General features: G+C 32.9%; 54 protein-coding genes (2 of these 54 cut by a window edge). 34 read left to right on the top strand and 20 right to left on the bottom strand.

Annotated features, from left to right (window positions below):
- The 7 genes from BUB80_RS06965 to BUB80_RS06935 form a co-directional block, all read left to right on the top strand.
- Window positions 1–326, top strand: partial view of a hypothetical protein gene (locus tag BUB80_RS06965; protein WP_073292176.1) — the 3' portion only. It extends 310 nt beyond the left edge of the window; 326 of the gene's 636 nt are visible here — the last part of the coding sequence; the start codon falls outside the window, past its left edge; its stop codon occupies window positions 324–326.
- A gap of 67 nt (window positions 327–393) precedes the next feature.
- The gene (locus tag BUB80_RS06960) at window positions 394–1,173 is read left to right on the top strand and encodes a DUF2971 domain-containing protein (protein ID WP_083547094.1); all 780 of its coding nucleotides are present in this window, start codon (window positions 394–396) and stop codon (window positions 1,171–1,173) included.
- 219 nt (window positions 1,174–1,392) lie between these two features.
- The gene (locus tag BUB80_RS06955) at window positions 1,393–2,349 is read left to right on the top strand and encodes a hypothetical protein (protein ID WP_073292172.1); all 957 of its coding nucleotides are present in this window, start codon (window positions 1,393–1,395) and stop codon (window positions 2,347–2,349) included.
- 425 nt (window positions 2,350–2,774) lie between these two features.
- A complete protein-coding gene (locus tag BUB80_RS23365) occupies window positions 2,775–3,197 on the top strand; it encodes a hypothetical protein (protein WP_139262575.1) in 423 nt (140 codons plus the stop codon).
- Between the two features lie 467 nt (window positions 3,198–3,664).
- Window positions 3,665–4,126 carry a hypothetical protein gene (locus BUB80_RS06945; RefSeq protein ID WP_073292169.1) on the top strand — a complete coding sequence of 154 codons (462 nt, stop codon included), beginning with the start codon at window positions 3,665–3,667 and terminating at the stop codon, window positions 4,124–4,126.
- A gap of 269 nt (window positions 4,127–4,395) precedes the next feature.
- Window positions 4,396–4,860 carry a hypothetical protein gene (locus tag BUB80_RS06940; protein ID WP_073292168.1) on the top strand — a complete coding sequence of 155 codons (465 nt, stop codon included), beginning with the start codon at window positions 4,396–4,398 and terminating at the stop codon, window positions 4,858–4,860.
- 260 nt (window positions 4,861–5,120) lie between these two features.
- Window positions 5,121–7,106, top strand: coding sequence for an Ig-like domain-containing protein (locus BUB80_RS06935; protein ID WP_083547092.1), 1,986 nt, complete (start codon window positions 5,121–5,123; stop codon window positions 7,104–7,106).
- A 682-nt stretch (window positions 7,107–7,788) separates the two neighbouring features.
- On the opposite strand, the gene BUB80_RS06930 is transcribed toward BUB80_RS06935, so the two are convergent.
- Window positions 7,789–8,604: an AraC family transcriptional regulator gene (locus BUB80_RS06930; RefSeq protein ID WP_073292166.1), complete on the bottom strand. Its 816-nt coding sequence runs from the start codon at window positions 8,602–8,604 to the stop codon at window positions 7,789–7,791.
- A gap of 118 nt (window positions 8,605–8,722) precedes the next feature.
- Here BUB80_RS06930 and BUB80_RS06925 point away from each other — a divergent pair, with 118 nt between their 5' ends.
- From BUB80_RS06925 to BUB80_RS06900, 5 genes are all read left to right on the top strand, one after another.
- A complete protein-coding gene (locus BUB80_RS06925) occupies window positions 8,723–9,283 on the top strand; it encodes a sugar O-acetyltransferase (RefSeq protein WP_073292164.1) in 561 nt (186 codons plus the stop codon).
- A gap of 10 nt (window positions 9,284–9,293) precedes the next feature.
- On the top strand, window positions 9,294–10,328 hold the full coding sequence (locus BUB80_RS06920) for an alpha/beta hydrolase (protein ID WP_073292162.1): 1,035 nt from the start codon (window positions 9,294–9,296) through the stop codon (window positions 10,326–10,328).
- A gap of 8 nt (window positions 10,329–10,336) precedes the next feature.
- Window positions 10,337–10,801 (top strand): cyclophilin-like fold protein, encoded by a 465-nt coding sequence (locus BUB80_RS06915; protein ID WP_073292160.1) that lies wholly within the window; start codon window positions 10,337–10,339, stop codon window positions 10,799–10,801.
- 968 nt (window positions 10,802–11,769) lie between these two features.
- Window positions 11,770–13,164, top strand: coding sequence for a T9SS type A sorting domain-containing protein (locus BUB80_RS06905; RefSeq protein WP_073292156.1), 1,395 nt, complete (start codon window positions 11,770–11,772; stop codon window positions 13,162–13,164).
- Between the two features lie 277 nt (window positions 13,165–13,441).
- Window positions 13,442–13,867 carry a transposase gene (locus BUB80_RS06900; protein ID WP_073292154.1) on the top strand — a complete coding sequence of 142 codons (426 nt, stop codon included), beginning with the start codon at window positions 13,442–13,444 and terminating at the stop codon, window positions 13,865–13,867.
- 156 nt (window positions 13,868–14,023) lie between these two features.
- Here the strand turns inward: BUB80_RS06900 and BUB80_RS06895 are convergent, their stop codons facing one another.
- From BUB80_RS06895 to BUB80_RS06850, 10 genes are all read right to left on the bottom strand, one after another.
- Window positions 14,024–15,160: an NADH-dependent flavin oxidoreductase gene (locus BUB80_RS06895; protein WP_073292153.1), complete on the bottom strand. Its 1,137-nt coding sequence runs from the start codon at window positions 15,158–15,160 to the stop codon at window positions 14,024–14,026.
- 27 nt (window positions 15,161–15,187) lie between these two features.
- Window positions 15,188–15,931 (bottom strand): SDR family oxidoreductase, encoded by a 744-nt coding sequence (locus BUB80_RS06890; RefSeq protein ID WP_073292151.1) that lies wholly within the window; start codon window positions 15,929–15,931, stop codon window positions 15,188–15,190.
- A gap of 29 nt (window positions 15,932–15,960) precedes the next feature.
- Window positions 15,961–16,239 (bottom strand): putative quinol monooxygenase, encoded by a 279-nt coding sequence (locus tag BUB80_RS06885; RefSeq protein ID WP_073292278.1) that lies wholly within the window; start codon window positions 16,237–16,239, stop codon window positions 15,961–15,963.
- 13 nt (window positions 16,240–16,252) lie between these two features.
- Window positions 16,253–17,323 (bottom strand): NADH:flavin oxidoreductase/NADH oxidase, encoded by a 1,071-nt coding sequence (locus BUB80_RS06880; protein WP_073292149.1) that lies wholly within the window; start codon window positions 17,321–17,323, stop codon window positions 16,253–16,255.
- A gap of 81 nt (window positions 17,324–17,404) precedes the next feature.
- On the bottom strand, window positions 17,405–17,791 hold the full coding sequence (locus BUB80_RS06875; protein ID WP_073292147.1) for a nuclear transport factor 2 family protein: 387 nt from the start codon (window positions 17,789–17,791) through the stop codon (window positions 17,405–17,407).
- Window positions 17,792–17,795: 4 nt separating this feature from the next.
- On the bottom strand, window positions 17,796–18,356 hold the full coding sequence (locus BUB80_RS06870; protein ID WP_175549573.1) for a nuclear transport factor 2 family protein: 561 nt from the start codon (window positions 18,354–18,356) through the stop codon (window positions 17,796–17,798).
- Window positions 18,357–18,643: 287 nt separating this feature from the next.
- Entirely contained in the window at window positions 18,644–19,279 is a 636-nt protein-coding gene (locus tag BUB80_RS06865) for an NAD(P)H-binding protein (protein ID WP_073292143.1), read from the bottom strand.
- Between the two features lie 23 nt (window positions 19,280–19,302).
- Window positions 19,303–20,163, bottom strand: coding sequence for an AraC family transcriptional regulator (locus tag BUB80_RS06860; RefSeq protein ID WP_073292141.1), 861 nt, complete (start codon window positions 20,161–20,163; stop codon window positions 19,303–19,305).
- 405 nt (window positions 20,164–20,568) lie between these two features.
- Complete coding sequence (locus BUB80_RS06855; protein WP_073292139.1) at window positions 20,569–22,713, bottom strand: outer membrane beta-barrel family protein; 2,145 nt, start codon at window positions 22,711–22,713, stop codon at window positions 20,569–20,571.
- Between the two features lie 97 nt (window positions 22,714–22,810).
- A complete protein-coding gene (locus BUB80_RS06850; RefSeq protein ID WP_073292138.1) occupies window positions 22,811–23,143 on the bottom strand; it encodes a DUF6249 domain-containing protein in 333 nt (110 codons plus the stop codon).
- A gap of 104 nt (window positions 23,144–23,247) precedes the next feature.
- Here BUB80_RS06850 and BUB80_RS06845 point away from each other — a divergent pair, with 104 nt between their 5' ends.
- The 5 genes from BUB80_RS06845 (at window position 23,248) to BUB80_RS06825 (ending at window position 27,305) form a co-directional block, all read left to right on the top strand.
- Window positions 23,248–23,793, top strand: coding sequence for an RNA polymerase sigma factor (locus tag BUB80_RS06845; protein WP_073292137.1), 546 nt, complete (start codon window positions 23,248–23,250; stop codon window positions 23,791–23,793).
- The gene (locus tag BUB80_RS06840) at window positions 23,780–24,172 is read left to right on the top strand and encodes a hypothetical protein (protein ID WP_073292136.1); all 393 of its coding nucleotides are present in this window, start codon (window positions 23,780–23,782) and stop codon (window positions 24,170–24,172) included. The genes BUB80_RS06845 and BUB80_RS06840 overlap by 14 nt, the downstream gene beginning before the upstream one ends.
- 108 nt (window positions 24,173–24,280) lie before the next feature.
- Window positions 24,281–25,120, top strand: coding sequence for a DUF5694 domain-containing protein (locus BUB80_RS06835; protein WP_073292134.1), 840 nt, complete (start codon window positions 24,281–24,283; stop codon window positions 25,118–25,120).
- 655 nt (window positions 25,121–25,775) lie between these two features.
- A complete protein-coding gene (locus tag BUB80_RS06830) occupies window positions 25,776–26,471 on the top strand; it encodes a tetratricopeptide repeat protein (protein WP_073292132.1) in 696 nt (231 codons plus the stop codon).
- Window positions 26,472–26,885: 414 nt separating this feature from the next.
- Window positions 26,886–27,305, top strand: coding sequence for a hypothetical protein (locus BUB80_RS06825; protein WP_073292130.1), 420 nt, complete (start codon window positions 26,886–26,888; stop codon window positions 27,303–27,305).
- A 66-nt stretch (window positions 27,306–27,371) separates the two neighbouring features.
- On the opposite strand, the gene BUB80_RS06820 is transcribed toward BUB80_RS06825, so the two are convergent.
- Window positions 27,372–27,863 carry a cupin domain-containing protein gene (locus BUB80_RS06820; protein WP_228433709.1) on the bottom strand — a complete coding sequence of 164 codons (492 nt, stop codon included), beginning with the start codon at window positions 27,861–27,863 and terminating at the stop codon, window positions 27,372–27,374.
- Between the two features lie 464 nt (window positions 27,864–28,327).
- Between BUB80_RS06820 and BUB80_RS06815 the strand changes: the two genes are divergently transcribed.
- Window positions 28,328–29,305: an SDR family oxidoreductase gene (locus tag BUB80_RS06815; protein WP_073292128.1), complete on the top strand. Its 978-nt coding sequence runs from the start codon at window positions 28,328–28,330 to the stop codon at window positions 29,303–29,305.
- A 130-nt stretch (window positions 29,306–29,435) separates the two neighbouring features.
- On the opposite strand, the gene BUB80_RS06810 is transcribed toward BUB80_RS06815, so the two are convergent.
- From BUB80_RS06810 to BUB80_RS06795, 4 genes are all read right to left on the bottom strand, one after another.
- Window positions 29,436–29,834, bottom strand: coding sequence for a hypothetical protein (locus BUB80_RS06810; protein ID WP_073292126.1), 399 nt, complete (start codon window positions 29,832–29,834; stop codon window positions 29,436–29,438).
- Between the two features lie 231 nt (window positions 29,835–30,065).
- Window positions 30,066–34,709 (bottom strand): DUF3320 domain-containing protein, encoded by a 4,644-nt coding sequence (locus tag BUB80_RS06805; RefSeq protein ID WP_228433707.1) that lies wholly within the window; start codon window positions 34,707–34,709, stop codon window positions 30,066–30,068.
- Between the two features lie 618 nt (window positions 34,710–35,327).
- Window positions 35,328–36,077 (bottom strand): hypothetical protein, encoded by a 750-nt coding sequence (locus BUB80_RS06800; protein WP_139262573.1) that lies wholly within the window; start codon window positions 36,075–36,077, stop codon window positions 35,328–35,330.
- A gap of 1,294 nt (window positions 36,078–37,371) precedes the next feature.
- On the bottom strand, window positions 37,372–38,148 hold the full coding sequence (locus BUB80_RS06795; protein WP_073292120.1) for a hypothetical protein: 777 nt from the start codon (window positions 38,146–38,148) through the stop codon (window positions 37,372–37,374).
- Window positions 38,149–38,568: 420 nt separating this feature from the next.
- Here BUB80_RS06795 and BUB80_RS06790 point away from each other — a divergent pair, with 420 nt between their 5' ends.
- Window positions 38,569–40,068, top strand: a complete 1,500-nt coding sequence (locus BUB80_RS06790) for a helix-turn-helix domain-containing protein (protein ID WP_073292118.1) — start codon at window positions 38,569–38,571, stop codon at window positions 40,066–40,068.
- A 1,467-nt stretch (window positions 40,069–41,535) separates the two neighbouring features.
- Here the strand turns inward: BUB80_RS06790 and mobC are convergent.
- A complete protein-coding gene (gene mobC / locus BUB80_RS06785; RefSeq protein ID WP_073292116.1) occupies window positions 41,536–43,533 on the bottom strand; it encodes a conjugal transfer protein MobC in 1,998 nt (665 codons plus the stop codon).
- A gap of 22 nt (window positions 43,534–43,555) precedes the next feature.
- On the opposite strand from mobC, the gene BUB80_RS23985 reads away from it, so the two are divergent.
- Window positions 43,556–43,690: a hypothetical protein gene (locus tag BUB80_RS23985; protein ID WP_262484432.1), complete on the top strand. Its 135-nt coding sequence runs from the start codon at window positions 43,556–43,558 to the stop codon at window positions 43,688–43,690.
- On the opposite strand, the gene mobB is transcribed toward BUB80_RS23985, so the two are convergent.
- A complete protein-coding gene (gene mobB / locus BUB80_RS06780; protein WP_073292114.1) occupies window positions 43,687–44,979 on the bottom strand; it encodes a conjugal transfer protein MobB in 1,293 nt (430 codons plus the stop codon). The genes BUB80_RS23985 and mobB overlap by 4 nt on opposite strands.
- Before the next feature lie 8 nt (window positions 44,980–44,987).
- Complete coding sequence (mobA, locus tag BUB80_RS06775) at window positions 44,988–45,419, bottom strand: conjugal transfer protein MobA (protein WP_073292275.1); 432 nt, start codon at window positions 45,417–45,419, stop codon at window positions 44,988–44,990.
- A gap of 675 nt (window positions 45,420–46,094) precedes the next feature.
- On the opposite strand from mobA, the gene BUB80_RS06770 reads away from it, so the two are divergent.
- From BUB80_RS06770 to BUB80_RS06705, 14 genes are all read left to right on the top strand, one after another.
- Complete coding sequence (locus tag BUB80_RS06770) at window positions 46,095–46,862, top strand: ParA family protein (protein ID WP_073292112.1); 768 nt, start codon at window positions 46,095–46,097, stop codon at window positions 46,860–46,862.
- A gap of 4 nt (window positions 46,863–46,866) precedes the next feature.
- Window positions 46,867–47,298 carry a DUF3408 domain-containing protein gene (locus BUB80_RS06765; RefSeq protein WP_073292110.1) on the top strand — a complete coding sequence of 144 codons (432 nt, stop codon included), beginning with the start codon at window positions 46,867–46,869 and terminating at the stop codon, window positions 47,296–47,298.
- A 2-nt stretch (window positions 47,299–47,300) separates the two neighbouring features.
- The gene (locus BUB80_RS06760) at window positions 47,301–47,921 is read left to right on the top strand and encodes a hypothetical protein (RefSeq protein WP_073292108.1); all 621 of its coding nucleotides are present in this window, start codon (window positions 47,301–47,303) and stop codon (window positions 47,919–47,921) included.
- Window positions 47,922–48,106: 185 nt separating this feature from the next.
- A complete protein-coding gene (locus tag BUB80_RS06755; RefSeq protein ID WP_054510026.1) occupies window positions 48,107–48,412 on the top strand; it encodes a DUF4134 domain-containing protein in 306 nt (101 codons plus the stop codon).
- Window positions 48,413–48,422: 10 nt separating this feature from the next.
- Window positions 48,423–48,755, top strand: coding sequence for a DUF4133 domain-containing protein (locus BUB80_RS06750; RefSeq protein WP_073292106.1), 333 nt, complete (start codon window positions 48,423–48,425; stop codon window positions 48,753–48,755).
- Window positions 48,752–51,259 (top strand): TraG family conjugative transposon ATPase, encoded by a 2,508-nt coding sequence (locus tag BUB80_RS06745; protein ID WP_073292104.1) that lies wholly within the window; start codon window positions 48,752–48,754, stop codon window positions 51,257–51,259. The genes BUB80_RS06750 and BUB80_RS06745 overlap by 4 nt, the downstream gene beginning before the upstream one ends.
- Window positions 51,260–51,278: 19 nt before the next feature.
- Entirely contained in the window at window positions 51,279–51,905 is a 627-nt protein-coding gene (locus BUB80_RS06740) for a DUF4141 domain-containing protein (RefSeq protein WP_073292102.1), read from the top strand.
- Between the two features lies 1 nt (window position 51,906).
- Window positions 51,907–52,899 carry a conjugative transposon protein TraJ gene (gene traJ, locus BUB80_RS06735; RefSeq protein WP_073292273.1) on the top strand — a complete coding sequence of 331 codons (993 nt, stop codon included), beginning with the start codon at window positions 51,907–51,909 and terminating at the stop codon, window positions 52,897–52,899.
- 16 nt (window positions 52,900–52,915) lie between these two features.
- Entirely contained in the window at window positions 52,916–53,539 is a 624-nt protein-coding gene (traK, locus tag BUB80_RS06730) for a conjugative transposon protein TraK (RefSeq protein WP_073292100.1), read from the top strand.
- A gap of 10 nt (window positions 53,540–53,549) precedes the next feature.
- Window positions 53,550–53,831 carry a hypothetical protein gene (locus BUB80_RS06725; protein ID WP_054509533.1) on the top strand — a complete coding sequence of 94 codons (282 nt, stop codon included), beginning with the start codon at window positions 53,550–53,552 and terminating at the stop codon, window positions 53,829–53,831.
- Window positions 53,824–55,137 carry a conjugative transposon protein TraM gene (traM, locus tag BUB80_RS06720; protein WP_073292099.1) on the top strand — a complete coding sequence of 438 codons (1,314 nt, stop codon included), beginning with the start codon at window positions 53,824–53,826 and terminating at the stop codon, window positions 55,135–55,137. The genes BUB80_RS06725 and traM overlap by 8 nt, the downstream gene beginning before the upstream one ends.
- A gap of 17 nt (window positions 55,138–55,154) precedes the next feature.
- Entirely contained in the window at window positions 55,155–56,054 is a 900-nt protein-coding gene (traN, locus tag BUB80_RS06715) for a conjugative transposon protein TraN (RefSeq protein ID WP_073292098.1), read from the top strand.
- Window position 56,055: 1 nt separating this feature from the next.
- Window positions 56,056–56,613 (top strand): conjugal transfer protein TraO, encoded by a 558-nt coding sequence (locus BUB80_RS06710; protein ID WP_071254664.1) that lies wholly within the window; start codon window positions 56,056–56,058, stop codon window positions 56,611–56,613.
- A gap of 11 nt (window positions 56,614–56,624) precedes the next feature.
- Window positions 56,625–57,071 (top strand): DUF3872 domain-containing protein, encoded by a 447-nt coding sequence (locus BUB80_RS06705; protein ID WP_073292097.1) that lies wholly within the window; start codon window positions 56,625–56,627, stop codon window positions 57,069–57,071.
- 252 nt (window positions 57,072–57,323) lie between these two features.
- Here the strand turns inward: BUB80_RS06705 and BUB80_RS06700 are convergent, their stop codons facing one another.
- On the bottom strand, window positions 57,324–57,671 hold the 3' portion of the coding sequence (locus tag BUB80_RS06700; RefSeq protein WP_054509538.1) for a JAB domain-containing protein. The gene runs 96 nt beyond the window's last position; 348 of the gene's 444 nt are visible here — the last part of the coding sequence; its start codon lies beyond the right edge, outside the window — the gene reads right to left on this strand; its stop codon occupies window positions 57,324–57,326.

Here is a 57,671-nt window from a genome sequence, read left to right as displayed (position 1 = left end):
TGAAAGTGGTTAATAATGAAATAATAAAAGACCGAAATCTAAATTTTATTGAGAAAAAAGAAAAAATACAATACAATGTATCTACTACTGCAGATATGTTTGCTCAAAATTTAAGTAATGAAAGACCCAAAAATTATACGGTGGAGTATTCATTTTCGCAAACTGAAAATGGAAAATTAATAAAGAAGCAGAAAACAATTTCTATTGAACATTACAGAAGGACAACATCACCTGATTCGGATTTAGAAGACTTTTATATAAAAAATGGTAATATTTCTGAAAAATTAGATAAATTAGAAAAAGCAATATTAAAAATTCGGAAATAAATAATTCTGTAATAAGATTTAAATTTTTAACATTATTAACAGAAACTGTCTCAAAAAACGATAAAAAATGTTTACAATTTCTAAAGATAAGATACAACTGGTAGAACAAATGATTAATCAAGGAAGTCTTCCTAAATATTTATATAAGTATTATGCACTTAATGAAAATACTGAAAAGGTAATTAATGAAAATTCAATTTGGTTTGGTAGTGCAAAAGATTTCAATGATCCATTTGATTGTCAATTAGTTTGTTTAAGTAATTATGAAGAAAATGATATTTTAAAATTTGTTAATTCTAATGGTACAACCAGCACTGAAAGAAAGATAATTTTAGATCAAATAAAACGTAATCCTACTTCTTTTAATAAAACAGTTCAGGATAAAGTTAGTGATTCTTCAAATAAAACTGGAATTACGTGTTTTACTACAACAAATTTAAATATTCTAATGTGGTCACACTATACTAACAAGCATCAAGGAATATGCTTAAAATTTGATTTATTAAGATCATTAGAAACATTCACTGTTCCTATTAAAGTATTATACAAAGCAGATTACCCAAAATTTAATTATCTTAAAAATCAGGAAGATCTTTTAGAATTTATGTTTCAGACAAAATCAGAGCATTGGAGTTACGAAGAAGAATATCGAGTAATTAAACCAAAAACTGGAACATACGATTTTGATAAAAAATCATTAGTTGAAATAACATTTGGCGCAAATTGTAAGGATGAAGATGTGAAAAAATATATTGATTTGCTTAAAATAAATAATTATAAACCAAATATAACTTACGCTATAATTGGTAAAAATAAGTTTGAACTGTTATTAAAAAATAAAAGATAGTATAGGCTTAAGTCAACCTACATGAAATATAAATTGAAGTTTTTATTTTAATTGAAAGATAACTAATATAAAGAAATCAAAATTTAATTACTGAATACAAAAATAAATATGAAATCTCAAAAAACGATGACAACACAAATAACAAAATAAAAAAAATTGTATCGTAGATAAATCTTTACCAAATGTTGTATAGTTTCGTTATTTTTGTGAAACGATTTTATGAAAACAATCTTCTTTTCATTCTTTATTTTACTGAATGTTGTTATGTACTCTCAGAACACATCCACTTCTTCAGACCGAATTTATTTTAATGTTGAAGATCTTAAATTTGATAACATTAAGGATGTTGAAATTGAGAATTTTAAGTTTGTAAATCCTACATTAAATCTTGATTATGGGGTGTACATCTTTCAGGTAAAGCCTTTTGAATTTTTACCTAAAAAAGGGGTAAAACAAATAAAAAAAATTTCAACATATATTAAGTATGCACACAATGGGGATAAGAATTTGTTTTCTTATGATCTATTTGATCAGGAAGGAAAAAAATACTTGACTAATGAACGAGGATATATTAATACCTACTATCATTATGATGAAAATAAACGTTTGAAAGAAAAAATCAGAGTCGTAAGAAACGATACCGTTTATCATAACAAATATCAGTTTAATCAAAAGAATCAACTTTTAGCATTATCTGAAACAGCTGTTGAATATGATCATCAAGATAGACCGATTCATTATAAAAACAGTAAAGCTCCTAATTCACCCTACAAAACACTTTTACTATATAATAAAAACAAAGTGAGGATTGAAGAGCGTGAAGGTGATCGGATATTGGGATTCAGAGAATTTTCTTATTCTGAAAATAATAATTTAATCAAAGAGAATTATAGAGATCGAACAGTTTTTAACAGTTACAATGATAAAAACCAAAAAATTAAGAGTGTCGCTTTCAGTAACAAAAATATGTACTGTATTGAGACTTTTGAATATAATGAAATGGGAGATCTCACTATGCACCGTTTTCGTTTCGCTGGTGACATCAAAAATGGAACAAAAGCTGAAAGTCGTTCGCAATATAAATACGATAAGTGGAACAACAAAATTTACGTACTTAGCGAAGGAGAAATCAATTCAATCACTACTGAACATTTTTATGAAATAGAATATTATTAATATTTAGGTTTAGATTTGGTTGTCAACAATATTTTCATAACAAAAAAAATTATTTAAGAATAATCTCAAAAAACGATACAAAAGGTTTATCGTAATTAAACTCATTAAACTTAAAGCTACCAATAAATTTCAAAACTTTTAGATAGAATAAATACGCTTTCAGAGGAATTGAAAAGTTTTCAAATCGGGAAATGTTCACTAAGTGATAACCCGGATATGCAAACAGCTTATTTATACTCATTTAAGGATTTGGCAAAACGGTTCGTAGCATCTTTGAAAAGATTAGATGATTTAAGGCTTACTAAAATGTTAGAGTCAATCAACTTAAACCCTAATTATATAACAGAAGCCTATGATCTTAAAGCAGAAATACAATCTGTTACCGACTAGACATTAAGACTTTTGACAAAAAAAAACGAAAATAATTGAAAATAGACTTTTTAGAATATCCTAAGACAATAAAAATATTGCTAGCAATTTATGTTTTAGGTTTTGCCATTGGGACAACCACTCATGTATTGGACTTGTTAAATCATGGCTTAATACTTAATAAAAATGTGCCTACGTGGAAAAACATATATTGGGTATCGTTAACTTTCTTAGATTTTTTAGCTATTATCTTAATTTTAAGAAGTATTGTGCCAGCTTTAATAATTTCTAATTTAATCATTGTTTCAGATATACTAATAAATACAAATTGGTTGACATTTGAAAGATTTGGAAATTCTGATGATTATAAAATAGTTTTACAAATAATCTTTGGAATTTATATATTATCAACGACTCCAATAATTTTACGACTGTATACCAAGTACAGAAAAAGTCACAGCACACAACATCAGGTTTGAATTATGCCGGGTGACGTGGTTCTTGAAAGTTTCTGCCTTTTAATTGCTTAGTGCTCGGGCGACAATGAAGTGCTTTTAATCGGACAAAATATAAACCTATAAACGTTGTACCATATTATCATTGAAAAAATTATTTAGAAAAGAAGCTTAAATCATTTTTGAATGAAGATTTAAGTAATGAAGAGAAAAAAAGTGTCAAAAATTTACTTGATGTAGAACCTGATAATGGGCTAAATTCTACAATATTTAGAATTAATAAAGACGTTAACCTATTTGAATATTGGACATTAAAAACGATACTTGTTTTAGGTATACTAAGTTGTGTTATTAAAATATTATTTGAAACTTTATAATCTCAAAAAACGATCAAATTAAATTTTTATATTAGTCGCATAAATAACTTATATAAATCAGATTGACGCAATTTGTAAATTTGAAAGTCATAATACATTTTAAAAAGACAGTTAATGAAAAAAAATATATTACGGAAAATTAAAATAGACAATGAGACTTATTTATGGAAAAGGTTGCATCTTCATTTAACAAATTATGAATACTCAAAATGCGTTGAAAAGGTTGTGATTTACCTTGAAGGACATAAAAAATCTCCACTTCAACTTTCGTTTCGAGAAGAGGATAATTTAACGCTTAAATCAGATATAGAAAAAGAGAAATGGCGCGTTGGTTATCCCGATGATGGAGTAATTTGGTTGTATAAGTATGAATCTCCTTTACCTAATAATAAACCATACCCTGTTAATGAGCAACAAACTGTTGATATCAATTTGAATCGGCCGGCTGTTATAGCCGAGCTAATTCGATATTTTCTTCATAAAGATTGGAAACCAAAAGAAAGTACAAGGCCATACATTATTGAAAATGCATTGAGATTCCTTGAGATAATTGCATTGCCTAAAGGTATAACATGAGTAACGAGAAACCTCATTTTATATTATTGTAACCTGGACGAGAGAATAAATGGCTTAATTATATGTAGTGATTAGAAATGTGATGCCTTAATCGCTACATTTATCCAATAGATAAATTATAAATAGTCAACTTCTTGTAGCTGAAAAACGTATCATAGACAAAAAATGCATCTCAAAAAACGATCAAATATCTCTTCAACCAGGTTTGAAGTGTTATTTGGTGAAATAAAATCTTATTTCAAATATTAAACAATAAATCCTTTTACATCATGGTAAAAAAAGCAACTAAAATATTAGTATTTTTTTTGATATTATTTTATGGGAACTGTATGAGTAGTGCTCAAACATTAAGAAATATAAAATATTTTAATAAAGATATTTTAAAAACTATTGACACTATAGGATATTATCAATGTATAGGAATTTATTTTTCAGATAAAAACTATAAAATAATTACAGAGCTTAGGAATGAAACATCTAGAATTTTAAAGTTTAAAGGAAACGGATATATAGAATCTAATACTGTTAAACCTAACCGTGAGGGGTACAATGGAATTTTATATTCTAAAAATGATAAATTAAAGATCGATTTAATTGGAGGAGCTTCTGATGGAAGTAAGATCATTAGAAGCTATAAATTAAAAATTGAAGGTAATAGGCTGCATCTTCTTGAAGATAATCCTTTTATGGGAAGTGAATTAATATATTATATTTATGAGCGAAAAGCTAATTGATCTAAAATTGATTGGTAGTACGATAATAAGTCCTTTTACTACATTGTAAACAAGAAATGTTTAGTGAAAAAAAATGATGATTAATTTGAGTCAAGAATCAACAAGTAATAGTAAATATCTCAAAAAACGATGGAATCGATTTGAGTTACCAGAAAAATACTTAAAATCAGGGCAGAAAATTTTCTTGTTTAGTTTTTACTTTGACTAATGTAAATTCTTAACAACTGATATATTTGCAAATTAAATAAAAAATTAACTATATGATAAAACAATCTTTACTCTTTTTTAGCATAATGACATCAATGATGTCTTACTCTCAATTAGCCTATCTTCCGTCTTACAGTTGGGGTGGAAATATTGGAGGGACTGGATACGACATTGCCGATCATGTTACAACAGATATTTATGGCGATGTTGTAGTATCAGGAAAATTTTCAGGCAATTCAGACTTTGATATTTCATCCTCTGCCAATAGTTATGTGAGCACTGGATCATCAGATGCCTTTGTGGCAAAATATTCCGGAAATGGTTCACTTAAATGGATGAAAGCTTTTGCATCCAATGCTACGTCAGATGGTACTCCTTATGTTAATTCAATGGCAACTGATTCATCTGGTAATATTTACTTAACTGGGCATTTTAACGGGAGTGTCGATTTTGACCCCAGCCCAACAGGAATAAAAATGCTTACTTCAAATGGAGATGCTGATATTTTTATAGCAAAATTGGACAGAAACGGAGTGCTTGTTTGGGCGGGCAGTATAGGAGGTATAGAGTATGACAGAGGGTTTGGAATTACTGTAGACAGTCTGGATAAAGTGTATGTAACTGGTAGCTTCAGAAAAACAGCTGATTTTGATATTACTCCCGGTATATTTAGTATGACAAGCGAATATATTGACACTTCCTTCATTTTGAAAATAGACAAAGATGCACAATTCATCTGGGCGAAGATGACGCAGGGAATGGGAAGTGATGTAGGAACTTCCATTGCTGTTGACTCTAATTTCAATGTCTTTGTTACAGGAAATAATAAAGGAGTAACTGATTTTGATCCAAGCCCTACAGGTGTTTTTAATCTTAGTTCATCTACAGGACAAGCGTACCTTCTAAAGCTTGACAGTAACGGAAATTTTGTTAATGCAGGGGTAACTACAGCCTCCAATCAAAGTAATTTAGCAAGGTCACAAAGAGTGAAAATTGATAGTAATAACAATGTTTTAATAACTGGCAGTTTTGGTGGTACTGTGGATTTTAACTTTGCCAACGCACAAAATTCCCTTATATCTTTTGGATTATATGGAATGACTGATGCTTACGTATTAAAGGTTGATAATAATTTAAATTATTTATGGGCGAAGAGCCTTGGAGTACAATTTGCTGATGGAGCCGATGGACTTGCAATTGATCAAAACAATAATGTGCTTGCAACAGGATATTTTGAAGGTATCATTGTAAATGATTATAGTGGCAGATATGGAGAAGAAGTTTTCACATGGGCTCTAGATCCATCAGGGAATCAGATTGACCTCGAAGATTATATAGGACCAGGTAGTGGCGACCGTGGATATGATATTTCAGTAGACAAATCCGGAAATATTTATACAGTCGGGCAATTCTACACACACCTTAAAGACATGACGATTTTTAATTATCCATCTGCAGGTAACAGTGACGGTTTCTTAATAAAACTTGGAAATGCAGTTGTACAACAACCTATTAATATGCCACCCACGGCTGTGTCGGATACCTTTACTCAAAACGGTAGCGGTGCAAACACTTTCAATATTCTTGCAAATGATCAAACTTTAGCTGGAACAACTTTGATTAGAATTGTATCGTATCCTCTCTACGGAACTTTGACGGTTAACAATAATGGAACAGTAACGTATACACCTACAGGATTAAATTGGATGAACGATAGCTTCAGCTACACCGTTGAGAATGGCAATGGGTTAGTTTCAAACGTTGCCACAGCAAATCTGATTTACGGAAATTTAAATGTAAACGAAGTAAATCTTGATCAAAAAACAAAGATTTTTCCAAACCCCGCTGAAACTAGTATTTCACTAACGTCCGTTTCAAAAATTCTTATGGCAGAAGTTTATGACTTATCAGGAAAGAAAATGTTTATTATAAAAGACTTTAAAACTATTGATGTTTCAACTCTATCCCCAGGAGTATATGTTTTAAAAGCTGAGACCATAGATGGACAATTTTTCAAAAAGACTTTTATTAAAAAATAATGCATTGATCTCTCTAAAATTAAAGAAGGCTGTTAAAAAAAACAGTCTTTTTTAATGTGTTTCGTATAGATAAGATCATATATTAATTACATTAAAAATGAGTTTGCAGTGAGGAAGAAACTAAATCTACAGAATGACAAATTAAGATTTATTAAAGTCAAGTCTATTAATTTATTTTAAGAATATTATTTGAAATGAAAATGATACTAAAACAAGTATATTCATTTCTTATTTGATGCATCATTATATTTTTGCTCATTATTACAAGCAGAATAAACTTATAAATAATTATACCTATATTCGGATTGAAATACAAATTCGTTAAATCAAAATAAATCTCAAAAAACGATTGAAATAATTCATAGAATTAAATTAGATATTCTAATAGAAGTTTAAAGCTGTTTTTGTTTACACTACAGTATAAAATATTTTAGCAAAATCTTCAACGTCATTCTTTCATTTTTTAAATTTATGCGTTTATCCAAATATGATAAATTTTAAATTAATGATTAGTAAATAGTTAATTGAAATTAAAACAACATTAGCGCAATTGTGTATAGTGCATATTGGCGCATTGTTTAAATTTGGACATTATAAGTTATGGTAATGCAACCACTAAAACCGACACTATAAGATTTGAACTGACAAGAGCTCGACAAAAAACACCGCAAATAAAATTATTTCATATCCGCTCTCTATATTCTTTCGGAGTTACACCGAGCAATTTTTTCACATAACGTGTGAAGAATGAACGGCTCGAAAAATCCATTTCATCGGCAATTTCAGAAATATTGAGGGTTTTGTTTTGCAATAGGAGCATTATCCGTTCTTTTGCATAACGCTGTATCCATTCAGAAGCTGTAATTCGGGTATTGACCTTGCAGATATAATTGAGATATTTGGGAGTGATGTTCAGCTTATCACTGTAAAATCGTACTTCTCGCTCTTGCATAGAATGTTCCTGCACCAATTGCAAAAAACGTTCGTATAATGTTCCGCTTTGAAAACTTCGTTTTCTTCTGTCGAGTTCATCTTCAAAAATGTGCCACATTTCCAACAAGAAAATTTGCATCTGGAGTTTCAATATTTCTTCATAAAATCGATGGTTTGTTTCTTGTGATTTTTCATAAAGCAACTGGAAATTTTTTAAGATTTTCTCTTTGTCATTTTTATTAGGGTGTAAAATCGGATTTTCTCTGGAATGGATTATACTGTCGATACTCGCATTGGCACTTGGTACATTTGACGATAATAAGTCACTGTCCACAAAAAGCAAGGTTGCTTTGAAATTTGCTGAAAAAGATAAATCCGAAACATCAAGACCTGCTAACCAAAAGATAAATTCCCCCTTTTTACATTGATATTGCTTATCATTAAACATAAATTTCACAGTTCCACTTTGACAATAAACATGCGTGTGAAACCGGGTTTGAAAATCTTCGGGAAATTCAGCCGTTGATGCGGTTTTATAGAGGATAACTTTTTGATTTTCCGACATTGTTTATTTAAATAAAAATACTTAAACAAAAATAGGCAATATTTGACATTAATTACGCCATTAATGTAATAAAACGCTTTTTAAATGCTATTAACTTTGCTATATTAATTAAAAGGCAATGCAGACAACAGATATTTTTGAAAGGTTACGCAATGGAGAAATCATTTTGCCAAACGACCCGGATGGTTATAAAATGCGTGAAGCTTCTTTTGTTACAAAAAAATTGTTGGTTCAAATGAATAATGCAACTGAACCAGAATCAATCAGACGTTTTTTAAGTCAAATTACAGAGACTGAAATTGACGAAAGCGTAACCGTTTTTATGCCTTTGCATATCAATTATGGAAGACATACTAAAATCGGCAAAAATGTGTTTATCAATTTTGATTGCGTTTTCCTCGATTTGGGCGGAATTACGATCGAAGACAATGTATTAATTGCTCCGAAAGTAAGTTTATTAACCGAAGGACATCCAACCTCCATTGAAGACCGACATTCTTTAATTCCAAAACCTATTCACATTAAAAAGAACGCCTGGATTGGTGCAAATGCTACGATTTTGCAAGGGGTAACTATTGGCGAAAATGCAGTTGTAGCCGCAGGTTCGGTTGTTTCAAAAGATGTTCCCGATAATACGATTGTGGGCGGAATTCCTGCAAAAATTTTAAAAACAATTTAATTCAGTTAAAATGAAAAATATACTTCTAATTACAATGCTATTCCTGATAACAGGACAAGTATTTGCACAGAACGTACAATCAGAAAAAATGAAAACAACAGAACATTATACTTTTAAATTAAGCGATAAAGTAACCCGACAAAAAGTAAGTTTTAAAAACCGTTATGGAATTACGCTTTCAGGCGATTTATATCTTCCAAAAAATATAACACCTGAAAAATTATCAGCTTTGGCAATCAGTGGACCTTTCGGAGCAGTTAAGGAACAGTCATCTGGTTTGTACGCCAATCAAATGGCAGAACGTGGTTTTGCAGTAATTGCATTCGACCCATCTTACACAGGTGAAAGTGGAGGCGAACCTCGTAATCTTGCTTCACCAGAAATAAATACAGAAGATTTTAGTGCGGCAGTTGATTTTTTAGGTTTGCAAAAAAATGTGGATAGAAACAAAATCGGCATCATCGGTATTTGTGGTTTTGGAGGTTTTGCTTTGAACGCTACTGCAATAGATAAACGTATAAAAGCGGTGGCTACTTTAACAATGTACGATATGACCAGAGTGATGTCTAAAGGCTATAATGATGCAGTAACTTTAGAACAACGCACAAAAACGTTAGAACAATTAGGCGAACAACGTTGGAGAGACGCAGAAACAGGAACATTTGCTTATGGAGAAGAATACAATAAAACACCGAAGGAAAACGACCCACAATTTTTAAAAGAATATTACGACTATTATCGCACTGTGAGAGGCTATCACGAGCGTTCGGTAAATTCAGGAAATTCCTGGACCGCAACCACACCTTTATCTTTTATGAATATGCTTATCTTGAGCTACATCAAAGAAATTTCGCCAAGACCGATTTTGATTATTGCAGGAGAAAAAGCACACTCAAGATATTTTAGCGAAACCGCATTCCAAAACGCCAATGAACCAAAGGAATTGGTCATTGTTCCGAATGCTGTTCACGTTGATTTGTATGATAATATGAGAATAATTCCGTTCGATAAATTAGAAAGTTTTTTTAAAACTAATTTAAAATAATACTGATTATGAAATATTCATTTTTAATCATCCTCACTTTTGTTTCAGCTCTTTTTTGCAGTGCAGCATCTTGCAACAAAAACGATGACAATCATTCCATCAAAAATAGCAACACAATGACCAACGGAAAAATAAAAATCACAGTCAACTCTAAAACTTTTATCGCTACACTTTTAGATAATAATTCCGCAAAAGCATTTAAAGAAATGTTGCCTTTAACCATCAATATGGCTGAGTTAAACGGAAACGAAAAGTATTATGATCTCCCAACTAGTCTGCCTGTCAATTCTTCCAATCCCGGAACAATAAAAAATGGCGATTTGATGTTGTACGGCTCAAAAACTTTGGTCCTTTTCTACAAATCTTTTTCTACGTCATACAGCTACACGAAATTAGGAACTGTGGATGATGTAACAGGTTTAGCATCTGATCTAGGTTCGGGAAATGTAACAGTAACTTTTGAATTGGAGTAGCGGGAAAAATCTAAACTAGAATAGCCACAGCCTATAACAAGGTATTGGCAATATTGGGGCTGAAGTGCAAACTTCAGCTTTTGTACATTAGCTGAACTGAAGTACTTCGATTGCCCCACCATCACAAAGCCCATGCCTGTTAATAACCAAGTTTTCGTTGGTCTTTTAAAGCCAACAATGAAAACTCTGTTGAATGGGAGTTTCAGTAGCTTTATGGATTTCTCGCAGAAGGATTTTAAAGAGATAGGAGATATTATTTTAAGAAGAGTGTCTTTTTTGATGGGTGATTTAGGAGTTTTTCTTGTTTTTATAAAGGTGTAGTTCAATAAGGATTTTGCAATAGCCGATCGAAACCGTAAAGTTCAACGGCAGTTCTTCGATTAAGCTTTTGTGCAAAATTGAAAATTTGTGCTTCGATTGCCCAACCATCATAAAGTCCAGAAACGATAACTATGGAGATAACTACAGTCTCAAAAAATGATAGGATGGAAAAAATTATCGATACTATAGAACTTAAAATTGATACACTTCAATTATTAATGCAATTTAGAATGCCGACAAGTAAGAAAAAATAAATTTCAGAAACGCTTGAAATATTTCAAAAAAAATTGCTCGAACAAATGGAAATTATTAGCAGCTTCAATCTAAAATAATCTCAAAAAACGATTAATAGTCTGTAATTATTCACATAGGTACACTCTAATAGAGTTTTTGATTAATAATTTCTTACTCAAAAAAAAATCATATTTTTGCAAGCAAATTAATAACCAGAAAATTTATAATTTATGAGACATTTACTATTACTGGCATTTTGTTCAGCAGGTTTGTTTTATGGACAAAATGGGTAAGTAGATTTAACTTTTGGCACTAACGGAGTACGTTTTGACGCACCGGTTGGCAGCCCAAATATCCAAGTTACAAATGATGGCAAAGTTTTTTTAATGGTTAATAACCAAATAAAAAAACTCATGAATAACGGTACACTGGATACTTCTTTTGGCAATATGGGAGTTTTTTCAAATCCAAAACCCTATACCAGCATACATCTCTACTCTAATGGAAAATTGTTAACACGCGAAGCTTACAGTGCCTATACTTCCAGAGTAAAAAGGTTAAATACTGATGGCAGTACAGACACTACATTTGGTACTTCAGCAGACTACAATGTCGACTTTAGTAATTCAGGATGCTTTCCCGCGCCCTGTATAGAGAGCCCGCGTGTTCAGCTCTCTAACAATAACAACAGTGACACTTTTTTCATTTTGGCAAGTGACGGGTATTACATGGGAGGTCGTGGTGTTGTCATGTTAAAAAATGAAACAGGTACTACAGGCTTTACCATTTCACCAGTGTATGTCCCTTCAGTATATGGAGGAACAGGAATTCATGTAGGTACCGGTGCAGGAAAAATCTTTAAATCTTCTGATGGAAATTACTTTGTTGGTGGCGGTGTGTATAAAATTAATAATAATTCAGGTGTTAGTCATAGTGAGGGTACAAAGGCATTTGTAAACAAGTATTTTTCTCAGGGTGTTCTAAATAGCAGTTTTAATTTTACTGCTCCTCAGGGATCAAGCTCTGGCAGCAATGCCGGTGTAGATTATTATATGGATGCACAGGACAGCATTTATACACTGGCTGTAGACAATGGTTATAGCACCGGAGCGTCACTGTACTATTACCGAATCTATAAAACAGATAAGTTTGGCAATGTAGACCCTTATTTTGGCAATACCACTTTTTCGGGGTATCTGAATGTTTCTGCAGCTTTGTCATCTATAACTGGGTATAAAACCAATTTTCAAAGAATGTTTATACAGCCGGACGGTAAAATCTTATTAATAGGGAACGCAACCTATATCATAAATTCCACGACCACTCAGGATAAAGAAATAATATTAGCCCGTTTTAATACCAATGGTACGCTAGACAACACATTTGGAACAAATGGCTATGTTAAGTATGATATTGATCCTACAGCTAATGAAACTTTTATAGATGCAGGAACAAATTCTGATATGACAGAAATCTATGTAAGTGCAAATCTTACCAACCCAACAACTTATTCCTTTATTAAAACGGCTATAGTAAAGTTTAATAGCAATTCCACCGTGTTATCTACTAAAGAAGCTTCTCCTATTCAGCAGGATTTATTATTCTATCCTAATCCTGTAAAGGATGTTCTACAATTCAATACTGAAGGAAAAGTAACGATTTATGATATGAACGGGAAACTGGTACTATCAAAAGACGATGTAGATGGAAAAAAAGGCATTAATGTTTCTGAGCTGATACGTGGAAACTACCTTATTCAAGTAAAAAATACAAAAGAAACGTATAGTTCTAAGTTTATTAAAAACTGATTTTTTTTAAAATAAAGTTCAAACAAAAAAGTTCTCTACATTTTGGAGGACTTTTTTCGTTCGGAAATTAACTTAAAGTTTTCATATATACGTTAGAAGGTATTTTAAGAATTTTATATTTGCAACATTTTTAAAGTATCAAATAAAGATTCCTCTCATAGCTATTTCAACTAAAATTTTGATAAAACGAAATGTTTTTTTTAATAAGTAGCTGGACAATGATATTTTACTTATTCTTACTTTTAAGGTACAGTTTTAATAATAAATTATTTAACAAATGTTATACAAAGAGATACATCCAGGAGAACTCATTAAAGAAAGAGTTGCAGAACAAGAGATTTCAATAGAAAGAATTTGTATTTTTTTGAGTAAAGAAGAAGATATTGTTGAACAATTGTACACCAACAAATCTATGGATACAGAGCTTCTTTTAAGATGGTGTAAATTATTAGAATATGATTTTTTTAGAATTTACAGTTCGCATCTTATCTTATATGCACCTCCTTCAGCAGTTAATAAAAATCATAATAAATCTGAAAAAATTCCCTATTTCAGAAAAAACATATATACTCAGGAAATTAAAGATTTTATTCTTAAAAGAATACTTTCCGGTGAAATGACTCAGAGTGAGATAATTAAAGAATATCCAATACCAAAGAGTACACTCCACCGTTGGTTACAGAAAAATAATAACATTGATTAATAAAAAAGACTGCTTAAAAAAAATCGTAGATCTTTATAAACTTTGATTATGTTGATAAACATTTTTAAACAATAATTCTTTTAAGAAAGTAAAGGAACACTACTTAAAATTCATAAAATTATTTTTAATAATCTTTAATTAATTCTTTATTCTCCACTAGTCCTCTATAGAAACCCATCCTTTTAGATCCTCAAATATAACTATCAATTTCGCTGGTATTTTCTTATCTTCAACTGTATTAAGTTTAAGAATTGAATCTATTTTTTCTTCTTCCCCACTTTCAACTAATTCTACCCAATTTGGATTAATAATCAAAGTTCTGCCTATGGCTACCATAGAAACGCCATAATCTAAAACCTGATCGGCCATCGCTGGTGTTGTAACACTTCCGGCAACAAGAACAGGAACTCTGTTATTAACATAATTGTTTAATACAACTGATATTGGCTTATCTGAAAATTCTGAATTAATTGGTTTCTGATTGACAGCATCCAGAAGAGAGAAATGTAGATAATCGAGGTTTTCTTCAATCAATTTATCCATTAAAATAAAAGTATCTGGAAGTCCATAGGTTTGCTGAGGAAATTCTTCAGGTGAAATTCTGTACCCTATTAAAAAAGGACGGTCAGCAAATTTTGAAACTATATTTTTCACCTCTCTTAAAATTTCCAAGCTCAGTCGTAAACGATTTTCCAGAGAACCTCCCCATTGATCATTTCTATTATTGAAAAACGGAGATATAAAATTTTGAAGTAAAAATCCGTGAGCTCCGTGAATTTCAACACCATCAAAACCTGCTTCGATTGCTCTTCTCGTTGTATCACCAAACGCTTTTATCATTTCTAGAATTTCATTTTCACTCAATTCTTTCGGAAGATTTTCTTTTTCAGAAAGCAGTATCGGTCCACTTGAAACCTCGCTTGCGCTTACCACTTCGCCGTTTGGTATGAGACCAGGAATTGCTTTGTTTCCAGCGTGAAACATCTGTAAAATCGCTGGTGCTCCTCCGCTCTTTGCTGCATTGGCCAACTTTTTCAGACTTGGAAGAAAAGTATCATCATATCCTGCAAATTCGTGGGTAAATCCAATTCCATTTGCCAATACATGAGTACATCCTGTAATCACCAATCCTACCCCATTTACCCTTTTCTGGTAATATTCGACTTCTTCATCAGAAATGGTATAATCTTCGTTAGATGCCCACGTAGTCATTGGTGACATCACCAATCTATTGTTTAAACTAATTCCGTTATTAAATACTAAGGGAGAAAATAGTTTGCTATATTTATTCATAACTTAAAATTCTATTTTTATTAAATATTACCAGTCTTGCAGCGTTGGGCTGATTACAATATCATTAACGCTAACATTATCAGGCTGATTAAAGGCAAATAACACTGCATTAGCAATGTCTTCAGGCTCAATAGCCTGCTTATTTAATTCGGCCGCAATTTCTGCCCCTTCTCTGTTGGTCACTTTATCTGCCCATCCTGTATTGATTACTCCCGGACTAATTAGGCTAATTTTAATTCCTTTGTGAACGGAAACTTCTTTTCTTAAACTTTCAGTGATTGCTCGTACAAAAAATTTGGTTCCATGGTAGATACCTGCTCCTTCATTGATATTGATACCTGCAACAGATCCCATATTCAGGATATGACCTGATTTCTGCTCCAATAATTTGGGAAGAACTGCTGCGATAGTATTTAAATATCCTTTAATATTGGTGTCGATCATTGCATTCCATTCGGAAATTGCTAAATCTTTCCATTTTGAAAATAACATCAAACCTGCGTTATTAATCAAATTATCTACCCTTCCAAACTTCTCAATCGTAAAGGCTACCATTGCATTCATCTGGACAATATCAGTTACGTCGGCAACAAATATTTCGGCTTTACCTCCTTCATTTTCGATCTGCTGTTTAACTTTTTCTATTTTATCATCAGCTCTGGATACCAAAACAATGCTGGTTCCGGCTTTAGCTAATTTTAATGCTGTTGCTGCGCCAATTCCTGAAGATGCTCCGGTAATAATGGTTACAGACTCATTTAATTTTTTCATATTTCTAAAAATTTATAAATGTTGATTTTTTACTTTGATCGATAAAGAATGGGATGCTCCTGTAACTTGTCGAATGCTGCAAAAAACTCTTTTGAATACAGTTGCTCATTATGGAGACTTAAACCATCTAGACTTTCCCATTTTTCATTAAGGATAAAAGTATTTTCATCATCAAGACTTTGGTGAACATCATATTGGATGCAGGAATCTTCTTTCTTGGATAATTCTGGGAGACTATATAATAACGTTTTGACTTCTTGCTGATACTCAGGCTTTGCCTTTACAACAACGGTTAAATAAATACTCATAAGTTTGTTTAGATTAAAATGCCAATTCATAAGGTTTAGGTACAGGGATTTCCGAACGAAGTTGTTTTGCGGCTTCTAAAGGAAAATAAGGATTTCTCAAAAGTTCACGACCTATAAAAATAAGATCGGCATCGCCATTGGTCAAGATCGTTTCGGCTTGATGTACGTTGGTAATCATACCTACCGTTCCTACCAATAATTGATCTCTTAATTCACGTTTAATCGTACTTGCAAAAGGTAATTGATAACCGGAACCTACCGTAATTTTAGCATTAGGAACTGTACCTCCAGAAGAGACATCAATAATATCAATTCCTTTCTCTGATAATTTTTTGCTTAGCCAAACTGAATCTTCAATATTCCATCCTTCTTCCATCCAATCTGTAGCGGAAATACGAACGGCAATCGGAAGTTCTGAAGGCCATACGGCTTTTACTTTATCTATAATTTCAAATAAAAACCTTGCCCTGTTTTGAATGATTCCGCCATAATGATCGGTTCTTTTGTTTGGAATAGGAGATAGAAATTCATTAATGAGATAACCGTGGGCACTATGAATTTCAATCAGTTCAAAACCAGCTTTTAAAGCTCTCACAGCTGCATCTACAAAAGCCTGTTGAATCTCTTCTATATCCTGCAGAGTCATCTCTCGGGGCGTTTGCATTTCTGGTGAAAATGCAATGGCAGAAGGTGCAATGACTTCCCATCCATTTTCTTCGTTGGGCATTAATGGGTGACTTTCACGTCCTGAAGCCCAAGTACTTCCTTTTCTACCGGCGTGCGCTAATTGAATAGCAGGAACACTTCCTGTACTTTTTATAAATGACGTTATTCTAGTAAGCATTTCAACATGTTCATCTTTCCAGATTCCCAAATCGCCAACCCCAATGCGCCCGTCAGCTCTTACGGCTGTTGCTTCCAGCATTACCGCACCCGCTCCTCCCATTGCTCTGGAACCATAATGAACCAAGTGCCAATCACTTGCAAACCCATCGTGGGCCATATACATACACATGGGTGAGTTGATAATTCTATTTCTAAACGTAACTGATTTGACAGTCAACGGACTGAATAATTTTGACATATCTAACTTTTTAAACGCAAACTTCCACTGGAAGCGGTTTGGTGCTCCCAGTAAAAACTTTAACGTTAAGTTTTTTTTTAATTATTTATCGTAGAGATGAAAAAGCTTTGCAACGACTCTCCATTTTCCATTAATTTTGATTAATGAATGGTAATCGGTGAAATCTTCATCTGCAGCATCGTGTTCCATCTCGATGCGAACAATTGCCGTACTAGGCGTTTTGTGTAAAACCGTAAGATTGGTTTTGATGTTGGGTGCTGCCCCAAATTTCTCAACATAAGTATACAGATTATCGATACTTCCTTGCGACAAATCATCACCTAAATGACCATACATAATTGCATCCTGATGAAAGGTCTTTTTTAATTCTGCTACGTTTCCTGTTTTTAATCCGTGGACATAGCCCTCCATTGCTTCCAAAACATCTTCGTAGTCCATAACCGTATTTATATTTTTATTTACTGACATAATTTTATTTTATTACTTGATAGATTTTACTGATGATTTTCCAATCGCTACCATCTTTCACTAAGGTAAACATATCAGCAAATTTGTTGGTTCCGAACTGAGATTCAATTCTCACGATTGCAGCATCACCTTCTACATTCAGGGTTGTCAGTTTATAATTTGCTTCCATTGGCTCGGATGCTGAAAACCCATCGATTAATACCTGAATTGGAACACTTTTCAACGCTCCATCTTCAGACCACGACATTGTTGCAGTTGATGCAAATACTGGTTTTGCAATATTGCCATCACCTTTTCTTCCTGCTTCAACGTATAGATCTATTGCTTTCAGGATACCTTGTTTTTGTTCTTGATTGTTTTGCATAACTTCTGTTTTATTATTTTTATTGTTTTTATCTTGACAGGAAATTAATAATCCACCAATTGTTAAGACTGAGATAATGGTCAACGCTGATATTGTGGAAAATATCTTCTTCGAAGTTTTTCCAATAACTTGCCTTAAACCAACAGCATTACTATCTGTGGAGCTTGGAAGAATGTTTTTTTGTTCTGGAATGTTTTTCATAAATCGTCTTGTTTTTTTGAGGATTGTTATTTTTACGAGCATAAATTACTGTTCTATTTGGCAGAATTATTAAGCTTTTTTTCTATAACAAAGGTACAATGACGAAAGAATGATAGTTTTTCTAATTAGTTCAAATATTTTGACTAATTAGTCCTTTTTTGGAATTGGAAATTGTGAAATACAATGTGAAAGTTTCTGCCTAAATCAGATTTAGCTAAATTTTTTTTTTAATAGCAAATTTAAAACTGACTGGAAGAATATGATTAAATTAATGAAATACCTGAATTTTATTTGATTTGATGTAAAGCTTCAGCAATCGGCGTATCGCCATCGTGCATCAAAATAACTTTACCGATTGTTGAATGATTTTCTAATATTGCAACGAGGGTATCTACCACATTAGCAATAGAATTAGATCCCGGATTGGTAACATTAGTCTCTATTTTCTCCGTTCCTTGTTCTTCTTTGAGCGCTCCCGGCTGCAAAATCGTGTAATCAAGTTGGGTTTGAGTGGTAAGATAAAGGTCAGCATAGTGCTTGGCAATATTATAATCTGTTAAGTCGCTCAGGAAAGATTCTTTCCAACGTTCAGGTTGCAATGCGAAAATAGAACTCAGCATAATGTAACGTTTAACACCAACTTTCTCTGCAGCTTGCATCGATTTTATCGCTCCGTGTAAATCTATCTGCAGAAGATTTTTCCCACGTGAACCAGAAACAAAATAAACAACATCAACATCCTTCATACTTTTTGCAATCGTATCAATATCACTTAGCAAATCAATGTGGCTATGCTCAATATTATCCAAGTTCTTTTCTGGCTTTGGGCTTCTTGAGCCGGCTACAACTTGATATTGAGCAGCTAATTTATCAACTAAAAGAGATCCAACTCTACCATTTCCTCCAATGACAAATACTTTCATAACTTTATATTTTAAATTATCTACTAACGAGAGGTACTTGGTGCCTGTCCGTGAAATTCTTTATATATTCTTGAAAAGTGAGAGACATTCTCAAATCCTAAGGAGTAACAAATATCTGAAACAGATAGCATCGTTGTTTCCAGCATATCTTTAGCCTTTTCCAATCTCTTTTCTCTGATCCAGGTTGCGGGTGCAACATTGTATATATTCTGAAAATCTCTCTTAAAACTTGACAAACTTCTGCCGGACAGATAAGCTAGTTCAGCAACAGAAACCGGTGAAGCATAATGCTGTTCCACGACATTACGGATGTCTGTACGCACAGGTTCGTGTAGCTGCAGGATTTGGAGGAACATATTTCGATTGCATTCTGCAACATCATATAGCAATTCCATAATTTTCAGCCGAAGTTGTCCGGGATGAACCACAGATTGATCAAAAAAATAAGGTTTCATAGAATGTGCAAATGCAACCAAACATTCATTCATTGGGTAAACTCCTGTTTTGATTTCTCCTTCAGGTTTTGAAACCTTAATTTCTGAGGTTGACAAAAATGACTTTAAAAGATCATCTTTGATAGTAAACATCAAGCTGTCATAGATATTGTCGTTTTCAGCATTGCCGAATTTATGATACTTTACAGCAGTTGCTTTTTTAAGCAAAATCATATCATTTTTACCAAGCTTATATTCCTGTTTTCCATAATTGAGAATTACGGATCCCTCCAAAACAATCATTAATAAATGCTGTTCGAGAAACATTGTTCCTTTCACTTCCGTACTGTGTATACATTGCTCAATTAGAGAGCAACCATCTAGCATCAAGGAATTTTGTGGAGCATCGCATCCAATCAACGAAGTTGGAACTTTTATCATTTTTATCATTTACTCCCTTTTTTAATACTCAATTTGAGTCATTTCTGTTTCATACTAAGGTAAACAATAAGTACAAACTCTAAGACAGTGTATCCTGTAAATTTGGCCTCTGTTTATTTTGGAGATATAAAGTTATACACTCTCCAATAAACACAATGTACTTTTTAGCTCAAATAATATTACTTATTAGTTCAAATGTGTTATATACTAAGGAAGATTGAAGCACGCTTTTTTAAATATTCTTTATCAATTTTTTGAAGAATGAAATATAATAAAAGTAGATTGAGTTATATTTAAAAAACTATTGAGACTGTAGGAGATGAATGTATAGGAATTTATTCCTGCTCATACTCCCGAACTTCTTTATAAATCCTTCATTAAATTATTAGATATCTTTTCGGTGTTGAGTACAATCTAATTTGAAAGATCGTTATTTTCAATTTTTCTTCTTGTACTTTTTATCTCATCTCTCAGCCTTCCAAATTTATAGGTGACATTGAAACCGAATGACCTGTAATAGTCCCTTAGATAATTATTTTGATAGAAATCTGCTCCTTGAGTTTCCGTAATCGCTTTCCTGAACTTATTAAATGGATTGTTGATATACGCAGAAAATGACAGCTTATTATCCAAAATACTTTTGCTGAAACTGAAAGAGGAACCCATAAATGCATTCGTTGTACTTAGAAGACCAGCAGGCATTCTGCTATTGATATCAAGATTTGAATTGATATTCCAGTTATTTTCAAACTGATAATTAGCTGATAAATAAATATAATAAGTAAACAGATTGTTTTCAGCTTGAACCCCATTCACTTTTCCCTTAATAAAGAAGAAAGCTGAATTTCCATTAATTCCTAAAGTCAGTTTTTTTGTAACAGGATAGTTAAGGTTGTAATCCAAACCAAGTCTGCTAATACTACTTGAGTTTTCATAAGTTGTTCTCGTTATATTTGTTACTGGATCATAAGATGAGACTTTTAGATCAATTTTATTAGAAAATGAATATCCTAGTCCAAGATTCAGATTGATCTTATGATTATAATAATAATTTGCGATCAAATCATTATTGACAACAGGTTTTAGGTAAGGATTTCCACTGATCTGAAAATAAGGATTTGATTGATTAGTGAAAGGATTCAGACGATTGATTCCTGGTCTTTTGATGCGTTGTGAAAACCCGAAATTAATGCCATGGTATTCTTTCCAGTTTTTTCCGATAGAAATATTGGGAATCAGATTTAAATAATTCTGGTCAACTTCTGTATTGGTAGAAGTGAAATTAACATTCGTATCTGTACTTTCCAGCCTTAAACCTGTCTGGAAATTCCAGTTGAACAAACTAAACTTTGTAGCTATGTAAGCTGCGTAAATGTTTTGTTGGTTTAAAAATTCATCAGAGTTTAAAAGGTTTTCCGGAATTGAGGTATATTGACTAATATTTTTTCTGAGTATGGCCTTCAAGCCTGTTTCCAAATAAACTTTTTTGATATTTTTCACAAAATCAATCTGGAATGTATTTTCGCTGTTTTGATTGTTATTATTTTGATTGATACTATTTTCAGAGTTTGTGATTCTATTCTGAAAATCCGTCAAACTATTTACCGCGTAATCAAAATTATTAAATCTGTAAGAAAAGGTCAACAATTGGCTTTTATCATTTTTAAAACCGATCTGGTAATTTGCAGAAGCTTCAAAACCTTTTCCATTACTATCAGAATTGTTATTTGAATTATTGTTTTCTGTCAGAATATTGTGTTGCGAAAAATTGGAATTAAGAAAGTCATTTGATTTGTTGTTGGCAAAATTGGAACCGAACTGAACATTTAAAAGATTGAAACTGTCAATTTCGTAGCTAACATTAACGTTGAAATATCCACCGTTTTCTTTACCTGAAGTTCTTCCATTTTGAATCAGATTATTTAATAAAGTTTGTTGTGAATTTTGATACTTGATCTCAGGATTATTTTTAATAAAACCGCCACCATAAGCAGAGATCCCTAATTTATTTTGTTGAACATTCAAAGAAAATCCAGCATTGTATCCCTGTTTAGGAATCCTCAATCCAAGATTAACAGAAGCGTTGTAGCCTTCTTTCATTTTCTTGGTTGTAATAATATTGATAATCCCGGAAGCACCTTCAGCATCATATTTTGAAGATGGATTGGTAATGATCTCAATGTTTTGAATAGTACTTGCAGGGATGCCTTTCAGTACATCTTTAGGATTGTTGGTAAGAAGCTGCGTTTCTTTTCCGTTGATTAAAATTTTAAAGTTGGTGTTCCCCTTAAAAAGAATATTTTCGTTGCTGTCCAATGAGAGATAAGGCATCTTTCTCATCATCTCCAGAAGATTTTTAGATCTGCTTTCCGGATCTGACTGGACATTATACACCAGCCCATCAATTTTTGTTTTTATCAAAGGTTTTTTTCCGTCAATGACCACTTCCTGAATAGAGGTTTCGTACTGAGCTGAAATAGAATCTTTCGCTTTTTCCTGAGCTTTTAAATTATTTAATAATAAGATGAAAGTGAACAGTGAAATTATTTTTGTTTTCATAATTGTTGTTTTGAGATAAGGACATAAGGATCCTGAGAACAAGGTTTTTGTTCTTAAAAAAAGTGAAGTGTTATAATTGATTATTTATAGAAGAAAACTATTTCTTCTGATTTTTCATCAAGAAGTAGTATGTAAGGAAACCGAGCGAAACAAAGACCGTCATTACCCCATAAGGAAGCGGTGAATTTTCATTGTATGGTATGAATTCCAACACGATTAGACCGATTCCACCGAAGAGTAAGATAATTCCCCATTTCAACATTTCTGAACCAACACCTGTCAGGTTATTGAGAATGAGAAACATTTTATCATCAATAGTTTCTTTGTTCAATATCTTCTTTTTCAGGTCATAATTCGTTAAAACTACGATTACGATGGAGATTGCAATCAATATTGCAATCATTACTATAAAGGGTGCAAGATGTTTCATTGTTGACGATTTAACCAATAGACAAAGAAATGTATTTCAGGTTACAAAATATTAAATACATTAGAAAATTGTAACCGATTGTAAAAATTGCTGTCTAATAGAATATGTTCGATGAAGAAAAGGTCATTTATGATATTTTAAAAGGCAACCTGAATACTTTTCAGATCGTCGTAAAACAATATCAGAATCTTGTCTACTCTATTTTGAACAGGATGCTGACAAACGAAGAAGACATCGAAGATGTTGGTCAGGAAGTTTTTATCAAGGTTTTCGAAAACCTGAAATCATTCAAAAAAGAATCTAAATTATCGACGTGGATTGCCAAGATAACCTATAATATTGCTATCAATTATCTGAAAAAAGAAGTCAAAAAGAAATATGATAATTTGGAGGACAGTATTGATTTCCAATTCACTTCGGAAACACCGGAATCAAAGCTAATCGGAAAAGAATTTGAGGAATATCTGAATAAACTAATCCGTGAACTTCCACTGCAATACAGAACGGTTATCACTTTGTATCATTTGGATGAGTTGAATATTCAGGAAGTTCACAAAATCACAAAATTCCCCGAAGGAACGGTAAAAGTTTATCTCCTTCGAGCAAGAAAATTATTAAAAGAAAAATTACAGAAAGATGGATACCCCTAGAAAAAAAATCACCAGCGATCAAGAGCAAAATAACAGTTATTGCAAAATTTCAGGATCAGATTCTAAGCTATATGATTTCGTGGACAGCAATCTGAAGAAAGAAAATGTTGATGGCTTTTCTTTGGGATTCTCAAAAAATATTATCCGAAAAATTGAAGCAAAACAACAGCGTAGGTTTAATCAAAAAATCTATTGCTTAATCTCTATTTTAGTGTTAATGTGTATTCCTTTTTTTCTCAGTTTCCTTACTACAGAATTTATTGCAGTGCTGTTCTCACTTGTATTAAAATATAAATTTGTATTCACCTTTTTAATCATTGTAGTGATTTCAATTCAATATGGCGAAAAATTTATCAACGCTAAGAAAGATCTCCCCTGAGATGAGATATTAAAATTAATATGTAATATTTTGAAATAATGAAATTTAGTTCAATTGTCTTTTATGTAACAATTAATTGCCTTGAAATGTCTTTATAGAAATAGTATTATGAAATCAATTAAAATTACAATCTTTCTGGTTTGCTTCTTTAATTTTATATATAGTCAAAATAGAGAAGTTCTTATTCTCGGAACTGCCCATTATTCCAATATTAAATCAGATTCCATCACAAGTGTTCAGAAGCAAAAAGAACTGAGGGAAATTCTGGATGCTATAAAAAAGTTTAATCCACAACAAATATTAGTTGAAAGACCATCTGTTCAGGATTCTATTTTTAATATGGCATTTGAATATGCTAAAAAAGGTCAAAAGTTACCAAAAGATATAAATTGGCTTCTAAATAATGAAATTTATCAATTAGGAATAAAATTAGCTGTAGAATTAAAACTCCCTCAAAGTGTGCAGGGAATAGATTGGAGATTACCAGATCTGAATTCTAACGATAATGATTTTAAAAGTGATATTGAGAAGAATTATTTTTTTTATGCTAAAAGTGTTTTAAGTCCCAACATAAAATATAAAGCGGATAATGCGTATTCAGAATCAATTGCTGCAATACACCATCAATTTGAAAAGTATTATGGAATTGAAAAAAATATATCTCTAAAAGAAATGTATTTGACTCTGAATGACCGAAAAAATATTGAAAAATTATATCTGGCTAATAGATTAAGCGAACTATATTTAGATACAAAGTTTGGAGCAGAAAGGACAGAGATTGGAAGTTTTCGTGACTACAAGACTTTAAGAGGCGCATTAAATACCATAAAGCCCGATGCCAAAAGGATATTAATAATTTATGGTGCAGGGCATACCTATATGCTAAGGCAACTTTTCATGTTCTCCGGTCAGTTTAAGCTACGAGAGATTGATGAATTTTTACGATGAATATTAAAAAATGTTGACTAAAATTTAGTGGGTCATATAATTATATTAAGTTTTGCTATAATAGGATTTTTTTCCTGTAAACAATCTACTAAATCAAAGAAAGATAAAGTCAGAACAGAAATTTCAGATTCCTTAAATTCAGAAATGAAGAGACATTTATAGCAATTTCAATATTTTGATTTTAAAGATTGATTTAAATTAGAAACTATAATATTATTATGTTTACACCAGAAAATGCAAAATTTTGAAAATCATTTTTAAATATACACGTTTATTCAAAAATAACAAACTGAATTATAAAATCATATGTAAATCCGGCAAAAAATTACTGGAATTACATATATTTTATATTAAAACAATGTGTAATTTAGTTGTTACTAGTAATTTTAATCACAAACCGTATATTAACAATTTAGAAAAAGAATTTGAAAAAAGGAATTGAGAAATTTAGAACGCAGCAATATTACTTAGGTTAGAATGACAAAAAATTGCAGGCAACAAGGGTTTTCCTTCAGACGGGCTTCAGTAAAAAACTTAACGGGAATTTTTCAATTGAATTTTAATCTCGTCTTTTGTGCTCTAATTTCCCGCCCGAACGTAAAGTCTTGAAAATTTGATAGCAAGTGTATTGTGACACAATAAAAATAACTAAGAGATGACTAAAACTTTTAAAATAACAACCACTGACGATTGGAACTCTCTACTTAAAAAAGCTGAGAGTGGCAATACCAATGCAATGAATGACGTTGCATATTGGTATGATAACGGGTTGACAATTGATAACATTGAAATTGTACAAATTCAACCACAGTTAGCATTTGAATGGATAAAAAAATCGTATGAAAATGGAAATTTAGATGGAATAGAAAAATATGCCGACTATTTAAGCAACGGCGAATATTTATATTGTGAAAAAAATATAGAATTAGCAATGCAGCTATATGAAAAGGCGATGAATGAAGGATCAACAACTGCAACTCATAGTCTAGGAATTGAATATCGAAATAAACAAAATTTTAAAAAAGCATTTGAACTTTATAAAAAAGCAAATCCTTCAAGTGAATTTTTCCAAGAGCTTTCAATCGGTTTATCTCATTATTATGCTATTGGGACAACAAAATATAAAATGAAGGCATTAAAGATATTCGAGAAAATAAAAATAGGCAAAAATTCTGAATATGAAGTCGATGAAGCAAATTATTTGATTGGTAAAATCTATTTGGAAGGGGAAATCGTTGAGCAATCAATTGACAAAGCAAGACAATATTTAGAACTTGCAGACAAAAACGGAGACCACCGTTCTGCACAAGAACTTTTAATAATAATTGGACGAAAAAAAATGATTAACTAAAAACATTGGTTTGTCACTAGAGCACGCCTGGATTATTTCTATCAAACATCTGTACAAGGTTTAATTTTAGAAATTATATTGAACTTTTTAGCTAAAATTTCTTCATATAACCAAGTCGATTCTTATTGATAAGAGATATGAATAAATCTCAAAAACGATTTTACGTAAGAGCATCATTCACAGACATAAATAAGGAGAATATGAAAGTTTAATAATGAGACACTGCAAATTCAGGAGCCAAAACGCATTCAGGGCTATGTGATGGCCCAGCAAAGATTGTCTCTGAATCATGTTTCTTACAAAAAAAATTATGATTATTTTGTAGTCACGCATTCCCCATTGACTAACGATTCGAATATTTTTAGGGCACATGGATTTTGTATATCTTAATAAAAAATTAGATAACCGAAAAAAATGAATAAAAATGTAACGTTATTTATCATTTGTGTGATGTTCAATCTGATCATAGGAAATTTGGTCTTATTAGCATTTCTAGCAGATACCTCCATCATTTACCGTTTTCTAATTTCACTCGGTACTACTGCGATTTATGCATTTGCTTTTCTTACAACAAACAAGCAAAAATACAAACCAACCAAAATCAAAATAGTTTTTACAGCCGTAGTTACTGGTTTCGCCTCTATGCTAGTAGCCTGTATTTTTACTTCGATCGCAATCAGGCTACCCTCTGATAACATGATAACAGCAGGGTTAAAAGGAATAATACCCACTTTTATTTTTTCACTTATTTTCGCTTCCCCTGTCTGGATACTGATTGTAGTAGGTAATTTTCTATGTTTTAATAATATGAAATATACATCAGATAAAGAATGACAAGAACAACAATAGAACCTGTATTATCGATTATAGCAACCCCCTACTCTAACCAATTGTATACAACTATTTTGTTTTTTCACCGCTGGGATCGTCTGAAGGATTTATATAGCTAATACCTAATGGACCATACGCACTCACCTGTGTTTCATAGCCTCCTGATTTAGCCCAATGAAAATGAGGTGTATTAGCAGGAAGTACAAACACGCTTCCCGGCGGATAAGCCTTTAATTTTGTCGGATCATACTTTTCTCCAATACCAATATAAAATACGCCGCTAATAACCGTATACACTCTCGTTTCAGGATGTTTATGAGGCATTAATACGACATTGGAAGGAAGTCTCACCCTTACCACATAAGGACCTTCCTTCTTTGGATCCCCAATCAAAACAGCAAGTCGGGCTTCTGGAGGAAAAGATGGAAACGCCGACCATTTGATATCTTCTGCATAGATATCACCCACCTTGTCATTTTGTAAACTTTGTGCCTTGGTATACTGAACTCCTAGCCATACCATACTGCAAAATAGAAATTTGAAAGAATTTATCTTTTTCATAATCATTTAACTATTAATTTTCTTATATATAACACTTTATTATTCGAAGAGTTATTATACTTGGTTCCCTAACATATAATGATGAACTCATCTTTTTCAGACTTATCATATTTCATTTTCAGTTCGAGTATACTCGTAGATATGTAAAATAAAGTCTCTACTCATCAGTTCGCCAAAGGTATACTTGCCATTCCTCGTTACTTTTTCTGTAAATAGTACCACAAAGTACGGCCGTATTTAACAATCTATTATGTGACCTACATCACATTTACATTGGGCTTCGATATATATGATTAACGACACCTGGATTTAGCAATATTTACTGAGAGGGTTTATAAAAAATTTTTAATGCATCAAAACAAAAACATTTGCATTATTTTATATGTATTCCTCTCAATTACTGGAATAGGTATTGCTTATATTATGAATCAATAACATCTTATAACATCAAATTACAATCACATATGGACGAACAAATTACAAGAAGAGAAGCAATTGACAAATTAGCAACCCTTATTAACCCAGCTATCCCATCAGATGATCAGGAAAACGAAGAACAATCCCGTTTGGAAGACCCCACCACTAAACATCCACAACCACCATTTAACAAACAGTTCCAGCCTTTTCCCGGATTAGCCGGTAAAATGGATCCTGTTCCAGATCACGGAGAGGAAAGTTATGTAGGTTCCGGGAGATTGAATGGTAGAAAAGCCCTTGTAACGGGGGGAGATTCTGGTATTGGTCGTGCTGCCGCTATTGCATTCGCCAGAGAAGGTGCAGACGTTGCTATCAATTACCTGCCAGATGAGGAATCTGACGCTATTGAAGTGATCGATTTAATAAAAAAAGCAGGCCGAAACGCCATAGCCATACCTGGAGATATAAGGGATGAAGCATTTTGTCAGAAATTAGTTTCTGAAGCGGTCAACCAGTTAGGAGGTTTGGATATATTGGTAAATAATGCAGGTCATCAAAAAACAAATGAATCCATTCTGGATATCAGTACAGAGGACTTTGACAGAACAATGAAAACCAACATCTATGCGCCCTTCTGGATCACAAAAGCTGCATTGCCACATTTGAAACCAGGTTCCAGTATTATTGGACTATCTTCCGTCCAAGCTTATGATCCTTCAGCTGACTTATATGATTATGCACAGACAAAAGCAGCAACTACCAGTTACGTAAAATCTCTAGCGAAACAATTAGGACCAAAAGGCATCAGAGTAAATGGTGTAGCGCCAGGACCTGTATGGACCGCTTTAGAAGTAAGTGGTGGTCAGACTCAAGAAAACTTAGTGAAATTTGGTGAGGATACCCCCTTAGGAAGACCAGGACAACCTGCAGAATTAGCTTCTATATTTGTACAGTTTGCAGATAATGATGGAAGTTTTGCAACAGGACAGATCTATGGTTCAGCCGGTGGAAGCGGTCAACCATAATTTGATACAAAAACTTTCATTAAATAATTAACTCCAAAGTACTATTACTTTGGAATTAATTATTTATATTTTTTATAATTTATCAAACGCTGATCGCTTTAAAAGATATAAAATAATACGAGACTAACTATTATTTTATCTTATCATAGATTAATTTTGTTACTACTGCACCAAAAAGATAATAAACAACCGTCATGACTTTCTTTTGATTGATTTCTGCAACTGGAGAATCATCGAGTCCCATTTTCTTAGGCAACAGGACTACCCCTAATCCTGCCGTGACCCCCGAAGCGATACTAAATCCTGTGGTAGCAGTGGTAGCATAATATAAGCCATTCCCTATAACATCCCCTGCTAAGGTAGCAGCATACAGTTGATCATGATCTGTTATTTTCATCTCTACTTTGTTCAACGCCTTATTTAAGGCCTCTTCTCCCACTTTATGTACTTGGGGAACATTGTCAAAGTTTTTCCTAATAATTTCGTGTAATAGGTTTAGGGCAATAGCCCCTCCTAAGCCAGCAATCATTTTAAAAAACAAAAATAGAGAAGCTAAGCGTCAGTTGGCTACTCTTTCAATTTACCTATTTTCTTTATCAAAGTTCCTCATAAAAAAGATATCTATCTAAAAAAACAGTAATTTCAGATAGAAAATAGTAGAATGTATGATCTAGCACCATATGTAAATTTTTATTAAAACGAGGATTCTTATGTAAGAAACTTCGTTTTAATAAAAATATTCAATTCAATATACTTAAGACTACTTTTCAGTTATTTTTAAAAACACCCCATCCTGATAGATACTTCCGATTACCTTACTGTATTCTATCGTTTCAAGAATACATTTTTTAATATCCTCTGTAACACGTGAATACCCAAGAAGTTTAGAAATGAGCGGAGCTGCATTATCAGGTTGTATAGCTACTGAATCACTAACCACTTTTATAATAGCAAGGTTAATTTCTTCAGGTGCAATGAGCATTATTTTCTTTGAATTAGGGGACAGCAAACTCCTATCTCTAATGGTAGATAGTTCATTTTGGGGATGCCATAAAAAATCACCTTTTTTAATAATAAGACCACTATCAACCGCATATTCAGTAGCGCTGGTTATCGATGCACGCACTCTACTGCCTATCTTCGATATTCCATTTGCATCAGCTATCCTTCTTGCCATTTCTTCAAAATGGATAGGGCTCTCCGTTATAACAACTTCTTGGATCCATGCACTTAGCTTTCCTAAAGGATGGAGATGTAATTCTTGATTTGCAATTTCTGAAGATAAAATTTTCTGCTCATACATTGGATACACTACAGGATGCTCTTCGAGAGGTGCTTCACGGATGAGATTTTTAAGATCCTCCATCAATTCTTCTTCAATAATATCATTATGCTCTGCTTGTATTCTAGCCTTTTCAATAGTTTCAATAAGTAATTTTATTTCTCCAGAAGGGTTTCTGAACCAATCAAGGCTCCATACATTGAGTAAGTTCCAACCCATTCCTTCAAGTACTGTATTTCGTAACCGATCTCTATCACGCGTTGACTTCGCAGCCTGATAGGATCTGCCATCACAAATAACTCCCAATAGATATCTTCCTGGATTATCTGCATCTACAATGGCCAAATCAATATAAAATCCTGCTGACCCCACTTTTTCACGAACAATATATCCTTCATTCCTCAGCGCTTCTGCAACAACTTCTTCAAATGGTTGTGGTTGATATGGCAGTTCATCTTTGTCACTTTCAAACTTACCATATTGAGCAAAATATAAGAAACTTTTTAATGCCCTGACTCCAAATTTAGCATTGGATCCCAGGGTCATATCTGCTGCAGTAATATTTGTAAATACCTCACAACGACTCTTCGCTCTGGTAATTAATACATTTAATCTTCGTTCACCTCCTTCATTATTAAGAGGTCCAAAACTCATCGGCACTTTTCCGTCTTCCGTTCTTCCATATCCTATGCTTATAAAAATAACGTCTCTTTCATCACCCTGAACATTTTCAAGATTTTTGACAAAAAAGGGTTCATCTGTATGTGCCCTGAAATAACTTTCCACTTCCGGATTTTTTCTTCGTCTTAATTCTATTTCATTTTGTATAGCCTGCATTTGTGCAGTACTAAAAGCCACAACCCCCAGACTTAACTTTGGTGTTTTAAGAGCATGTTGAATTACAGCATCAGCAACTTTTTCTGCTTCTTTGGGATTAGTTCTTGTTTTTCCTTTATCGTAAAATGTGTCAGGGAGGTGATTAAATGATAATCCCATTCGGTTTTTTGAGCCAGGACTGGGAAATATAATAAGTTTATTTTCATAAAACTCTTGGTTGGATAAGCTGATCAGCGATTCGTGCCTGCTGCGGTAATGCCAACGCAACATACGCTGAGGTGCTCCCTGAGCATCACACATCCCTAAAATACTCTGCATATCTGCGGTAACATTTTCCTCATCCTCAGTATCTGTATTCAATTTATCAAAAAAACTACTTGGTGGCATTTGTTTGGTATCACCAACAACTACTATTTGCTTACCTCGTAATATAGCACCTAATGCATCTACAGGCCTAACCTGACTTGCCTCATCAAATATGACCAAATCAAAATCAATACTATCGGGAGATAGAAAGTTGGCAATAGACATAGGACTCATCATAATGACTGGTTTTATCGCCTGAATAGCCAACCCTGCTTCCTGTATAAGCTTTCGGATTGGCATATGTCTTACCTTCCTGTTAAATTCGCTTTTTAGTATATTAATTTGACCGCCACCTTCTTGTTTTGGTACACCTTCCCAATGCTTCAAAGCTACTTTAGCCCTATTGTAATATTGCTGAAGGACATCTGTTCTTTTAAATTTAGAAATAATTTCTTCGTGAGTAGAACGTTCAAATTTTCTCAATACAGCGCTATTTAACATCGCTTGTTCAAGAAGATGATCGTACCATGTTTTCTGCAATGCTGTCTTTAAATACAAAGAAGCATCGCTCCAGCTATTAACGGCTTTTATAAGAAATCCTGCACCCTGTTTTTCCACATCTTCTTTTAGCACATTCCATGAAATGACTTTGTGAATTTCAGGCAATTGCTCCAACCATTTATGAAGTACAGTAACTTGTACTGATAACTTAAAATTTTCAATGCCATTTCCTGCAAAATGAAGATGATTAAATAAAGCGATAAAGGTTTTACTTTGTTCATCAATTTGATATCTTAAGAGATTCGTATATTCGATAATAGAATCAATACTTTTATTCTTTTCAAGAACCTGTAGAATTTCTTTTGGAACCTGAGCTTGTTGAATAGCAATATGTACACTCTGTAAATAGGTTGATTTTTCTTTTAATGCTGTCCAATCAGACTTTTGTCTTTGCCATTGGTTATTAAAGATTCTATTGGCTAAAGCATCATATGCTGCTAAAGAAGAAGCCAGCCTCCTGCCCTCCATTAATGCATTTACAAAATCTAATTTTGTTTGAAGATCATCCGGTACTACTGTATTGAGTAAGGCTGCTAACTTTTTAACGCTACTTTTATAATCACCAATTAAAAATTTATACCATTTTTTTCCATTTGCTAGTAGATGTTGTCTTATTTCTAATACATCCTGCTCCCAAGCTTCAGGTATAAAAACAGAATCATAGGTATTGTGTAATTCTTTCAATCTTCCCCCAATTTCTAAAATATCATTAATGTCAGCCTGATTGTTTAGCCAAGCACTGTCATCAATAGCCATTGAAGACACACCAGGATTTTTTATGACCAACTCTGCCACCATTAGAAGCTTTTTAGCCTCTGGAAGATCTACCGGCGTCTGAAATTCTAAAAATTCACTTAGGGTTTTTGATACGCTGATTAGTTTTTCAGATGTATGTATTAGCTTTAGAATAAGGTCTTTTGCAACCTCTTCATCTTTTGGAAGAAATACAGTTAAATCAGTCCCATAAAAAATCAGTTTTTCAGGTTGACCAATTTTATGGAGTCTCACCTGAATCTGTTCTGCAATCATTTCATAATCATGAATCTTTCTAAAGTCCCATGAAGAAAGATCATCAGCTATAATTTTAGGAAATCTATAATCTTTGTTCTCATTGTTTATTTTTAATAGATGTCCCATGACTTCATGAGCGGAAAGTCCACTCTGACCTATCATACTATTAACTTCGCTAGAATAGGCGTTAAGCTCTTTTACCATTGGGTTTAGCAAACGTACTTCTTCTTCAAGATGTGCCACAGTAGGTCTACCCAGTTCCAAAATACGCTTTAATTCAGTATGCAAATCGCGTTTATTGGCCTTATGGCTATGTAATTCAAGACAGGCCTCTCCTAGATTTATACTGTCTAATCTCCTTTTTACAACTTCAAGAGCGGCCATTTTTTCAGCAACAAACAATACCTTTTTACCATTACCTACCGCGTTAGCAATAATATTGGTAATGGTTTGAGATTTTCCTGTTCCTGGTGGTCCTTGGATGACCATGTTTCGGCCTTCGTGAACCGCTAACATGGCTATAACCTGTGAACTGTCAGCATCTACTACCTGTAATAATTGATCAGCATCAGTTTCTTCATCAAGTCTGTGATCTTCGCCAACGGTAGGTTGTGGCTCTGTAAAACCATCCCCAAATATAGATTGGAGAATAGGATGATCAAAAGGCTTTTTATGATCTGGCCAGATTGTACTATCTAAATCATGGTATATCATGAATTTACCAAACGAAAAGAATCCCAATTCGATAGTATCATGATCAACTTTCCAGTTTTCAAAATGCTTTATTTGTTCTTGAATTTCCTTGAAATAATCTACAACACTGAGATCGTCCTCCCCCGAAAGGTTGGGTAGTGTTAAGTTGAAATCAGCCATCATTTTAGCTTGAAGAGATAAATTAGCACCTACTTCCCCACCCGTGTAACGCAGCCTAAACCGTTCACTTGCACTTGAGCGCTCTAAAGAAACAGGAACAAGAATTAATGGAGCTAATCTTACTTCTTCATTGTTCCCTTTCTCAAACCATTGAAGCATACCCAACGACAAAAACAGGGTATTCACTCCTTGCTCTTCAATACTGGTTTTTGCAGCATAGTAGGTATTAAGAATTTTCGTCTGGAGCTTTTGTTCAGATTCATTAGTCTGCAAACGGGTATCATTATAGGCATCCTGCAGCTCGTTATCTGATAAAGGTGGCAATTCAAACAACTCATCACTATCATCCTTTCCAGGCCTTCCTAAAAAGGTCATGCTTTTATTTTGCTTAACTAAAATATTATAGATGGAACTTGACTGCTCTTGTACGATATGAAGTCCTCTAGCTTTCGGAACTTTATAATTTAATAAAGTATTTCGCATCCCCAGATCTAACAGTTCTTTTCTTGATGCTTCTAATTTGGGAAATATCATATCCTTCATAGTAGTTATTAATTATTTGTATTAAAAAAATTAAATCTTTAATCTTCTCATTCTCTTCTTATGTCTCAAAACATAATCGTAATTTGGTATTCTGTCATTTTTAAGATATTAATCTCTTTTCCTAGTGAATGAAATCTATTAAAAAATTACATAAGCCTATCCATTCGACAAGCTACATTTAAAGATAAAGTGCTAAATATACTAAAATAGTAAGAGTACATATTACGGAAAACATTATTCTTATTTTCATCATCTACTCACAGATAATTAATATCAAATAAACAAAAGCAACTTACAAGGTTACTTTGTATCACTATTTCAACGACTTGGCGTCATGAAATTAACTGTAAAGACGATATCCTTTTCAAAACAAAACCTCTCAGTTTTACTGAGAGGTTAAAAACACAAATGATGAAAAATATCCCCCATTTGAGAGATATGTAAATATAAAAAAACCTCTCGAATATTCAATATAGTATGAAAAAAAATACATGTAGTGAACTGATGATCGTTGTTTCAAAGCAAACGCGCTTCCAAAAAAATAGGCGCTTCCTAATAGTTTATAATTTCGGATTATATTACATAAACAGGAGCAGATGAATTATCCCTCTATTGATAAACCCCATTAATCTGTAAAACACCTTTAGCCATAAATTGATTTAAAGAACTTACTGAAGGTGCAGGTCTAGCTATTGCTAAATCTGCAGATGCACTTCCTGCAGTATTTCTCCTTGTCGCATATATTTCTATTGTATGAGCTCCAACTGATAGATTTGATGATTGTCCTAAAACAGACCATTTATCAGTAGTACCTGAAAAACCATTTCCTGATATAGCAAACATTCTGGTGGCAATTAACTTTCCGTCTAAGAATATTCCTATAGCATAGGAAATAGTCATATCACCTGTCATTGCTGCAGCTGAATCATATTGAACCATCCCTTCTACTGAAATATTAATCGTATTACTTGGCTGAATAATATTCAAAGTTGATTGTAATCCAGATATCTTTATCCAACTCCCATTTCCTGGCGTAATACTACTTGCCGGAATGCTATTTTCGTTATACGTAGTTGAACCTGTTTGTCCTGTTTGTGTAAGAAGCAATCTTGTGCTGTTGCTTACAGAAGGTAAAACAAAGGTAAGATTACTTCTGTCAGTGGATGATTTTATCACTCCATTTGAATCAATCAATAAATAAGCTCCAGATCCCGCCTTTACGCCTTCAACTCTCAAGGGATCATTAGTTCCATTAGCCACAATATGCAGCATATTTTTTGGATTAGCAGTATTAATACCAACTTGAGCAAGGGTAATTGCATAAGCTGAAAAAATTAATAAAAAGAATATTTTTTTCATTTTTAGTTTATTATTGTTAGAGTATAAATTAAGATTAAAAATAGCCTCTGCCATTCTTCTGTTTTTTTAGGGATCTAAAGAAATTTAAGAGGCTAATAAAGTGTTCATCTATGTTCTTAGAATCCGAATAATTCTATGATTTAAATTCTACTATTTGTATTTTTTAACACCAGTAATTACCTGATACAGGATTATTGATTATTTTATTAACTAAAAACACAATTTTCGTTAAAATTTTAATGGCGCAAAGTACCGATATTTTAATATCAAATCACGTAGAACATGAATCGATATATATCGATAATAATGTAGATATTTATCGATAGCACTTCGGTGGAAATTCACTAGAAATGTTTAACAAGTAGATATCATACATTTATCCTTTACTGCGAGAAGTGTGCAATGAATGTTTCTCGATCTATCAAAACAATAAAATCTTTAGAGAGTACTGACTGGAATTTAATAAAATTTGCAATCAACTTAGTTCTAAACTAGATAAAACATGAAAAGGCTACTCCAGTTGTATTTATTTAGCAAGACAGTAATGAAGGTGAATACCTTATTCATAATCAACAAGATTATCTTTTCATTATTTTTATTAAAGATATACCTTATGTAGACACTACAATGTTTTGTCACCGGTGAAGTTTTTAAACAATATATCAAAGTTTTCTAAAAACGTATACTTAGTATCTAACAGCAAAGCATGCAGAAATTTTACATACTTCATTTTTAAGAAATCATGGACATTGACAGCAAGAAAAGCAAATTGTAGAGGTTTATTAACTAATGTTGAATTAAAGAAAATACTGAAAGATTAGAATTTATGATAATATTCTGTATATATATATTCGATATATTTACCTACAAAACCCCTCAGAAAAAACTAAGAGGTTAAAAAACACAAATGATGAAAAAATTACTCTATTTTTAGAGATATCTATATATAAAAAATTCCTCCTGAATATTCAAGAGGAAATGAAAAAAATGTTTTATATATCGATTCGGTGATTAATTTTTATAACAAATATTATTCCAAAAAGTACAATACTTAAGATAAACTGAAAATATCCAAATTGTAAAAGGCCTCCCTCATACGTTATTTTAATAGTTCATAATATTTATAATTTGTGTTTTAACAAAAAAAGGGAGGCAAAGAATATATAAATTTACTTGATTTTTTAATACTAATTAGTAATAAATTTTTATTTTTAATAGTGACAGAAATAAAGTATACTATTTTTAGGGTAAAAAATTTAATTCCATAATAATTTTATTGAATCATCTCAATAAATTAGTTTAAAGGTATGCCATAAAAATAGTTTTCATATGCTCCGGTTCCATAAGCCCAACTGCCGGTAGCTTTATTTTCAATCAATAAATAAACTCTTACAGAGGGTACAGTAACATTAATAACTGATGATCCGGAAAGCATGCTTAATGTTCCATCGTTACCAGCTCCTACGTAGGGGAAAATAACTGCGGCATATGATGTACTAGTTGTTGCAGGTCCAAGATGAGTAAAACCTATTCGTTGAACCGATGATTGAGAGGTCGAAAGATACGCATGTAGCCAAATTCTATTTGTATTACTAGAATTACTAATTGTTAAGCCTGCATTTAAAGCCCATTTTCCCTCTGTAAGATCAATATAAACATTTGAATAAATTGTACCTGAACCATTAGAACTTACATTTAAAGAAGGTGAAGGGAAAACCCCATTTGCTGTAGCTCTTATAGATGCTGGAATTTTCCATGTCCCTATTCCACTTGCATCACTCATCAAAACTTTATCAGAGCCTTGTGTACCATCTGTGATTTTTATAGCTCCCGCTGTATTACTTATTATATCAAGTTTTGCAATGGGGGCAGTGGTACCAATACCTGTATTTCCTGTTGAGGTTACTATAAAATCATTACTCTGCTGCAATACAGACGGACTTTCGGTAGAGGAATTATCCTTTCCTCCATCAATATGAAAAATTCCTTGTGGATTTGATGTGCTAACACCAATTTGAGCACTAATAATTTCAGAAATAATTAAAGGAAATAGCAAAATTACTTTTCTCATAGATTTGATTTATTTAAAATAATAATAAAATTATCGACTGTAACAATAACTGTAAAGCAAGTGAAAATGCATCAAACAAAAAAAACAACTACCCCCCAAGAACTACCCTATTTAAAAACACTCTATTAATCAACAACTTAATAAGCGATTGTAAATAATAATAAATCTCATTATTGTGAATTTATACAATTTAACATATCTTTATAGTATGAAAAATATTATCTATTTTACCGAAAACTACTATTTTTTTATAACATAAAACTACCTTTCTTTTAATACTCTTCTACAAAAAATCCAGTTCACAATCTGAATTTAAATAATGGTAAAAAGAACTTCATTATTACTATAATTCATCACTAAAGACGAAAAAAAATAATTAGATATTCGTCTTATGAAGTTACACTAAACACAAACTAAATCATGAGCTCAAGATATTTAACCCTCATACTTTTATTTCATATTTTTTATTTCTCAGCAGTAAATAAAATAAATACTCAAATAGATTTATTGATAAAACTATCTGACAAATACCATTATATAGACAATTCAAAATCTTATATATATGCCCAAAAAGCATGTATTCTTGCCGACAAAAATGGAACCTCAAGACAAAAAGCAGAAGCTTATTATTATATGGCAAGAAATCTGATTTTTGTTAGCAAGTATAATGAATGTTATCTCTTTATTAAAAAAGGAATGAGGGAACAAGCAGTAAAAAATGACAAGTTTCTCCTTGCTTTATATAAAGAGTTGAAAAGTATTTACTACTCTCGTTTATATATGTTTTCACAAGAAATGAAAGAAAATACTGAGGCTCTAAAACTTATTAATCCAAATAAAAATGCAGAGTCTAAACTTTTTGTTTCCCGTATATACATGTGGATGGCAGATTACTATACGGAAACAAACAAATATGATTCCGCGCAAATCTACATTAGCAAATCTATTAAATTAGTTGAAGAGATTCCTGATACTCAGTATCTTTCTTTCAACCGTATTTTCAGAAGAAAAGCCTATGCTTATTTCTATCAATCACAGATTTTTATTAAAAAAAACAATACAAAATCTGCACTCATATTTATAGACAAAGCTTATAATCAAGCTGTGAGTGAGCAACATTTATATTTATATTCCATTCTTGAAGCATATGGTGATTATTATTTCCTCTCCGAAGAATATCAAAATGCAATCAATTATTATCAAAAAGCAGTTCATAATAAGAAAGCATTTTTTAGGACATCAGCGGATATAAATCTTAAAATATCACGATGTTATAAAGCAGTAAATGATGATGTTAACGAAAAAATATATCTAAAAATTTCTTCAGAACAACGGAGATATGATGAAAAAATGAGCCGCATAAATATTACTCAGGTTACAGAAAATATTTTACAAGGAGAAATTGAAAAAAATCAAGACGATAGAGATAAAAATATTCGGATTTTACTTATCACAATTTTCAGTTCCATTATATTTCTAATATTTATTTTTTATAGGCTCACAAAAATAAAAAGAAAGCAAAATGAAATTATAGAAAATAATAGAAGCTTACTACGAAAAAATACTAAAGATCTCATAGAGAAAGATACAAAAATAGATATTTTACAACAGAAACTCAATGATTCCATATCTGAGTTAATCCATATGATAAAAAATAACTCTCCACACTTTTGGATTAATTTCCAAGTAATTTTTCCTGACTTTACTGGAAAAATGCTTAGAATCAATTTGAATTTAAAAACATCTGAATTAACTCTTTCCGCTTATATCTTTCTAGGTTTAACAACAAAAGAAATAGCGCAATATACATTCAAATCTATCAAAACTATAGAAAATAACAGATATAATTTAAGAAAAAAGTTCAATATAACCCCAGAAAAAGATCTTCATATTTGGATAAAAGAACATATAAAGAATTAAACATAACTAATTAAAATATTTATAAATATCATTGTTCTTTTTTTATTCAAAATTAATTATAACCATTATTTTCACTCCATTTTATAAATTTCCAATTAATGAATTAGAGTTTATGCAAAACCTTTTCAAATTATCAAAAAAATCACTCGATGATTGTTTTTTATTTCGGAATTATATATTTTTTTTCATATAAAAAAGTAGACTTATTTTTTCAAAGATACTTTTCTTTATATGAATTAGTACATGGTTTTACAACTAGAATAAATATTCTTATTTACCTCCTTTTAGAGTTAAGTATAAAAAATGATTTAACAAACATATGAATTGAGAGCTAAAAATTTATCTCATAGTTTTAAGGCTTAAGAGATAAAAAGAGTGATTTCTTAGAATAAACTATATCATTTGGATAATAATCATATTTTCTTACAGGTGTAAAGAATTTGAAAAATTTGGAAAAATAGGTTTTCTTACTAAAAGAAATTCAAAATTAAATATCAGAGTCGGTCAAAATCTATGAGTAGTTTGAAAAATGAGAATCTTCAAAAACAGTGAAGTTTAACCTCTAAGTTAATTACTCGATAATTTCAAAATTAAAATTTAAGGATTTATCTGATAAAAGTCTATAGTTTATATTCTTGGATGATAAATAATCTTTACTTGTAGCGATTAATATATTGATGATCCATATATTAAATTTCTTCTTTTGCTTAGGAAACAAATGGATAGAATTCCAAATATTGACAAAAGTTCACTGAATAATCTCATTGGCATATTCATCTGATTTAAAAGACTTTAAAATAAGGCCATATAAACTGGAAGAGTATTTATTATATAAGTAAACAAATATGCAATCTTTTGTTTCCTAAAAAATGTGTGACTAAATTTAAGTATAAAGTACTCGAAATATTCTTAATTAATTCTTTACAGGTACTTATTATTAATTTCATTGTCAAAACATGCCCGATTAGTATGTAAAATGAATTCATATAGATACAATTGAATATATTACCGTTTAATTCCAAAGTAAAACCTTAATAATTAATGTTATTAAGAGTGATTTTCTCTTTTTATAGAAAAACAGCAATTTCTGCTTGAAGAATGTCATATACTTGCAACAATAAGAGATAATAAAAATATTTCATAGTGATTATGTTATTTTGTATAAATATATATAATAATATATAAAAAAAATTACTATATATATATATATATATATATATAGAATAAATTCTATTTTTATGTACACATATAACTACTTGTGATATTTATAAAAAGGAAGAAACGAAAGATAATTTTTGAAAATAGAAAACTATATTAGGACTTTATTGTAAGATAATACCTCGAGACTAGTCTTAGGTTTAAAAGACTAACAGTATTTAAAACAAATGATTTTGTAAGTACAAAAATTCTAAATCAGCAGATACGTAATTTTTCTCGCTAACAAATTATCACCACATTCAATAAGCCTCAAAGCTGTACTAAATGTTGCAAATCAGGATCATTCCCAATACGCTCCAACTCCTTTTCAATAATAGCCACAACATCACTTTTTATTTTTTTATATTGGGTATCAATTTGATGTTTCATAGTATCCTTACCTTCTTCATTTACAAATGATATAACATCTGGAATCTTCTGATAGTTCTTGGTTTCTGCAGTTACTTTTTCATTATCTACGACAATTTCAGCATGAAACATTTTCTGCTCTATGCGCTCATTGTAATTATCAGACACCGCCCCTACGAAGATTCCCTGAGTCAATGTCGAAATCTTAGAGGCCGGAATAAGACTGTCTAATTGCGTAGAAATTGAAGTTGATTTATCATTTCTGTTGATGGTCATACTTTCGCGTTTCTGCAAAACCTTCCCAAAACGTTCGGAAAGATTTTTAGCCGTCTCTCCAACGACCTGACCACTGAAAATATTACCTACCGTATTTTGTATCACTTTACTTTCCTTGTCTCCATAATCACGGGTTAATTGCGAAAAGTCCTGAAAGCCTAAACAAACCGCTACTTTATTACTTCTTGCTGTGGCGATAAGATGATCCAGCCCTCTAAAATAAATAGTAGGCAGCTCATCGATGATCACCGAACTCTTTAATTGTCCTTTTTTATTAATAAGTTTTACAATCCTGGAATTATAAAGACCTAATGCCGCAGAATAAATATTTTGCCGGTCAGGATTATTTCCCACACAGAGTATCTTAGGTTCATTAGGGTTATTAATATCCAATGAAAAATCATCACCTGTCATCACCCAGTATAGCTGGGGTGAAATCATTCTTGACAAAGGTATTTTTGCTGAAGCAATCTGACCTTGCAATTGATCTTGCGCTCCTCCCTGCCAGGCATCCATAAAAGGAGACAGATAATTTTCTAATTCAGGGTAGGACGTTAGGATCGTAAATACATCAGAATATTTTTTGTTAAGCAATTCTATAGCATGAGGAAAAGTACAATAGGTGCCGCCATCATATATCTTTAAAAACCAAATAATAGCTGCCAACAGGATAATTGGAGATTCAACAAAGAAATCTCCCTGCTTTTGAATCCAGCTTCTGTTCAGATTCAGCATAATGGTATAGGCTGCTTCATAGGCATCAGAAATATCCGTCATAAAATTAGGATTTAAGGGGTTACATCGGTGACTTTTTCTGGGGTCATCAAAATTGATGATGTAGAATGTAGGTTTTACTTTATACGCAGTGTGATTTTTTAACAAATGGTTATAGGCAATGGTAGAAAGATCATCAAATTTAAAATCATAGATATACATAGAAAAACCTTTTTCAATCTGCTGTTTGATGTAATTATTAATAATCGCATATGATTTTCCTGATCCGGGAGTTCCCAATACAATGGTTGCCCGAAATGGATTTACAATATTAATCCAGCCATTATTCCACTTTCCTTTATAATAAAACCGAGTAGGAAGGTTGACTGAATATTCATTTTCCATCAATTGGGTTTCCTGCAAAAAACTTTCATTCTCATGATTAAAAACATCATCCATCAGATTATGGGATAGCAGCCTACTCATCCATAAGCCCGCCATAAGAAGAATAATATATCCTATGCCCAACGTCAGCATATATAAAAAAGTACCGATAGATGAATATAATTGAAATAGAGGGGTATTAAAAAAGTATAGTATAAACCCTACAATTAAAGCAAGATTAATGTTAGGCCAGGTAATCTTCTCATTTTTCACCCCTTTTGTTCCCAGACAGCTCAAAGCAAGCAATACCAGTGCAAATATTTTGGTATAGAGGGGATGGGAAAATAGTTTTGCTGTTTTTTGGAAATTGTACAATATGGTATTTATAATCTCGAGCGTCCACTCTCTTTCCATAAAAAAACCATAACAATACCAGTATAGGTGCATCAAAACAATGAGTATGCTCACTGCTCTCATGAAGGCCATAATCTTTGCTAAACCTCTTAAGTCATCCTCTCCCTGCATTTCTTATTATTTAAAATCGGGAGTGAATATAAATTCTGCTACTCCCTTCGAGAAGAAAACAGGAGACATTGGCTTTCAGATGGATACATTTGGCTTACAGCACAATATCTTGGCAAAAGAAAATAAACAGACTGTATCTGCTGTAATTCTTTTTTAAAGATTTCGTTTCCTTCTTTTTTTCATCCGAGATTCAAATTGCAATTCCTGATCATCTTCATTTTGATTCAGATAGAATAGCCCTCCTACTCCATCAATAATTCCACTCATATCTTGATGATTACTTTGCGGGCTGTCTAAAAAATCAAACAAAGGATGGATACTATCCAATAAAGGATCCTTATAATCTTCAACTTTTAGAATTTCCGTCTTTTGATCAACGGTCTGTTTTACATCCGTCCCTATCTTTTGAGTCCATCTTTCATTAAAGGAATTGATAGAAAATTCTTTCCCCAAATGCGAACCATTCCACACTGTTTTAGAATGATGGTCAACAAATGTGATTCCATACCGATGTCCATTATCATTTCTGCGGATTACAGTATTGATGCCTTGCTTCGTTAATATATTTTTAAAATCCTTTTCATTATTGGTAGATCTTATCGTATTTAAAATAGCTGTGCTGAGACTTAGTTTTGATGCATCATTTTTTAAGGTTTCTTTGCATTTAGTAAAATAATCCTCTAAAGCCGCCAGTCCTGAGTTTTTACCAAATAAAGATGCTTTGAAGGAATGCCCCATGCGATCTCCTTTTGAGTTGAGTGGAAAATACAACAATCCGCTTTTCATCTTTCCGCTTAATTCACCTTCTGTCTTTTCAGCAGCAATATTGAATAGAGAAAGAAGCGCATTGTATTCACCCAAAGATCGAAACTTATAATAACTGGGTAAATAACGAATAACAGAAGCAATCTGACTTTTCACATCACCAGAGGCATATTCTACGGGACGAAAAATCTTTTCATTCCGACGTTGTTCTTTTTCCGTAGCAGGGATCAAGCTAAACTTTTTTTCTATCTTCCTACAGAAATTCATAGATCTTCTTTTTTCAAATGTATCCGAGATCTTTCTGCCTTCTTCGTCCACACACACGGATACGATATGGATATGAATACGGTCGATATCCGTATGCTTAAAAACCACAAAAGGTTGCTCTCCATATCCCATTTCCTGCATATAATCTTCCGCCATTTCTCTGAATTGATCATCACTTACCGCATCTTTAGGATCAGGGTTAAGCGAAATATGTACAGTATGCTTCTCCGTATTTCGGTTCGCAACAAGATAAGATTCAAACGATTCTGTTAATTGAGAAACCGTATACTTCCTGTTAGGAGTTTCAATCATTCTCTTTGTAAGTAAAATCATTCCGTTCCCACGTTCAATTTTGACATTATTATATGCCAATGCTCCATACAAATTATTTCCCCTTCCAATTTTCGCAATCATAACATATTCTATTTTTTCAGATACTGTAGTTCAAATTCTTCTGTCAGCTTTATGATCTTTTGACATAAACCCGTCATTTCTACGGTCTGTTTTTCCAATGTATTGAGTAGTGCAGTCACTTTCTGTTCAGAATAATTGGTGTACAATACTTTCACCACTTGATTATAATTGACTCCCACAGCCCTAAACTGAGTATATAAAGAAGTTAATCTCATGTAAAAATCCATAGAGCCTTTATCAATTTTGACTGTTCTTATCTCACGGGAAAATAATACGGAAACAATAAACTTTGCCTTGTTTGTAAATGCAGATGCTTCAAAAAGCTTCATCATTTTTATATTCTCCTCATTGGTCAATCTAAAAACATGGCGATAGATGCTGGGATTTATTTTAGGTTTTCGTCCCCCTCTATTTCTGTAATGGTGATCTTTCTTATCCATTATATCCATTTTAAATACGTTAACAAACCTCGACTTCGGAGAGTGTTTGCCCCCCGGTAGGGCAAGTTGTTTTGAGGCACAAAAAACAGTTATGAGGCACTCAAAACACAACTTGCCGTGTTCCTATGAACACCAAATAAAGCACTTATTGACTGAGTAGATAACGAAACAAAAACAACCAAAAGCAATTGACATTTTATTCATTAGCATTGAAAAAATTTATAAAACCTTCTTCAGTCAAAACATCTTACAAAGTAAAATCTTATGATGTTTTGATTATAGTATACCAATCTGCCAAACACTTCCTTTCGATGACAAGATCTACCCTCATTATAAAAGTACCTATCAATCTCCATTTCTTTGTCCTTACAGCATTGTGCAGGGATATAATTAGTTAGGCATGTAAATATTGACATAGACCTCCATGCAGAAGAATAAGGACAGATATCTGTTGAGATGGAGATCTCTGAGCAGACAGTTCTATATTAACGAATGTATGTACATCCATCAGTACATTGGCACAATAGTACTTACCTGCTTAAAGCTCTCCCTATATATGCAACTGTATAGAAAGCTTAATACGTATGTATTCCTTTAAGATACTACCAATATACATGAGATAAAATATAACTGAAGCTATACATCAATACATACATAATTAAAAATATTGAAAATATGAATTCACAACACCGCACAAAATTTATTGCTTTTTCTTCCCAAAAAGGAGGTGTCGGAAAAAGTACATTTACCACTTTAGTAGGAAGTATCTTGCATTATCGCCTTGGGTATAATATTGCCGTATTCGATGTTGATTTTCCACAACACAGCTTAATAAAAATGAGGTCCCGTGATCTTGTAACGGTAATGGAAAATGAAAATCTCAAAAAGCTTGCTTATAAACAATTTACCACCATCAACAAAAAAGCATACCCTATTATTCAAGGTAAGGCTGAGAGCGTATTGGATGCCGCTCAAGAATTTATAAGCAACTCCTCTATCCCTGTCGATATCATTTTCTTTGATCTGCCGGGAACTGTGAATACTCCAGGCATTCTGAATGCCTTAGCAGCCATGCATCATATTTTCACTCCAATCACAGCAGACCGCCTAGTCATGGAGAGTACACTGATTTTCACACAGCTGCTCCAAGATGTTATCATGAAAAAAGGAGGAACTTCTATAGAAACAATCCATCTCTTTTGGAATCAGGTTGATGGACGAGAAACCACTCCTTTGTATAAAACCTACAATCAACTTATTAAACATTTGGGCTTAAATCTGATGCAAAGCCAGGTCAAGAACAGCAGTCGTTTCCGTAAAGAGAGTGAAGTGAATAGTAAAGTGGTCTTCCGTTCTACACTACTCCCTCCAGATGAGCGTTTGATGAAAGCCAGTCAGCTGGATCTTTTTATCAATGAATTTTTAAAAATCATTCAATTATAGCGATATGGAGAAAAATACTACTAAAAAAATGACACCGGATATCGATGAAGAACTGATGATGAATCTGATGGTTGACGGCGTTAAAAAAGAAGGTTTAGAGATTCAGCCAGTACATATCGTAGAAAATGAAAAATCTAAGTTTGAAACAGTACCGCAGGAAAAACTTATTCCTAAAGAAAAGAGCAAAGTAAAAAGAACCATTGAAATAGATTACGAAAGCACTTTTTTAAGAAAAACGGATACCAATGCCCGTGATGGTAAGACCGTTTATATAAGACCCGATTTCCATGAAAAGCTATCTCGCATAGTACAGGTTATTGGTGAGGATAAGTTCACTATTTATGCTTATTTAGACAATTTACTCTCCTATCACTTTCAAGAATTTGGGGATCAGATCATCAAAAGTTTTAATGATAAATACAAACCAATATTATAGCTATGGAAACGATCATCGTCTTATGTCTTCTAATTGTCATTGCATTGCTTTTGCATGATAAGATTTTCAAAAAAAATTCGAAACAAAAAATGGCAAAGGAAAAATTCAATCTGGATACCCACATGCTGGGTCATCCTAAATCTGTAATAAACTTGTCAAAAGAGAAGAATTTTATCGAAACACAGATTCATGAGCCAACTATTAATCCTGACAGTAGAAACGTGGAATCCAACCAAAATAACCTTCAAAACCGTAAGGAAGAACAGGAAAGTGTATCCAATACCCAACTTGATTTTAATGTGGAGGAAGAAGAATTAAAAAAACAGAGAATTTCACGTTCGGACCACAGTTTAGCACAAGGGATTACCGGTGAAGAATTTAATGCTGCGAAGATACTCCTGCAAAAAGATAAAGTATACGTAGCTGAGCAAGAGACATCAACAGCTCTACTTCAAAAGATACACGGTACAGAACTATTCAATTTATTAGAAAGCTCTATAGAGGGAGCCTCACAAAAAATAGCAGAACTGTTAGATAACAGCTTTCCTCCTGAAGCTGATATCCATACTTCCTTATTCCTAAAAGATGATTTAAACAATTTTGATATCGAAGAATTTATTTGATTAATAAATCTTTGGAAAAGAAAAAACTTGTAATACGTTGGCATTTTTTATTCATCAACTGAAGCCAATGAGTGCCAAACAACTCCTGTAAACGACTATTTATCAGAATCCTTCTATTTCCATAACATCTTTGTCAGCAAACCTGTAAGGTGCAGGAACGCAATAATAAATTTCATGTTTTAGTTATGGAAAAACAAAGAGAAAAACTACTGATGGTAAGTTTAAGCTTACTTGTAACGACAGCAGCTCTCGCCCAAGGCAACGGTACGGCAGGGATCAATGAGGCCACCCAAATGGTAACTTCTTATTTTGAACCCGCTACCCAACTTATCTATGCCATTGGCGCAGTAGTCGGATTGATTGGAGGAGTCAAGGTCTACAATAAATTCAGCAGTGGAGATCCTGACACCAGCAAAACGGCAGCAAGTTGGTTTGGCGCCTGTATATTCCTCATCGTAGCGGCAACTATACTCCGTTCATTCTTCCTTTAAAAAGATATTGATGAATACATATAACATCAACAAAGGCATCGGAAGAACCGTAGAGTTTAAAGGATTAAAAGCACAGTACCTGTTTATTTTTGCAGGAGGATCACTGGGAATACTTATTCTTTTAATGATCATGTATATGGCAGGCGTCCACAGTTATATCTGTCTTATTACAGGAGGTATAACAAGCATCATTTTAATAAAACAGACTTTTTCACTGAACAGGAAATATGGGGAACATGGTCTGATGAAATTACGTGCTGGGAAGAAACACCCACGATTCATCATTAACCGAAAACCCATATTCAGAATCCTCAGAATCACTTCTAAAAAAGAGGCAGCATGAGAAATACTTCCAAAACATCAACCCTGGAGAGTAAATTTCCATTACTGGCAGTAGAAGATAGTTGCATTATCTCAAAAGAAGCAGATATCACCATTTGTTTTAAGGTGAGGTTACCTGAACTTTTTACGGTGGCATCAGCGGAATATGAAGCGATTCATTCCAGCTGGCATAAAGCCATAAAAACATTACCTGATTTCAGTATCGTTCACAAGCAGGATTGGTACATCAAAGAAAACTACCAACCTGATCTGTCACAAGACAGCCAAAGCTTTCTGTCAAGATCTTTTGAACGCCATTTTAATGAAAGACCTTTTCTCAATCACTACTGTTACTTGTTTATCACCAAAACGAGTAAAGAACGAATGAGAAGCCAAAGTAACTTTTCATCACTTTGTAAAGGAACTCTTATTCCCAAAGAACTAAGGGATAAAGAAACGATCAGCAGATTCATGGAATCAGTTGATCAATTCGAAAGGATTATGAACGACAGCGGCTACATCCATATGGAAAAAATGACAGCAGATGAGATCACTGGAACTCAAAATCAATCAGGACTGTTAGATCAGTATCTTACGTTATCGAAAGAAACAGCAACTCCGCTTCAGGATTTGGCACTGGGATCTGAAGAGATGCGGATTGGTAATAATCGGATCAGTATGCATACGCTGTCTGATACAGATGACCTTCCGGGGAGTGTATCCTCGCATATGAGATATGAAAAATTAAGCACAGACCGAAGTGACTGTTTATTATCCTTTGCTTCTCCCGTTGGACTTTTACTGAACTGTAATCATGTTTATAATCAATATTTATTCATAGATGACAGTGATGAAAATTTAAGCAAATTTGAAAAATCTGCCAGAAATATGCATTCGTTAGCCAGATACAGCAGAGCCAATCAAATCAATAAAGAATGGATTGAAAAATATCTCAATGAGGCACATTCTTATGGTCTGCAATCCATTAGGGCACATTTTAACGTAATGTCCTGGTCAGACAATCCTTTTGAACTCAAACAGCTTAAAAATGATACCGGAAGCGCGTTAGCACTTATGGAATGTAAGCCCAGGCATAACACAACAGATGTAGCAACATTGTATTGGTCAGGCATGCCTGGTAATGCAGGAGATTTTCCAAGTGAGGAAAGTTTCTATACCTTCATCGAACCTGCATTATGTTTTTTCACTGAGGAAACCAATTATCAGAATTCACCGTCCCCTTTTGGAATTAAAATGGCAGACCGTCTTACCGGTAAACCGATTCATCTGGATATCTCTGATCTTCCGATGAAGCAGGGAATTATTACGAACCGGAATAAATTTATTTTGGGCCCTTCAGGGAGTGGCAAGTCATTCTTCACCAATCACATGGTCAGACAGTATTATGAGCAGGGCGCACATGTTCTTTTGATAGACACCGGAAATTCTTATCAGGGTTTATGTGAACTTATAAAGGGAAAAACTAAAGGAGAAGATGGAGTTTACTTTACCTATACCGAAGATCATCCCATCGCCTTTAATCCTTTTTATACCGATGACGGCGTATTTGATATAGAAAAAAGAGAAAGTATTAAAACGTTGATTCTTACCCTGTGGAAAAGAGATGATGAACCACCTACCCGTTCTGAAGAAGTTGCTTTATCGAATGCGGTAAGCGGATATATCGAGCAAATCAAAAAAAATGAGACCATTCCTTCTTTCAATGGTTTTTATGAGTATGTTAAAGACGATTACCTGTTGATTCTGGAGCAAAAGAAAGTCCGTGAAAAAGATTTTGATATCGCCAATTTTCTCAATGTTTTAGAGCCGTATTATAAAGGTGGTGAATATGATTACCTCCTCAATTCGGACCAGCAGCTTGATCTACTATCCAAACGATTTATCGTATTTGAGATCGATGCGATAAAAGATCATAAAATTTTATTTCCGATTGTCACCATTATCATTATGGAAGTCTTTATCAACAAAATGAGAAGGCTAAAAGGAATCCGAAAAATGATACTGATTGAAGAGGCGTGGAAAGCTATTGCTAAAGAAGGAATGGCTGAATACATCAAATACCTGTTCAAAACTGTAAGAAAATTCTTTGGCGAAGCTATTGTGGTAACGCAGGAGGTCGATGATATCATTCATTCTCCGATTGTTAGAGAAAGTATCATCAACAGTTCTGACTGTAAAATCTTATTGGATCAGCGTAAGTACATGAACAAGTTTGATGATATTCAGGCTATGCTTGGTCTTACAGATAAGGAAAAAGCACAGGTTCTTTCTATTAATATGAATAATGATTCGGGCAGGTTATATAAAGAAGTTTGGATCGGATTAGGAGGAACACACTCAGCAGTATATGCAACAGAAGTCTCCACAGAAGAGTATCTCGCTTACACTACAGAAGAAACTGAAAAATTGGAAGTCATGAATCTGGCTTCAGAACTTGACGGTAATATGGAACATGCCATCAAGAGGATTTCTCTTAGAAGAATAAAATCGAACAAAGAAAATTAATCATTTACAATTTACGACAATGAAAAATATAATAATACTAATCTCAGTATTTATTGGTGCCACAACCTATGCGAAAGCACAATTTGTAGTCACCGATCCAACGAATCTTGCCTCTGGAATTCTGAATTCTGCCAATGAAATTGTGCAGACTTCCAATACCGTCTCTAATGTGGTCAAAAATTTTAATGAAGTTAAAAAAGTGTACGAACAAGGCAAAGAGTATTATGATAAGCTTAAAGCCATCAATAATTTAATAAAGGATGCCCGAAAGGTTCAGCAGACCGTCTTGCTTGTAGGTGATGTATCCGAAATGTATGTTCATAATTTTGGAAAGATGCTCAATGATCCCAATTTTAATACACAGGAACTTACCGCTATTGCCAATGGATATTCTGCCCTACTAACAGAGAGTACAGAACTTCTTAAAGAGTTGAAACAAATTGTAAGTACAACCAATCTGTCTCTTAATGACAAGGAACGTATGGATGTAATTGACAGAGTATACAAAGAGGTCAAAGAGTATCACAATCTGGTTCGCTACTACACGAACAAGAATATTTCTGTAAGCTATTTACGAGCTAAAAAACAGAACAATACCGAAAGGGTCTTACAACTGTATGGAACTTCAAATCAAAAATACTGGTAAAATGGAGACGAATAACTTACACGAAGTATTGCGCTTGGTTTACGAAGAAATGATGCCTTTATGTGCGGATATGGCAGCAGTAGCAAAAGGCGTCGCTGGATTAGGGGCATTATTCTATGTGGCTATTAAAGTTTGGCAGGCATTGAGCCGCGCTGAACCGATTGACCTGTTTCCTATGTTACGGCCTTTTGCTATTGGAATCTGTATCATGTTTTTCTCCACTATCGTGTTGGGAAGTATCAATGGTGTATTAAGTCCAATCGTTCAGGGGAGTCATTCAATGCTTGAAGGTCAGGTTTTAGATCTCAATGCGCTGCAGCAGAAAAAAGATCTGCTAGAAAGAGAGGCAACGTTACGAAATCCCGAGATGGCTTATTTGATCTCTGATGAAGAGTTTGATAAGAAGCTGGAAGAGCTGGGTTGGTCACCTTCAGACCTAATAACGATGTCGGGAATGTATATTGAAAGAAAGATGTTTTCTATTAAAAAAGATATTCGGGATGGATTTCGTGAATTTTTGGAAATTTTATTTCAGTCAGCCGCACTTGTCATTGACACGATACGAACTTTCTTTTTGATTGTATTGGCTATACTAGGACCTATTGCTTTTGCCATCTCCGTCTGGGATGGTTTTCAAAGCACATTAACGCAGTGGCTCACTCGTTATATCAGTGTTTACCTATGGCTTCCGGTTGCAGATATATTCAGTGCGATACTGGCTAAGATCCAATCTCTGATTATTGAAAAAGATATTGAAATGCTGGCTGATCCCAATTTTATTCCTGATACTTCTAACACAGTTTATATCATTTATATGATTATTGGAATCATAGGATATTTTACGGTTCCGACCGTTACTGGCTGGATAATACAGGCAGGCGGAGCAGGAAATTTCACACGCAATGTAAATCAGATCGCACAAAAATCGGGAAATATTGCGGGAGCCGCGGCAGGCTCAGCTATAGGAAATATATCTGGAAGATTACTTAAATAATTAAAATCTCATCACAATGGAATTTAAAATCTTAAGAAATATTGAAAACAGTTTTAAGCAAATCAGGTTATTTCCCTTTGTTTTTACCCTGCTATGCTTTGGTGTGGTTGCTTTAGTTGTTTATCAATCTTACCATTTCGCAGAAGAGCAGCGAAAGAAAATTTATGTTTTGGATAATGGTAAATCACTGATGGTAGCACTCTCTCAGGATATGTCAATCAACCGACCTGTGGAAGCTAGAGAACATGTAAGACGTTTTCATGAATTGTTCTTTACCATGTCTCCCGACAAAAATGCCATAGAAAGCAATATGAAAAGAGCATTCAATCTTGCTGACCAATCTGCTTTCAACTATTATAAAGACCTTTCTGAAAAAGGGTACTATAACAGGATCATCTCAGGAAATGTACAGCAAAGAATTGAGATTGACAGTGTTGTTGCCAATTTCAACAGCTATCCTTATGAGGTAAAAACGTTTGCTCGACAATTCATTATCAGATCAAGTAATCTTACAAAACGAAGCCTTATTACCCACTGTGAATTGGTTAATTCAGTACGATCAGACAGTAATCCTCAGGGATTTATCATTGAAAAATTTAACGTCGTTGAAAATAAGGATGTTGAAACCGTAGACCGATAAATAAATCATTATGAAAAAGTTGAATAAAGCAATTGATCAATATATAAAGAATGTAGAACAACATTGGAAAGCAATACCTGAAAAACGCCAACGGATATTAACAAAAATATTTTTTACAGGATATACACTGCTTACCATTAGTATTATCCTTCAGAATTGGTTAAAAGAAGGGAGTCGTAAAAACATTCCTCTTGGAGGACATATCAGTACTGTTCTGAGAGGATTGAACGTAAAGACAGAATCAGCGGAAGTTAAGCTTATTAACCATCAACAAAAATCAGAAAATGAATGATTCCACAAAAAACAATATAAAAATAATAGAAAATGGTTTCGGAGTTTTAGCAGAGAATGAATCACAGGAAAACAAAAAATTACAATGGGAAAATATAAAGAAGCCCATCATCTATTTTTTGATGTCTATTGCCTGTCTGGGATGTTTATATCTGATTTTTAAACCGAAGGATAAAATGAAAATGGAAAATGCAGGTATTAATTCAGCTATTCCACAGGCGGCTGATGATAAACTACAGTCGGACAAGCAGAAAGCATATGAACAACAATTACTGGATAAGAAAAATGGAGAAAAAAGAAATTCATTAACCAGCCTATCTGATTATTGGAGTGATCCTGGATCTGCGAACAACACAATGGGTAGAGGAATCAATGAAAACTCTGTTGATAATTCAAAAAACACAGGTATTACAGATCAGAATGCAGTAAGCAGTTATCACAGTGCACAGCAGACTTTAGGCTCTTTTTACAGTAGAGATGATCAGGAAATCAATACGCTGAAACAGGAAATCAACAGACTGAAGAATGAATCATCACGAAAAGATGCGGAACCGACAAAAACCGGAATCAATGAACAACTTGAACTGATGGAAAAATCATATCAGATGGCTGCAAAATATCTACCTCTTCCGGTTAATCAGGAAAAGAACGAAGAACATAAAATTACCGAACCACCACTTAACCAAAGTAAAGTTCATTTAACCACTGCAAAGCCTGAAACACAAAATCTTGTCTCCAGTTTGTATCGAGAAATGAATGACAGCATTTTTCTAACCGAATTGAATCAAAATAGATTTCATGGTATAGAGCAAAATACTTCTGGTATTAAAAGTAGAAACAGCATTCGTGCTGTGATTTATGAAACTAAAATTGTAACCCAGGAAAGCTTTATATCCTTGAGACTTTTAGAAACAATGCTCCTTGGAAAAAGCAAAATCCCGGAAGGAAGTATATTAAAAGCCTCCGGAAAATTTCAGGGAGGAAGATTGCTTTTGAAGATATCAACTATTGAATATAATGGGAACGTACAAAAGGTCGAAATAGATATACATGACAACGACGGACAATTGGGACTTAACGTTCCATACTCTCCTGAACAAAATGCCATGACCGATATCTTAGCCAATATGGGTCAAACATCAGGAACGAATATTATGATGACCCAATCTGCCCAGCAGCAGATCGCAGCAGATCTTACAAAAGGGGCAGTTCAAGGCATATCAGGATATTTTCAGAAGAAGATCAAGCTTTCAAAAGTCACTGTAAAAGCAGGTCATCAAGTCTTTCTTATCTCAAAAAAGAGTTAAATAACAAATTTAAAACAATGAACATTATACTAAAAAAATGGCTGGTATTTATCTTACTCTCATTTTCAATGAGCTTATTGAGTTCTCAGGAAATGCAGGAATCTACCTCCTTGAACGATGCAAAATTAGAACCTTTCAAACTGGAAGTAACTTATAATAAAACAACTCATTTAATATTTCCATCACCGATACGATATGTTGATTTAGGAAGTGAAAATCTTATAGCCAACAAAGCGGAAGATGTGGGAAATGTTCTCCGAATAAAAGCAGGTATCAATGGTTTTGAAGAAGAAACTAACTTTTCAATTATTACTCAGGACGGTAAATTTTACAATTTTGATGTATTATATAGTCCCCATCCTAATACGCTGAATTATGATCTTCTTAAATTACATCAAACGCAAGAAAAAGAATATTCTACGGATGTACAATTTGAAGAACTTAAAGGAAACTCATCTTCACTTAATGAAGCAATTATGAAAACGCTGTATGAAAATCCTAAAAGAACCATTACGCATATCGGTATCAAAAGTTTTGGAATCCGGTTTTTATTAAAGTCTTTGTATATATATGAAGGAAAGTTTTACTTTATTTTTCAAATGACGAATAAAAGTAATATATCGTATGATATCGACTTTATCAACTTCAAAATTGTAGATAAAAAAAATCTCAAACGTACCATTATTCAAGAGAAAATATTAACTCCTCTTCGCATCTATCCTATTATTAACGCTGTAAGTAATCAAGCTTCCTCAAATGTTCTCTATCTGTTAGATCAATTCACACTGTTTGATGATCAGATACTGGAAATAGAAGTTTTTGAAAAAAATGGGGGACGTCATCAGAAGATCGAAGTTGAAAATATTGATCTGATCAATGCAAAAATAGTTAGAGATATTCACTTAAAAATGAAATAAGATGAATAAGAAACTCATTTATATGATTGTATTACTATTGCTTAGTCTTACAGTAAGAGCGCAACGTATGCTTCCGAAACAAAAAGGAATAGAAGCAAATTTCGGATTATTGTTTACATCAGATTCACAGTATTACTTTGTGAACACAGGTATAATCATTCATACCAAAAAAGGAAATTATCATAGTTACACATTAGAATACAGCAGAGATAATATACCGTACAGAAACACTGAAATTCGTATTGAAAGCTACACTGCTGAGGCAGGTTACAGTTTAAACTTAATTGCCAACCGTACCCGAAATTTGATGATCAATTCCTCATTATCTGCCACGGCAGGATATGAAGAAATCAATAAAGGAGAGCTCCTTTTATATGATGGTGCCAGATTAATAAATCAATCTTCTTTTGTGTACGGTGTAAGCGGAAAACTTAGCATGGAAATATATCTTTCCGACCGGATTGTACTGCTTACTTCTGGAAAACTACAACACTTGTGGAATACATCATTAAGTCCTTTGAGATGTTCAGTCGGTATTGGAATACGATTTAATTTATAAAGAAAATTATTATGAAAAACTCAATCAATATTGCCCACGGGTTTCTCTCCATTCTGTATAGTGTACTGATCTTATTTTTATTTGAGATCAGCCTTGCTTCATGTACCCAGGACGAGTTACAAATACAGCAGAATTTTCCTTTTGAAATTTCAGTAATGCCAACTCCGAAAAATATTTCTAAAGATGAAACAGTTGAAATACGTTTTCAAGTGTTACCTTTGGGAGACTATTCTGAAACCCAATATTTTTTAAGGTATTTTCAATATGACGGATCGGGAACATTACAGTATTTCAATAATACGCCTTATTTACCGAATGACTTATACCCATTATTACAAAAACAATTCAGATTATACTACACCTCTACTTCAGAAATATCACAATCATTTACAATCTGGATCATTGATAATTTTGGAAATGAGAAAGAAATTAAATTTCAATTTAACATTAAAGATTAGTTTATACACTTTTACTCCTATTTAAGTTAATGATTACAGAATATGTATAAATACAAATAATTAGAATCCTTTTGATGTAAATCTTTTTTGAGCAGGAGCTTAGCAAGGCAACAAAAATGATTTTATTATGTAATAAGCGAAAAGATGTTTCCGACTAAAGAGAGGAATTATCTTTTCGCTAAAAAATGGTGATAAAAAAGCGGTAATTTAAAAAATTCCGCTTTTCTCGTTTACTTATTCTTCGTCAAAAATCTATAGTTTCCCATCGTCTGCAAAAGAAGTATATTCAGTGGATGTCAAAATACAATGATCTAGCAGTTGTATATTAAGTAATTTTGAAGCTTCTTTTATATTTTGAGTAACTTTAACATCTTCCACTGATGGTTTTAAATTTCCTGATGGATGATTATGAGCTATTATTATACATGAAGCATTACATAAAAGTGCAGCCTGCATAATAATTCTTACGTCTACTAATGATGAAGAAATTCCAGATTCAGAAATCTTTCTTATCCCCAGCACTTTATTTGCCTGATTTAAGTAAAGTGTGTAAAATGATTCTCTGTAATCAATTTCATCACTGTCAAAATGTTCTCTGAA

The organism is Chryseobacterium polytrichastri (genome assembly GCF_900142445.1).
Taxonomy (GTDB): domain Bacteria; phylum Bacteroidota; class Bacteroidia; order Flavobacteriales; family Weeksellaceae; genus Chryseobacterium; species Chryseobacterium polytrichastri.
This window is presented reverse-complemented; position numbering and strand designations above follow the sequence as displayed.

Excerpts from the sequence above, each read along its gene's own strand:
- BUB80_RS06960 (WP_083547094.1), top strand. The coding sequence starts at position 394 with ATGTTTACAATTTCTAAAGATAAGATACAACTGGTAGAACAAATGATT.
- BUB80_RS06955 (WP_073292172.1), top strand. The coding sequence starts at position 1,393 with ATGAAAACAATCTTCTTTTCATTCTTTATTTTACTGAATGTTGTTATG.
- BUB80_RS06945 (WP_073292169.1), top strand. The coding sequence starts at position 3,665 with ATGAAAAAAAATATATTACGGAAAATTAAAATAGACAATGAGACTTAT.
- BUB80_RS06940 (WP_073292168.1), top strand. The coding sequence starts at position 4,396 with ATGGTAAAAAAAGCAACTAAAATATTAGTATTTTTTTTGATATTATTT.
- BUB80_RS06935 (WP_083547092.1), top strand. The coding sequence starts at position 5,121 with ATGATAAAACAATCTTTACTCTTTTTTAGCATAATGACATCAATGATG.
- BUB80_RS06930 (WP_073292166.1), bottom strand. The coding sequence starts at position 8,604 with ATGTCGGAAAATCAAAAAGTTATCCTCTATAAAACCGCATCAACGGCT.
- BUB80_RS06925 (WP_073292164.1), top strand. The coding sequence starts at position 8,723 with ATGCAGACAACAGATATTTTTGAAAGGTTACGCAATGGAGAAATCATT.
- BUB80_RS06920 (WP_073292162.1), top strand. The coding sequence starts at position 9,294 with ATGAAAAATATACTTCTAATTACAATGCTATTCCTGATAACAGGACAA.
- BUB80_RS06915 (WP_073292160.1), top strand. The coding sequence starts at position 10,337 with ATGAAATATTCATTTTTAATCATCCTCACTTTTGTTTCAGCTCTTTTT.
- BUB80_RS06905 (WP_073292156.1), top strand. The coding sequence starts at position 11,770 with ATGAATAACGGTACACTGGATACTTCTTTTGGCAATATGGGAGTTTTT.
- BUB80_RS06900 (WP_073292154.1), top strand. The coding sequence starts at position 13,442 with ATGTTATACAAAGAGATACATCCAGGAGAACTCATTAAAGAAAGAGTT.
- BUB80_RS06895 (WP_073292153.1), bottom strand. The coding sequence starts at position 15,160 with ATGAATAAATATAGCAAACTATTTTCTCCCTTAGTATTTAATAACGGA.
- BUB80_RS06890 (WP_073292151.1), bottom strand. The coding sequence starts at position 15,931 with ATGAAAAAATTAAATGAGTCTGTAACCATTATTACCGGAGCATCTTCA.
- BUB80_RS06885 (WP_073292278.1), bottom strand. The coding sequence starts at position 16,239 with ATGAGTATTTATTTAACCGTTGTTGTAAAGGCAAAGCCTGAGTATCAG.
- BUB80_RS06880 (WP_073292149.1), bottom strand. The coding sequence starts at position 17,323 with ATGTCAAAATTATTCAGTCCGTTGACTGTCAAATCAGTTACGTTTAGA.
- BUB80_RS06875 (WP_073292147.1), bottom strand. The coding sequence starts at position 17,791 with ATGTCAGTAAATAAAAATATAAATACGGTTATGGACTACGAAGATGTT.
- BUB80_RS06870 (WP_175549573.1), bottom strand. The coding sequence starts at position 18,356 with ATGAAAAACATTCCAGAACAAAAAAACATTCTTCCAAGCTCCACAGAT.
- BUB80_RS06865 (WP_073292143.1), bottom strand. The coding sequence starts at position 19,279 with ATGAAAGTATTTGTCATTGGAGGAAATGGTAGAGTTGGATCTCTTTTA.
- BUB80_RS06860 (WP_073292141.1), bottom strand. The coding sequence starts at position 20,163 with ATGATAAAAATGATAAAAGTTCCAACTTCGTTGATTGGATGCGATGCT.
- BUB80_RS06855 (WP_073292139.1), bottom strand. The coding sequence starts at position 22,713 with ATGAAAACAAAAATAATTTCACTGTTCACTTTCATCTTATTATTAAAT.
- BUB80_RS06850 (WP_073292138.1), bottom strand. The coding sequence starts at position 23,143 with ATGAAACATCTTGCACCCTTTATAGTAATGATTGCAATATTGATTGCA.
- BUB80_RS06845 (WP_073292137.1), top strand. The coding sequence starts at position 23,248 with ATGTTCGATGAAGAAAAGGTCATTTATGATATTTTAAAAGGCAACCTG.
- BUB80_RS06840 (WP_073292136.1), top strand. The coding sequence starts at position 23,780 with ATGGATACCCCTAGAAAAAAAATCACCAGCGATCAAGAGCAAAATAAC.
- BUB80_RS06835 (WP_073292134.1), top strand. The coding sequence starts at position 24,281 with ATGAAATCAATTAAAATTACAATCTTTCTGGTTTGCTTCTTTAATTTT.
- BUB80_RS06830 (WP_073292132.1), top strand. The coding sequence starts at position 25,776 with ATGACTAAAACTTTTAAAATAACAACCACTGACGATTGGAACTCTCTA.
- BUB80_RS06825 (WP_073292130.1), top strand. The coding sequence starts at position 26,886 with ATGAATAAAAATGTAACGTTATTTATCATTTGTGTGATGTTCAATCTG.
- BUB80_RS06820 (WP_228433709.1), bottom strand. The coding sequence starts at position 27,863 with ATGAAAAAGATAAATTCTTTCAAATTTCTATTTTGCAGTATGGTATGG.
- BUB80_RS06815 (WP_073292128.1), top strand. The coding sequence starts at position 28,328 with ATGGACGAACAAATTACAAGAAGAGAAGCAATTGACAAATTAGCAACC.
- BUB80_RS06810 (WP_073292126.1), bottom strand. The coding sequence starts at position 29,834 with ATGATTGCTGGCTTAGGAGGGGCTATTGCCCTAAACCTATTACACGAA.
- BUB80_RS06805 (WP_228433707.1), bottom strand. The coding sequence starts at position 34,709 with ATGATATTTCCCAAATTAGAAGCATCAAGAAAAGAACTGTTAGATCTG.
- BUB80_RS06800 (WP_139262573.1), bottom strand. The coding sequence starts at position 36,077 with ATGAAAAAAATATTCTTTTTATTAATTTTTTCAGCTTATGCAATTACC.
- BUB80_RS06795 (WP_073292120.1), bottom strand. The coding sequence starts at position 38,148 with ATGAGAAAAGTAATTTTGCTATTTCCTTTAATTATTTCTGAAATTATT.
- BUB80_RS06790 (WP_073292118.1), top strand. The coding sequence starts at position 38,569 with ATGAGCTCAAGATATTTAACCCTCATACTTTTATTTCATATTTTTTAT.
- mobC (WP_073292116.1), bottom strand. The coding sequence starts at position 43,533 with ATGCAGGGAGAGGATGACTTAAGAGGTTTAGCAAAGATTATGGCCTTC.
- mobB (WP_073292114.1), bottom strand. The coding sequence starts at position 44,979 with ATGATTGCGAAAATTGGAAGGGGAAATAATTTGTATGGAGCATTGGCA.
- mobA (WP_073292275.1), bottom strand. The coding sequence starts at position 45,419 with ATGGATAAGAAAGATCACCATTACAGAAATAGAGGGGGACGAAAACCT.
- BUB80_RS06770 (WP_073292112.1), top strand. The coding sequence starts at position 46,095 with ATGAATTCACAACACCGCACAAAATTTATTGCTTTTTCTTCCCAAAAA.
- BUB80_RS06765 (WP_073292110.1), top strand. The coding sequence starts at position 46,867 with ATGGAGAAAAATACTACTAAAAAAATGACACCGGATATCGATGAAGAA.
- BUB80_RS06760 (WP_073292108.1), top strand. The coding sequence starts at position 47,301 with ATGGAAACGATCATCGTCTTATGTCTTCTAATTGTCATTGCATTGCTT.
- BUB80_RS06755 (WP_054510026.1), top strand. The coding sequence starts at position 48,107 with ATGGAAAAACAAAGAGAAAAACTACTGATGGTAAGTTTAAGCTTACTT.
- BUB80_RS06750 (WP_073292106.1), top strand. The coding sequence starts at position 48,423 with ATGAATACATATAACATCAACAAAGGCATCGGAAGAACCGTAGAGTTT.
- BUB80_RS06745 (WP_073292104.1), top strand. The coding sequence starts at position 48,752 with ATGAGAAATACTTCCAAAACATCAACCCTGGAGAGTAAATTTCCATTA.
- BUB80_RS06740 (WP_073292102.1), top strand. The coding sequence starts at position 51,279 with ATGAAAAATATAATAATACTAATCTCAGTATTTATTGGTGCCACAACC.
- traJ (WP_073292273.1), top strand. The coding sequence starts at position 51,907 with ATGGAGACGAATAACTTACACGAAGTATTGCGCTTGGTTTACGAAGAA.
- traK (WP_073292100.1), top strand. The coding sequence starts at position 52,916 with ATGGAATTTAAAATCTTAAGAAATATTGAAAACAGTTTTAAGCAAATC.
- BUB80_RS06725 (WP_054509533.1), top strand. The coding sequence starts at position 53,550 with ATGAAAAAGTTGAATAAAGCAATTGATCAATATATAAAGAATGTAGAA.
- traM (WP_073292099.1), top strand. The coding sequence starts at position 53,824 with ATGAATGATTCCACAAAAAACAATATAAAAATAATAGAAAATGGTTTC.
- traN (WP_073292098.1), top strand. The coding sequence starts at position 55,155 with ATGAACATTATACTAAAAAAATGGCTGGTATTTATCTTACTCTCATTT.
- BUB80_RS06710 (WP_071254664.1), top strand. The coding sequence starts at position 56,056 with ATGAATAAGAAACTCATTTATATGATTGTATTACTATTGCTTAGTCTT.
- BUB80_RS06705 (WP_073292097.1), top strand. The coding sequence starts at position 56,625 with ATGAAAAACTCAATCAATATTGCCCACGGGTTTCTCTCCATTCTGTAT.